The organism is Legionella nagasakiensis (genome assembly GCF_900639915.1).
Lineage (GTDB): Bacteria > Pseudomonadota > Gammaproteobacteria > Legionellales > Legionellaceae > Legionella_A > Legionella_A nagasakiensis.
On record NZ_CAAAID010000009.1, the window covers coordinates 56,192 to 112,134 of the forward strand.

The following is a 55,943-nucleotide window of genomic DNA, read 5'->3' on the forward strand; positions in this document are numbered from 1 at the left end:
GAGAGAGAATCTTATAATATTTCTAAATGAAGAATTGTTAAACTTTGCCTGGAAAAAACAGAGTGGTATACTTCCTGAGTTTTACTGGTGCTTGTCGATGATTCCGTATCGTTTCGCAGCAGTTCTATATTAAATTTCCAAGAAGGAAGAAAATCACCGTGAAGCAGAAAAGACCAGTCAATCTTGACCTGACTAGCTTGAAGTATCCACCGATGGCGATCGCATCCATTTTGCATCGTATCGCAGGGATTGTGCTATTTTTATTGTTCCCGATGTTGCTTTATCTATTCAGCTTGTCATTAAGCTCATCCGCAACGTTCCAACACGTGAGTGAATTGCTTGTTAATCCTTATTATAAGCTGATGCTTTGGATATTTAGTGCCGCATTAACTTACCATTTGTTGGCGGGTATTCGCCATGTATGTATGGACATGGGCTTTGGGGAAGGCTTGGAAGCAGGGCGGCGGAGTGCAATTATTGTCATTGTTTTTGCGATCATTTTGATAATTTTTCTGGGAATCTGGATATGGTAACAAATGTCACAAGCTTAACTGGTAATGGACTGAGAGACTGGCTGATTCAACGGGTTACAGCAATCTATTTTGCCGTATATTCCTTGTTTCTGCTGGTATTTTTACTTATGCATCCGCAATTACAATACGAGGAGTGGCGTTTCTTATTTCACGCAACCTGGATGAAAATTGCCAGTGTTATTGCGTTACTGACCTTTTTATTACACGCCTGGATAGGGATTTGGACGGTAACAACGGATTATCTGAAAGGTAAAGTAATTAGAATTTCTGTGCAATTTCTTGTGGTGTTGTTTTTGCTTGGTCAATTTATCTGGGGTTTAATGATTGTTTGGGGACAATAATAATGGCTTTTGTGCGTAACAATTTTGATGCAGTGATTATTGGTGCAGGAGGAGCAGGGATGCGTGCTGCATTGCAGCTGGCTAATTCCGGTATGAAAGTTGCACTCTTGTCTAAAGTTTTTCCTACACGTTCTCATACTGTATCTGCCCAAGGTGGAATAACCTCAGCACTTGGTAATGCCGATGAAGATGATTGGCGTTGGCATATGTACGATACCGTCAAAGGAGCTGATTACATTGGCGATCAGGAGTCCATTGAATATTTATGTAAAACAGGTCCTGAAGCGGTTTATGAGTTGGAACATATGGGGTTGCCTTTCTCTCGCATGGACAATGGAAAGATTTATCAACGTCCTTTTGGCGGCCAATCTAAAAATTTTGGTGGTGATCAGGCAACGCGTACCTGTGCTGCAGCAGATAGAACAGGACATGCTTTATTACATACTTTATATCAGCAGAATTTAAAGGCTAAAACTCATATATTTAGTGAGTGGTTGGCTTTGGATCTAGTAAAAGACAGTCATGGCCGTATTGCTGGCGTTACTGCCATGTGCATTGAAACGGGTGAGTTGGTTTTTTTCCAAAGTCGAGTATGTATTTTGGCGACAGGAGGAGCGGGGCGCATATTTCAATCAACAACGAATGCCTATATTAATACGGGGGATGGTTTTGGTATGGCATTGCGTGCAGGACTGCCTTTGCAAGATATGGAAATGTGGCAATTTCATCCTACCGGGATAGCTGGGGCAGGTACTTTGGTGACAGAAGGTTGCCGAGGAGAAGGTGGCTATCTCATCAATAAGGATGGTGAGCGTTTCATGGAACGCTATGCACCGCATGTGAAAGATTTGGCATCCCGTGACGTTGTTTCAAGAGCCATTGCTTTGGAATTGCGCGCCGGAAAAGGTTTTGATCCTAAAGGTGTTGATCATGTTAAATTAAAATTGGATCATCTGGGGGCTGATTTAATTAAATCTCGTCTGCCAGGAATTCGTGAGCTTTCACTGCAGTTTGCCGGTGTTGATCCGATTGTTGAACCTATTCCAGTTGTTCCTACTTGCCATTACAGTATGGGTGGTATACCGACTAATATTCATGGACAGGTTCTGACCAAACATCGTAGCAAAGAGCAAGTGGTCGAAGGGTTATATGCCGTGGGTGAATGCGCTTGTGTTTCGGTGCATGGTGCAAATCGTCTGGGTGGAAATTCTTTGCTGGACCTCGTGGTGTTTGGCCGAGCAGCCGGATTGCATGTGGAAGAGCTATGGCAATCTAATCAGCTCCCTGATGTGTCGTATGTATCTGAAGATGATATTGCAGCGTCTATGGTTCGTTATCACCGCTGGGAGAATTCTAAGGACGGCGAAAATCCTGCTGCTATTCGCGATGAAATGCAACGCGTTATGCAAGAGGATTTTGGTGTATTTCGTACGGGCGATGTGATGGAAAAAGGCTTGGAACGCTTACAAGCATTGCGGGAACGGTTGATTCACGCCAAATTACTGGATAAAAGCCATGTATTTAATACAGAGCGAGTGACGGTTTTAGAACTGGATAACTTGATGGTGACGGCTTATGCGACTGCCAAATCAGCACTGAGCCGTAAGGAAAGTCGTGGTGCGCATAGTCGTGAAGATTATCCAAAACGAGATGATGCCAATTGGATTAAACACACCTTGTATTTTGCCGAAGATGATCAAATCGATTATCGGCCGGTGAATACGACCCCCAAATACGTCGAGCCGTTTGAGCCGAAAGAACGTGTTTATTAATGAGGATATATTATGGCGGATACCCGAAAACTGACTTTGTCGATTTATCGCTATAACCCTGAGGTTGATGCTAAGCCTTATATGAAAGATTATGAGATAGCTATTCCGGAAAAAAGCGACCCTATGTTATTGACGTTGCTTGAACGCTTGAAAATGGAACAGGATGCTACCCTTGCCTTTCGGCGCTCTTGCCGCGAGGGGGTATGCGGTTCGGATGGTATGAATATTAATGGTACTAATGGGCTAGCTTGCGTGACGCACTTATCTAAGTTAAATACCGATAAAATAGTCATTCGTCCATTACCTGGTTTCCCAATCGTTCGTGATCTGGTCGTTGATCTGACTCAATTCTATCACCAATATGAGCGCATAGAACCTTATCTACAACATGATGGGGTTGTTCCAGCGCGCGAATACTTACAATCTCCAGAAGAGCGGGCCAAGTTAGATGGTTTATATGAATGTATATTATGTGCTTGTTGTACGAGTTCTTGTCCGTCTTATTGGTGGAATCCGGATAAGTTTGTGGGGCCTGCCGGATTGTTGCAAGCCCGGCGGTTTTTGGCGGATAGCCGCGATACTGCAACAACGCATCGATTAAATAAATTACAAGACCCATTCAGTGTATTTCGATGTCGTACCATCATGAATTGCACGAATGTTTGTCCGAAAGGACTCGATCCATCGAAAGCGATTGGAGAAATACGTCAACAAATGTTGACCCATGAAACTTAACTGATTGTCTAGGGCCTCAATTAGTTTTTCGAAGCAACGTTTGAGCAAATTAGCGCAATTTGCAGCTTAAAATACTCAATTGATGATGCCCTGTATGGTCTTAAATTTTTCAGGCCAAGAAGGCCGCTGTAAATTAACGGAAAACCCTAAGCGACTGGAAGACTCTTTCATGGAGGCATGCTCGGTACTAGGGTTTTTGGCATTTTTACAACAAGTAGCCTACACTTGCAGCGATTCCCATGCAACACTGGGGCATCAGAAAATTTGAGCGGATTCGATATTGTTTTTTGTCTATTGGACAGACCCCTTGGAGAAAGAAGTAATGAGCAGCAGTAATCTGCAAAAAGAATGGGCATCTTCCTACCTTTCTGGAGGAAGCATGGCGTATGTTGATTCTTTATATGAAGATTATCTTAAAGACCCAGCCTCAGTCCCCGCGGATTGGCAGCAGGCATTTCGTGATTTACCAAAGGTAGATGGCCAGCTCAACGAGGTTTCTCACCGAGATATACGTGATTATTTTCTCCAGCATGCAGATAAGAAAAAAGTGCAGGTTGTTTCCGCAGATATAAAGCAAGCTGAAGTGGCGCATCTGATTAATGCCTATAGAACTTATGGTCATCTTGTAGCCAAATTGGATCCTCTTGAAATGGTTGATCGACCATCGGTTGCTAGTCTCGAACTTTCCTATCACCATTTATCTGATATGGATAAGAGGCAGACCTTTTTTGCAGGTAACACATTTGTTAAAGAACGAATGTCTTTGTCTGAAATCTATGAGGCACTGCGTGAAACGTATTGCAGCAGCATTGGTATTGAATATATGCACATTGCTAATACCGAAGAAAGAAAATGGCTGCAGCAGCAATTAGAATCCGTCCGAGGTAAGCCTACGATTGATTCTGAGAAAAAACTTGCCATCCTGAAAGAATTAATTGCTACAGAAGGGTTGGAGCGTTATTTAGGAACTCGTTTCGTTGGACAAAAGCGGTTTTCGTTAGAAGGCGGTGATGCTCTAGTGCCGGTTGTAAAAGAAATTATCCGGCGAGGTGGTGAGCATGAGGTTAAAGAAATTGTGATTGGTATGGCTCATCGTGGTCGTTTGAATGTGCTGGTCAATGTTTTGGGCAAAGAACCTAATCAATTGTTTCAGGAGTTTGAAGGAAAAATCGATGGTGAGCGAACGGGTGATGTGAAATACCACCTTGGGTTTTCTTCTGATTTATGTACAGAAGCAGGCAATGTTGTTCATGTTGCCCTTGCTTTCAATCCTTCGCATCTGGAAATTATTGGTCCTGTTGTTCAGGGGTCAGCGCGCTCTCGTTTACGACGGCGCCATGATCTGGAAAAGAAAAGTGCCGTTGTGCCGGTTGTTATCCATGGTGATGCTGCTTTTGCCGGCCAGGGTGTGGTGATGGAAACGTTTAATTTTTCTCAGGCACGTGGCTATTGTACTGGTGGTACGGTGCATATTGTCGTCAATAATCAGATTGGTTTTACCACCAGCAATCCTTTGGATGCTCGTTCAACGCTCTATTGTACGGATGTTGCAAAAATGGTTCAGGCGCCAGTGATTCATGTGAATGGTAATGATCCTGAGGCGGTGGTGTTTGCGACTCAGATTGCGTTTGAATTTCGTATGAAATTTAAGCGTGACGTTGTTTTGGACTTGGTCTGTTACCGTCGTCATGGTCATAATGAAGCGGATGAACCATCGGTTACTCAACCACTGATGTATAAAAAAATAAAATCAATGCCAACGGTTCGTGAGCTCTATACAAAGCAGCTCATTGAAGCAGGCTTAATCACTGAAGCACAGATTGATAAGCTGATGGAAGAATACCGGGATAAATTGGATAAAGGGCATGCTGTGGTTGATACCATGAAAGGAGATTACAAGGGAAAAATATCCGTCGATTGGACGCCTTTTCTTCACGCAAAATGGACCGACAAGGTAGATACCGGGGTAGATGAGCAAACATTGCAAAAATTATCCAAGCAATTACACACATTGCCGGATGATTTTAAACCGCATTCTGTGGTTCAACGATTGTTGGCAGAACGGGAAAAAATGGCGGCCGATGAAATGCCGCTAAACTGGGGTTATGCCGAAACGATGGCTTATGCGACTTTATTACATGAAGGTTATGCTGTGCGTCTGTCGGGCCAAGATTCCGCACGTGGGACATTTGCACACCGACATGCTGTTCTTCATGATGCAGAGACAGGCAAGGTGATAACGCCGTTAGAAAAGGTTGCTTCTGATCCTATGAAACCGTTTGCTGTGATTGATTCAGTTCTGTCTGAAGAGGCTGTTTTAGCTTTTGAATATGGTTTTGCTGCTTCTGAACCTAACTCATTGGTGATATGGGAAGCCCAGTTTGGTGATTTTGCCAATGGTGCGCAAGTTGTTATTGATCAATTTATCAGCTCAGGAGAGCAAAAATGGGGGCGTTTATGTGGGCTTGTGATGCTTTTGCCGCATGGTTATGAAGGTCAGGGGCCTGAACATTCATCTGCCCGCCTGGAGCGATTTATGCAATTATGCGCTCAGCAGAATATTCAAGTCTGTACGCCGACTACGCCCGCTCAAATCTTTCACTTATTACGTCGTCAAGTGTTGCGAAAATTCCGCAAACCATTAATTATTATGTCGCCTAAAAGCCTGTTGCGCCATAAATTGGCAACGTCTTCTATGCAAGAACTAACACGAGGCAGCTTTCAAAATGTACTTGCAGAAGTTGATGATTTAGATGTGGAAAAAATCTCGAAAGTGGTGTTGTGTTGTGGAAAAGTTTACTATGATCTGTTGCAAAAAAGACGTGATGATAAGTTAAATCATGTGGCGATAATCCGGATAGAACAACTCTATCCATTTCCCAAAAAAGCACTGATTAAAGAGTTGGCGAAATATTCAAACGCAAAAACCGTCATTTGGTGTCAGGAAGAACCCCAGAATCAAGGGATATGGTTTTCTTCACAACATAATATTAAGGATTGTCTGCATAAAGATCATTCTCTTTATTATGCTGGAAGAGGTTTTGCTGCTGCACCTGCTGTTGGAAGTCCAAAACTTCATGCACAGCAGCAGAAGGAATTGGTGGAAAAGGCTTTACTGGATTAGTGTTAGAGCGATTAGCTCTTAGGGTATGTTTATTCCAGACTTTGGCAATCATTAAATTACGTAATCAAAGAAGGTAAAACTATGTCTATTGAAGTGAAGGTACCTGTCTTACCCGAATCGGTCGCAGATGCAACGATTGCAACTTGGCATAAGAAAGTTGGCGATAAAGTGACTCGCGATGAAAATATATTGGATTTGGAAACGGATAAAGTCGTCCTTGAAGTTCCAGCGCCGGCAGATGGGGTATTGAAAGAACTATTATTTGAGGAAGGAGATACCGTCAAAGCTGGTGAACTATTGGCTCGGATTGAGGAGGGTACTTCTGCTACAAAAGATACTGAAAAAGAAAAGAAAACAGATACAAAAAAAGAAGAAAAATCAGAAGAAGACGCTTCCGATCAATCATCCAGCCCTGCAGTCAGACGGCTTTTAGCTGAACATGATTTACAGCCAAGTCAAATTAAAGGCACAGGCAAAGAAGGTCGCATCACTAAAGAAGATGTTCTTTCATTTATTGAATCAAATCGTAGCAAAGCTGCTGAAGTTTCAGCGCCTAAGGAAAAAGGTGGTGAGGAGGCTCCAGCCGCCGGTCTTCGTGAAGAACGACGCGTTCCCATGTCAAGACTTCGCGCCAGAGTTGCAGAGCGTTTGCTGCAAGCCCAGCACAACGCTGCCATGTTAACGACATTTAATGAAGTTAATTTACAGGCTGTCATGGATCTTCGTTCTCAATATAAAGATCGTTTTGAGAAAAAGCATGGTGTGAAGTTAGGATTTATGTCCTTTTTTACTAAAGCGGTTGTTGAATCACTAAAACGTTTCCCGGCAGTAAATGCTTCTATTGATGAACAGGATATTGTTTATCATGGTTATTATGATATCGGTATTGCTGTTTCAACAGAAAGGGGTTTGGTCGTTCCTGTGGTTAGAGATGCCGATCAATTAAGTATGGCTGATCTTGAAAAGACCATTGGTGATTTTGCCGGACGTGCTCGTCAAGGCAAATTATCCATGGAAGAAATGCAAGGTGGAACGTTCACAATCACTAACGGTGGCGTATTTGGATCTTTATTGGCTACCCCAATTATTAATCCGCCACAAACAGGGATCTTAGGCATGCATAAAATTGAGGAGCGTCCTGTGGTTGAGAAAGGACAAATTGTTATTCGCCCTATGATGTATGTTGCATTATCTTATGACCATCGATTGATTGATGGCAAAGATTCAGTGCAGTTTTTAGTGAGTGTGAAGGAATTGCTGGAAGACCCATCACGTTTGTTACTTAATGTATAAATTATAAGGTATATAGAATGAATTTACATGAATACCAAGCCAAGCAGTTGTTTGCCAGCTATGGCTTGCCTGTTCCTTATGGAGATGTCGCACACAGTGTAGAGGAAGCTTTGCAGGTTGCTACACAGTTATCAACCCCGCGCTGGGTGGTTAAAGCCCAGGTACATGCCGGCGGCCGTGGTAAGGCAGGAGGTGTGAAACTTGTATCTAGTAAAGAGGAATTAGCAGAATATACTAAGTCATTGCTAGGCACAAACCTCATAACCTATCAGACGGATGAGCATGGTCAGCCGGTTCATTCTGTGTTAGTGGAGGAAACCAGCGATATAGCTCGTGAATTGTATCTGGGGGCAGTCGTTGATCGTGCTTCTCGTCGTGTGGTGATCATGGCATCCACGGAAGGTGGGGTTGAAATAGAAAAGGTTGCGGAAGAAACTCCCGAAAAAATTGTCAAAATAACCGTGGATCCATTAGTAGGTGTTATGCCGTTTCAATGTCGGGAAGTCGGATTCAAACTCGATTTAAATGATAACCAAATTAAACAGCTCACTCATCTTATGTTAGGTTTGGGGAAAATGTTTGTTGAATGTGATTTGAGTTTGCTGGAAATTAATCCTCTAGTCGTTACCAAATCTGGTGATTTGGTGTGCTTGGACGGTAAGATCAATATAGATTCCAATGCATTATATCGGCAGCATAAACTAAAGGCGATGCGAGATACTACTCAGGAAAATGAGCGAGAAAATCGCGCCCATGACTGGGAATTAAATTACATTCCTCTTGATGGCAAAATTGGCTGTATGGTTAATGGCGCAGGGTTGGCTATGGCTACGATGGATGTTATTAAATTACATGGAGGAGAGCCGGCTAATTTCCTGGACGTTGGTGGTGGTGCAACCAAAGAGCGAGTTAGTGAAGCATTCAAAATTATTCTGTCTGATGAAAAGGTAAAAGGCATATTAGTGAATATTTTTGGCGGAATTGTACGATGTGACTTAATCGCCGAAGGGATTTTAGCGGCCGTTAAAGAAGTTCATGTAAAAGTACCGGTTGTCGTTCGTCTCGAAGGGAATAATGCAGTTGAGGGGGCGAATATTCTTAATCAAAGCGATTTGAATGTTATAGCAGCCGACAGTTTGACCGATGCGGCTAAAAAAATTGTGGCAGCTATCGCTTAGGTTTGTTTCCTTGAAATACCCTATGAGGTTGCTAAATTTATTCCTGAGGCAAAGTAATGAGTATATTAATTAATAAAGAAACAAGAGTAGTCTGTCAGGGTTTTACTGGCAAGCAAGGCACTTTCCATTCTGAGCAAGCTATACAGTATGGCACTCGCATGGTAGGTGGGGTAACGCCTGGAAAAGGTGGTCAGAAGCATCTTGATTTACCGGTATTTAATACGGTACGGGAAGCGGTTGAGCAAACCAGAGCAGATGCAAGTGTTATCTATGTTCCTGCACCTTTTTGTAAAGATTCCATTCTGGAAGCTGCAGATGCCGGCATTAAACTTATTGTATGCATCACTGAAGGGGTACCAGTGCTGGATATGTTACAAGTTAAAGTTTATCTGGAAAATAATACGGATAGCCGGCTAATAGGTCCAAACTGTCCAGGCGTTATCACACCAGGCGAATGTAAAATAGGTATTATGCCGGGTTCTATCCATCTGCCAGGTAAAGTTGGTATTGTATCACGTTCAGGCACGCTAACTTACGAAGCGGTCAAGCAGACGACAGATAAAGGCTTTGGGCAAAGCACGTGTGTTGGCATTGGCGGCGATCCAATTCCTGGTACTTCATTTATTGATGTGCTGGAATTGTTTGAACAAGATCCCAAAACAGAGGCCATCATTTTGGTTGGTGAAATTGGCGGAACCGCTGAAGAAGAAGCGGCTGAATACATTAAATCAAATGTAAGCAAACCCGTTGTTTCTTATATCGCAGGGGTAACCGCTCCTCCTGGAAAACGCATGGGACATGCAGGGGCAATCATTTCAGGTGGCAAAGGAACAGCGGCAGATAAATTCGCGGCACTTGAAAGCGCCGGTGTTAAAACGGTTCGTTCCCCAGCGGAGTTAGGGGACGCCATTGCCGAAGTTACAGGGTGGTAACGCTGGCTCGTTAAATCAGTCATTAAATGACAGGCAGGAGAGTTTGATCTTGCCTGTCATCTCTTATATCAACTTGGATATCAATTTTCCACTTCTTGCCTAACCTTGTTTATTGCTGCCAATTCCACACATCCGAAAGTACAGCCATGCAAATCAGGGTAGAAAAATAAAAGAAAGAGTTCGGGCTGATTCAATGGCTTGTAAAAATAAAAAAATCGCTGCAAGAGGGTCAAAATAAGCGATATACTTTAGCCTCTGATTTTCAAGAGATGGGTTATGAATAAAAGCAAATGGAAAACAATCTCAGATATCCGCCGTGAGTATGGTCAATTGAATTTAAGTGAAGAAACAATACCGGATAATCCAATTGAATTATTTGAAGAATGGTTTACTGAGGTATTGCAATCGGAGAAAAGTGATCCGACAGCCATGGTGCTTTCCACGGCCGATGAAAGAGGTTTTCCAGATTCTCGTGTGGTACTTTTAAAAGGCATAGAAGACAGTACGTTTATTTTTTATACAAACTATCAAAGTGCCAAGGCCATGCAAATCGCCAAAAATCCATACGCAGCACTAAATTTCTATTGGCCGCAAACAGCAAGGCAAGTTCGAATCCGTGGGCGTGTCAAACGGACTACTACTGTTCAGTCTGATATGTATTTCGCATCAAGGCCAAAAGCCAGTCAATTCAGCGCTATTGTATCCCCGCAAAGTCAGGAAGTTACAGGAAGAGCCGAACTTGAGCAAAGATTAAATGACTTAATTGTTAATCATCAACAAGAAACGGTGGTGCGCCCTGAGCATTGGGGCGGGTATATTATAATTCCTGACGAGATTGAGTTTTGGCAAGGGCGTGACAGTCGCTTACATGATCGCATTCATTATTATCGTAAAGAAGGCGAATGGGTTCATCGAAGATTGGCTCCATAATTTATTGTCAAAAAAACGTAAATTTTTTCCTCTCATAAGCACAGTCTTATTTCCAGCGATAGAATGGTATCTAAATGGAATGGTTGTCTAGTACATGGATAATCATCAAGAAATTTATTAAGAAGGGGGATAGCAACATGGACAATTTCAAGGGGCTATTATCAGATGTTAAATTGCAATTTAATATTGAACACCCAAGTTTTGAAGAGTGTTATGCTTTCGGTTATGAGTGTGCTTTGGCGGAAATAGAGGAGACAGAGAATCCTTTCCGTACAGGTACAAAAGAAAGTGAACAATGGCTTGAAGGGTGGTGGGCTGGTTTTTATGGTGAAACGCCTATCTATGATCTTGCTGATTATATGAGTAGCTCCGTCGATTCAGTAAAAAAAGCGGCTAACGATGAAGCGTATCATGAGCAGCTAAAATATATGTTTTTTGCCAAAGTCTTGGAAATTACAGGTGTTATTGCCGTTTCAGCGCTTGTTGGATATCAGGTCATTGATTTAGTTGCCTAATGTTTTTTAAAAGCCCTGGGTTGTATGAGAGCCTGTTTTGAACAGGCTCTAAGATATTATGATTTAGGGTTTTTTTCTTTTTATGCATGAGTTTCTAATAAAAAATTGAGTATAGCCAGCTTGATCTCATTGTAAAAATTGCATGGGATTTATTTTGGTTAATTAAACAGCTTTAGCACCATGCTTCGCATTCTTGCCAGTTCGCTGGGATTGAATTCTTTGTATAGGTCGCTGCCAATGTTTAGGCTCACAAAAACGTTTTCGCCAAGCCCTTTTAAAAGATTCACACCAGTGAGGTGCAGTATTTGAATTTTATCTGAAATGTCATAAACCCATTGATTAAAAAAGCTCATGTTGGTAAAAACCGGTAAAAAAATTTGACCATTTTCTTCCAAATAAAGCACCTCAGGTTCTTTGGCGTCAGAATTTTTTTCGATAGGGATAATAAAATTAGCTTTAATAAATTCCAAGTAAGCTTTATTGGCTTCTTTATTACTGCCATCGGCGGTAAAAGCTTTGGCAATTGCTTTTTCTAATTCATTCATGTTCTTTGACCTGTTTAATTGAAGCTGATTTTTTGCTCAAGGATACTTAAAATTTATTGATTATTCCAAACAAGTGGGCTTAAATGATTTGAAACCTACCGCACATTGATCAATTAAGATAATAATTTATCAATAGAGAGAGAATATACATCAATAAACTCCAGTTTTTCAGCGTCTATTTTTTGATAAAAGTTCTGACCTATTGTGTTATCTTTCACACACCAGATATTAAATCTTCCAATATTTTTTTCTTTTGCAATCAATGCAAGCTGTTTTAATAAATGTCGGCCTACTTTGAGCCGTCTATAGGAAGGACTGACATATAAATCATCAATTTGTATCATAGGATTGCGGTTAAAGGCTCTATTAATATTGGCAAAAGTGTATAAACAAAATCCAATAAGTTGATCTTGCCTATTCACGGCAACTAAACAATTCCAGTCTGCATCTGTTCCAAATAATTCATTTTCTAAGCGTGATCTTGTTAATTTGAAGCGTTCGAATATGCCTTCGTGCTTTACCAAATCAATAAACATGGTAAATAATTGATCTGTATCTTTGGGTAGAATAGGTCTAATAGAATAATGCATATATCTTTCTTTCGTATTAGTCATAAATAATGAAGGCATTATAATCTTTAGAGTGTTACTGGAAAACTCCGTATTTTTGATAAAATGCTACTTTTAAGCAAAGTGTTGAAATTATTGACCGTACCAGTATAATAAATCATTTGGTCTGCATCTTTGTTGAACAAATTTGTGACTTGTACATTAGGAATAGAACAGTCTATTCGTCATGACTGTAAAAGAAATTAGTGGATTTATGAAGACATTTGTTCTATCTCAAGCAGAAAAGTTACGTAAAAATCAACTTGGCTATGCATGGCTTGTTTGGGGTCTTGCCGCCACCTTTTATTTTTCCGATTACATGGCTCGGGTTGCGCCAGGTGTCATGCATCGTGATTTACAAATTGATTTTGGTATGAATGAAGCTGGGTTTGGTATTCTCACTGCTTCATTTTATATTCCTTATATTTTAATGCAAATTCCAGTTGGGCTTACTGTTGACAGAATCAGTATTCGTTGGTTACTAACGGTTATGTCTCTTGTTACTGCCTTTGGTTGTTGTGTGTTTGGCTTGGCTGATGGTTTAATGACAGCTTCGGTTGGTCGTATGCTCATCGGATTCAGTGCCGCGTTTGCTTTTGTTTGTGCTTTACGTTTAGCCACTTCCTGGTTCCCTCCAATTATGCTTGGATTACTGGCGGGTTTAACGCAAGCGTTAGGCATGTTAGGTGCGGCTGCTGGTGAAGCACCGGTATCTTTTTTGGTTGGTGCTATTGGATGGCGGCACAGCATGCTGGTCATTGCATTTTTATTCATTGTACTTGCAGCGTTACTCTACCAATTTGTTCAGGATAAGCCGGGCACTAAAATTCATAAAGAAACTGAAGTAAAGAGACTGAGTATCTTACAAAGTCTTCGTGTTATTTTATCGCATCGCCAAGCTTGGCTAAATGCATTATACGCCGGGTTTCTTTTTGGCCCAACAGCTGTTATTGGCGAAGCAATTGGACCTGCTTATCTTCAATATGGCAGAGGGCTTAGTGCACATGCCGCAGCGTTTGCTACTGGGTTGATTTTTATTGGTTGGGGAATCGGTGGACCTTTATCGGGCTGGTTATCTGATAAAATGGGACGAAGGAAGCCCATTATGATAGTTTCTGCTTTATTTGGTCTTGTCCTTAGTACACTTTTTGTGTTTTATCCTAATTTGAATAAAAATACTGCTTACCTATTGTTTTTTATTTTTGGTTTGACCAATACAGGTGTTGCAATTGCTTATGCAGTGTCAACCGAATTGCATAAACGCAATGTGATCGGAACATCAATCGCATTTACCAATATGACCTCCATTTTTGTAGGTGCTTTACTGCAACCTTTAGTTGGGCGATTAGTAGACTTAGTGTCAGGTGTACGTGCTTATCATGTTGAAACGCTCACGCTTTCCGATTTTCAATTTGGCTTACGTATTTTGCCTTTATGTTCTTTGGTTGCTCTAATTTTAGCGTTTACAGTGAAAGAAACTTATTGTAAACCGCTGAAGGATTAATTATAAAGTTAACAAGCATCTTAAAAAATGCTGGTTAGTTGTTGGAATGATATTGCTGGCAATAACCTGCTTCGTATTTCTCATCTCTTTTGAATTTTCCTTAATTTTTTAACATTTACATGACTAGTTACTTTGCTAGACAGTAATTATCGTGTTTTAATATCAGCTGTTTTCTATCATGAGTTTTTGCGATAGGATGCTATTCCTCTTACAGCATTTTGATTAAAACGTCGCAGGAAAGAGGCCATTACCAACACGGAGATAAGAATGAAAAAATTGATAGGATTAGTGGTTATTATACTTGTTCTAGTCCTCGGCAGTTACTATGGAACGGGATTAATTACAGAGCGGACACTTAAAAAAAATGTCAATATGATTAATCAATCTAATGGGTTATACGTTGATGTAGAACAATACGATCGCGGCTGGTTTACTTCTCAGGCAAAATTTAAATGGCATTTACATGTCCCCGAAAGAATTACTAAAGATCAAAACGATCAGTCTAAAGTGATTCCAGCTCAAGACTATGCGATGGATATGCCGCTTACCATCTATCATGGACCTGTCATTTTTTCGAATGTGGGAATACGATTTGGGTTAGGTTATGCGCATACGGTTTTGACGTTGCCGCAACCTTATGCAGAACAATTTTCTACAGTTTTTTCTAATCAATCAACCAGGCCTACGCTGAATTTAAGTGTATTGGTCAATTACTTAAATAAAAGCCGTCTTCGCATTGAGCTGCCTGCTTTTACGCTAATCGCCAAAGAAGGGAAAGGACAATTTGAATGGCTTGGAATGACGAGTGATGTGACTGTCTCGTCAAGTTTGAGCACCATTGATGGTGATTTGACGATCGATGGCATAAAGATAATAAAAGACAGCATGAATGCAGTCATTGGCAAAATTACCAGTAATTATGATCTTCATCAAACGAAAGAGGGTTTATATCTTGGTGAGGCCAATTTTTCTTTCCCTTCGTTGATGATTAACAATAAGGACCAAAAAATATTTGAATTGGAACAATTTGATATTCACACCAGCAGTGATGTTGATGGTGGGTTGTTTAATTCTTATTTAAAAACATCGTTGGAACAGATTGTTACGAATGGTAAAAAGTATGGACCTGGCATTCTTAAAGTATCTCTGAAAAATTTGGATGCTGAGGTACTTGCACAAATTAATGAACAAGTAAACAGAATGCAGCAAGGTTCAGCGCAAGAACGTCAGAAAGCACTATTGGTTCTGCTTCCTGAGCTGCCAAAATTATTTAATAAAGGGGCGAAATTTGAAATTTCTGAAATGAGCTTTGCTATGCCGGAGGGTACGGTTGCAGGGCATGTATTGGTATCCTTACCTAAAAGTGATAGCAGTAACCCATTTCAATTAATTCAACAAGTTGAAGGAGAAGGGAAGTTTAAGATACCTGCCATTGTGCTTAAAGGTTTAATAGTGGCTTCTCTCAAGCAACAATTAATGCAGCAGCCAGCACTGCCCCAGGCTATTGCTGAGCAAATGAAAAAAGATGGACAGAGTGAGAATAATGTAACTGGCAGTGCGGATGAGGAAATGGCAAAGCATTCAGATGCTTCCGATGAACAAAACCAAGAAGCACAAAATGAATCTTCTCAAGATACCTCAGCAACGGCTTCCGCTATCCGGTCGCCTGCAGATGTTGAAAAACAGGCAACGATGCAGACCGAGGAAAGATTGTCATCATTAGTGCAGGCAGGGATACTAAAAACTGAAGGAAATGACTATACGATAGAGCTTAAGCTTGAGAATGGGCAGCTTAGTGTAAATGGACAGCCGTTTAATCCTGCCATGATGAAATTTTGATACAATGTGTGGGAAAACCCACACATTTAAGCAAAGTATTCATATCTATGCTTGTCGGGATTTGCTCAATTCGTTAAAATCATGCTTTTGAAAGAAGGAGTTAATAATAATGACAACAATCAGCAATGAAGCTGGGGATACAACCGCATCTTTAGCAGCCAGTGTCACTCAATCTGTGCAAAAATATTTTTCTGAGCTCAAGGGAACTGATCCTGTTGACCTTTACCAGTTTGTTTTAGAAGAAGTTGAAGCTCCTCTATTCCGAGCCGTAATGGAGCACTGTAAATATAATCAATCCCGTGCTGCCTTAATGCTTGGTATTAGTAGAGGAACATTAAGGACAAAATTACGCCGATATTTTGATGATAAGTATGTTGGCACCCGTGAATAATTGATATCAAAAAAGCTTGCCAATGAGAATTCCGCATGCTTCGGGATTGATTCAATCCCTTGACGTTAAAATCAAAAAGGATCACTTAAAAAATGATCATAGTTTTTGGGGGTTCCATAGTAAAAGAGGAAGATGTAAGGTCTTCCTCTTTTTTTATAAACAGTAGCTGTTTTAGAACGCTTGCGGTTTTTATTCAGCAAACATGGAGCTGACTGATTCTTCTTCATTAACACGTTTGATGGCTTGGGCCAACATTTCCCCCAGGCTTACAACTCTGATTTTTGGGCAATTTTTCGCTGCTTCTGAAAGAGGAATGGTATCTGTCACGACCACTTCATCCAGGGTTGAATGAATAATATTGTTAATTGCTGGTCCTGATAGTACTGGATGAGTAATATAGGCACGAACACTGATTGCTCCGCTGTTTTTTAACTCTTGCGCAGCAGAACATAAGGTTCCAGCTGTATCAACAATATCATCAACAATTAGGCAATGGCGATCTTTAGGTTCACCAATGATGTGCATGACTTCAGATTTGTTAGGGCCAGTTCGACGTTTGTCAATAATGGTTAACTCAGCATCGTTCAAACGTTTTGCCATCGCTCTAGCGCGAACGACCCCCCCTACATCGGGTGATATGACCATGATGTTATTTAGATTTTGTTGTTGAATATCCTCGAGCAAAATAGGAGTTGAGTAGACGTTGTCGACTGGCATGCAAAAGAACCCTTGTATTTGGTCTGCGTGTAGGTCTACAGTCAGCACGCGGGATATTCCCACAGAAGTCATCATATCTGCGACAACTTTGGCTGTGATAGGGACTCGTGCTGACCGAACTCTTCTATCTTGTCTTGCATAACCAAAATAAGGTACAACGGCAGTAATACGGCCGGCAGAGGACCTTCGCAGCGCATCAGCCATGACCAGCAATTCCATCAAGTTGTTGTTCGCTGGCGCACACGTTGATTGAATAATGAACACATCCCTGCCTCGGACATTTTCAAGTATTTCTACCATCGTTTCACCATCGCTAAATGTACCTACGTTGGCTTGACCTATTGATAGATTTAAATAAGAAGAAATTTTATGTGCAAGTGCTGGATTGGCATTGCCGGTGAAAATCATCATTGTGGACATGTGGATGAGACCTTCGATTTAGTTTAATCGGTAGCTTAAACACATGGCAGAAGACAGCCAGAAAGATATTATTATTATTTTAGCGGTCCGGTGAACGCATCCTTCCCGAGTATCTTCTGCCGTCTGTTTACTTGAATCAACAAGAGCATGGCTGGGGTGCTAGGATTCGAACCTAGGAATGCAGGGATCAAAACCCTGTGCCTTACCGCTTGGCTACACCCCAATAAGCTGAAGATTCTTTTTTATCCATAAAACGCACGAAGCTTTTACTTCGAACTGGTGCGTATTTTGCAGCGATTTAATTGCCTTGTCAATGAAGCCATGAAAAAAATACGCTAGATGCATGAACACAGTCTATTAAATTTCTTTCCGGTGCCGTAGTTGGGTGTCGTGCGTAAATTGCCTTTGCTCCTTTCTTTTGCAAGGGAGCTCGTTCCATTAATTCCTCTCTTTAAAAAGGGAATAATTTTTTAATTTACGCTACAGACCATCGTTTTATAATTAATTTGATCATTACTCCATGACCTTTTAAACGGATTTTACTCGGTAAATCAATGTTTTTAAGGGAAGTATATCGTGCGTAATCAATGGTATAGCCCGCCTGTTTAAGCTGAGTTAGATGATTGTATTGGTCGTATTTTGTTGATTGAACTGCGCCAGGAGCCGGTAAACCTCTAACCCAATAATACAGATTTGTGACCGGTAATCGGATGCCTGTTTGCTGGTATAGCAATTCATCGGCACTGTTTGATGAAGCGGTTTTTGGCCCATCTTTATAGGTGATCATGCCGCCTTCTTTTTCAATAATGACTGTCCCTCCTCCTAGAGGTCCAAACAAGCGTATTTGATAGCGATTCATCCCTTGTTGTCGCCAATTCAAAGAAGCGGACCATGCTTTTTTTTGATTGTTAGCAGCCATTGCTCCTGAAATTTCCCAAGAAGATATCGTGGCGGTTTTTTCTTCCCGCTCGACAACGGGCATGGTTTCGTTTATTGGAGCTTCTGGTGCTGGCTTTGGAGGGGCGCAAGCAGTAAGAAGTCCTAGGACAACAATAATGTGGCGTTTAAATGCATTCATTGCGTGATTAAACTCCCTATTAATAAAAACAACTTAATAAATAACGCTCAAGAATCTGAAAACCAGCATATGGTCAATAGTCTTCAGATTAAGTCGGTAATAGTTTTTCGAACAACAATACGCTAGACTGAAAAATTATGCAATTGATTAAGATAGTTGGATATGAAGCAGAAAGCAATTTATCCTGGAACCTTTGATCCAGTAACAAATGGGCATATTGATCTTATTACTCGTGCAGCAAAAATATTTCCCGAATTGATTGTAGCGGTTGCTAGCAACGATGTTAAGCGTCCTTTCTTTCCATTAAGCACAAGGATTGAATTAGTACAAAATGCATTAGGAACATTACCCGGCGTAAAGGTTATGGGTTTTGATACGCTCTTGATTCATTTTGCGCTCAAGCAAGAGGCGGGTGTCATTTTACGGGGATTGCGTGCAGTGTCTGATTTTGAATATGAATTTCAATTAGCAGGCATGAATCGTAAATTGGCAAAAAATATTGAAACCATGTTTTTAACACCCTCTGAAAATTACATGTTTATTTCATCCACACTTGTTAGAGAAATAGCCGTCTTGGGAGGCGATGTCTCGGAATTTGTTCCTGATGTCGTTGTTTGTGCGCTAGAAAGCATGCGGACTCAGAAAAAATGAGTTGGGTTATTACTCACCTAATTCAGGTTCTTATTGCTGGCTTATCTTTAAGCGTTTCTATGATGGCTGTAGCGGGTGAGACTATGTTGCCTCCTGGCCATGCTGTTGCTAGTGCTCACCCGTTAGCTACCCGTGCTGGGCTTGAAATTCTTGCGCAAGGAGGAAATGCTTTTGATGCTGCCATTGCCGTTAGTGCTGCTCTTGCAGTCGTTGAACCTTATCATTCTGGCTTAGGAGGTGGGGGATTTTGGCTATTACATGAAGCAAAGAACCAAAAAAATATATTTATTGATGGTCGAGAAGTTGCTCCACGTGCAGCGTCAAAGAATATGTTCTTGGCTTCTGATGGCAAACCTATTCCAAAATTATCATTAACAGGCGGTTTATCGGCAGCTATTCCCGGAGAACCAGCGGCATTGGTGTATATAGCGAGAGAATTTGGTCGATTGCCTCTTAAGAAATCACTAGCTCCAGCCATTCGCTTAGCAGAAAAAGGATTTATTGTAGATTATCAGTTGCAATACTTTTTAATGATGGGTGATCGTTTGCAGCAATTAAAGAAATTTCCTGGTTCTGCAGCGATTTTTTTACATGATGGAAAACCGTATCGGGTTGGCGAATGCCTATATCAACGTGATCTGGCAAACACATTGCGTTTATTAGCTGAAAAAGGTCATGATGGATTTTATCGAGGTAAGATTGCATCACTGTTGGTAAACGGTGTGAATCGTGCTGGAGGAATTTGGACCTTGGAAGATTTAGCGTCTTATCAGATTAAAGTTCGCGAGCCTTTGCAAGGTTATTATCATCAGATGCATATTGTTACAGCACCTCTTCCTTCTGCTGGAGGTATTGCTCTATTAACCATGCTTAATATTCTAGCAGATTATCCTTTGCAAGCTTTGTCAAAGGCACAATGGGTGCATTATTTGGCTGAAGCAATGCGCTTGGCTTTTTGGCAGCGCGTGGAACTTTTAGGTGATCCTGATTACATTAGGGTGGATGTATCCAAGCTATTATCTACTGAAAACACCCAATTCCTGCGTTCTTTGATTCAGGATACCCATGCGACAAAGAGTTCATCATTGCCTGCTAAGGCATCATTGCAGGATGATAAATACAACACAACGCATTTTTCTATTCTCGATGGTGAAGGTAATCGTGTTGCGGCAACGTTAACGATTAATTATATTTTTGGTTCCAGTGTCGTTGCGGAAGGGACTGGTGTTTTGTTAAATGATGAAATGGACGATTTCTCGATAAAACCAAAAGTGAAAAACGTATTTGGCATAATAGGCAGTGAAAAGAATCAAATCGAACCTGGCAAACGGCCACTTTCCAGCATGACTCCTACCTTTCTCGAGTTGCCGGAGCGGGTAGCCATTCTGGGTACGCCAGGCGGAAGTCGTATACCAACCATGGTATTGCTTGCCTCACTTTCTTTTTATGACTTTTATGGTGCAATTAAGATGGTATCGGAAATGCGTTTCCATCATCAATACTTACCTGATTGGTTAATGTTTGAGCCAGATACTTTTTCACCAACTGTGCAAAAGAAATTATTAAGTATGGGATATCAATTGGTGGCTTTACAGCAATATTATGGTGACATGCAGGCAATTACCTGGGATCAAAAGCGCCAGTTAATCACAGCAGCTTCTGATCCCAGGCACATGGGGAGGGCGGTCGTGGTTATACGGAAAAATAACGATGGTTATGGCTTGCTGCATTAAAGGATTACGAGCGGCTGTAACAAAAGCACACAATAGGTCAATAGACCTTTCTAAGTATGTGGCTCTCCTATCAAGTCTTGTATGGCCTCATGAACTTTTTCTATCAAGTCTTCTTTGTTTTCTAACGTGTATTTTGAAGCATCAATGGCTTTCCCAACATGAATTTCTGCTGTCCGATGGATATTAAATTGATAGGTGCGAGCGGGCAAAATTTCGTAGGCACCTTTTATCCCAATAGGAATTATGACCGCCTTTGCTTCAATGGCAGTAATAAAGCCTCCTTTTTTAAATGCATTCAATTTTCCATCTTTAGAACGAGTTCCTTCTGGCGCTATCCACATGACAATACCGCTTTCCAACAGTTGACGAACAGCTTGTAAATCCTGAATTGCTTGCCTTCGGTTTTTACGGTCAATGAAAGGAAATTCCGCCGCTGTCATGCCTTTTCCCATAATTGGAATCTTCGACAATTCCTTTTTTGCCAGCATGCGGATGGAGTGATTAGGAAATGCCTTGAGACTGAGTGGTATATCATACAGGCTGCTGTGATTACACATGATGATGGTGGGTTGTCCGGGTTGGGGTTCCACGTTGTGAGGATTAACTAATTTAAATTTCACATCAACCAAATTAAGAATCTTAGCCACCCAGCGATGAATGGTTTTATCAACCCATTCTCGATTAATTTTACCAGAAAACTGCTTAATTGCGGCGTGGCCACAGATGACTGCAGTATAGAATGCAGACAAGAGCATAATCCATAAGGTACGTAATTTACTTGCTTTCATGATGTACTCGATGTTGATTTAGTTGGAGCAGATGATACTGTAAGCGTCTTTTCTTGCCTATAAAAGATTTTTCTAGGTTAACAAACTCTGAGAGGCTGCATTGGTTGACATTTAGAGCAAAAAGCGGAGTTACGCCCCGAAATGGTCATCGCCAGGATGCGCTCATGACAAGCAGGGCATGGGAGTCCTTGACGGCCATAAACATTAAGGGCGGCTGAAAAATAACCGGGCTTTCCATCTGAGGCGTAAAAATCACGTAACGTTGTTCCGCCGGCATTGATGGCTTGTTGCAAGACTTGTTTAATTTTATTGCTCAACAGTATAAATTGTTCTTTTGTGATTAGGCCAATGGCGGCTTGAGGGTGAATGCCGGCAAGAAATAGGCTTTCAGTTGCATAAATATTTCCAATTCCGACAACCACATGATTATTCATTATGAATGATTTAATGCTCTGCGTTTTACCTTGGGCACGGTCGTATAAATAATCACCATTAAAGTCACTGGAGAGAGGTTCTGGTCCTAAGCGTGTTAATAGAGGATGCTGGCAGGGAGGTTCGGTGAGATAGAGCCAGAGGCCAAAACGACGAGGGTCATGATAACGTAAAATGAAGCGATTAGATAAATATAAGTCGACATGATCATGTTTTCTAATTGGGGAGTGCAAATGATCTAGACGTAAATGCCCTGACATTCCTAAATGAATGAGCAATGTGCCGCTTGATAGCTGTAGAAGGAGGTATTTTCCTCGGCGGGCAATATCCAATATTTTTTGATCTGCACAGGATGTGGACAAGTCCGAAGGTATAGGAAGTCGCAATTTGGTTTGGCGTACGTGAATGCATTCTATGGTTTGGTTTAGTAAAAAAGGATGTATTCCTCGTTTGGTTGTTTCAACTTCAGGTAATTCGGGCATTGTTGAATTCTTAGTCTTGATTTCGATCTTTGTGTTCTATGATACGGCCTTCTGAATTTTTTGGCGATTGGCGATGGAAGAAATAATTCTTTATGAATACGACTAACCAAATGAAGCCACCGATGATGATGCCCCATACCACGACGTAAAAGAACATAATTAACAATCCAACAGCAAAGGCAATAGCAATGCCTAGCATGATGAAAGGGATAAGATGTTCTAGTATTTGCTGCAATTTATTGTTCATAATAAAGCCTTGCTGTTTTTTTGAATCAAATCAACGCATTTTCTTGGTTCTTAGGATGATTGGCATTTGCTTTCCTGAAGCAAAAATGATAATGATTCTAGAATATGCTCTAGCCTAATTCAAATGGGTCTATGAAAATTATCGTCCACAATACGCTTTGATGCAATCCGGATTGTCCAAAATATGATATCATTAGTATAATGTTTCCTGTTTTTTAGCATTATGCTTTATCAACGTGCTCGATTGAACGTTTTGTTCTTAAGAGTTTGTTAACAAGCTCTTAGCTTTATCATTCACCTGGGGAGTAAACCTATGCTTTTTGGTGTTTTAAATCTGTCATTTTGGGGGTATGTACTAGCAACCATCATACTAACACAAATCACGATTGCCTCTGTCACGATTTATCTGCATCGGCATCAAACACATCGTGCATTGAGTTTGCATCCTATCATCAGTCATTTTTTTCGCTTTTGGCTCTGGTTAACGACGGGGATGGTTACAGCGGAATGGGTTGCTATCCATCGTAAGCATCATGCAACCACGGATATCGAGGGAGATCCACACAGCCCGAAAGTGCTCGGCTTGAAGAAAGTGTTCTGGCAGGGTGCTGAATTGTATCGTGAGGCTGCGAAAGACAAGGAAATGATTGAAAAATACTCCCATGGAACACCAAATGACTGGATCGAGCAGAAGCTTTATTCACGCCATTCTGCTAAGGGAATTTTATTGATGTTTCTTGTGGACCTTTTTTTATTTGGTATTCCAGGTATTACCATCTGGGCACTACAAATGATATGGATTCCACTTTGGGCGGCTGGTGTTGTCAATGGCGTAGGTCATTTTTGGGGCTATCGAAATTTTGAATGTCCCGATGCCGCAACGAATGTTTTCCCCTGGGGATTTTGGATTGGTGGTGAAGAATTGCATAACAATCATCACACGTTTGCTTCATCGGCTAAATTCTCAGTCAAGTGGTGGGAATTTGACTTGGGGTGGTGTTACATTCGCATTTTGTCTTTCCTGGGACTTGCCAAAGTTAAAAAATTGCCGCCTAAATTAGCCAGAGAAGAGGGCAAACGGCATGTTGATTTGGATACCGTGAAGGCTGTCATATCAAATCGTTTTCAAATTATGTCTCACTATTATAAGGAGGTTGTACGTCCAATCCTGCGCCAGGAAAAGCGCAATAATGTAGAAAATAAAAGAGATAAACGATTATTTTTACGAGCAGGAAGTTTATTACGGCGCCAGGAAAAACTCTTATCCCCACGTGCAAGTACTCGGTTACAAGCATTGTTGAGTCGATACGAGCGACTACGTCTTGTCTATAGCTATCGTCAATCGTTGCAAAGTATCTGGTTAAAAACAGCTACGTCACAAAAAGAATTAATTGAATCATTGCAGCAATGGTGCAAACAGGCGGAGGAATCGGGTCTTGAAGTATTGCGTCAATTTGCACAGCAGTTAAAAGGCTATGTGCCCAAGCCAGTCATTATTGCTTAAATTAAGAATCATCTACAGATGGCTTAAGCTATTTGCAGATGAGTCATTCAATTCAAATGATTGTAGACCAATAAATTTGACATCTTGAGACTTTTGAACTGTAGTATAATCTCTGTATTGTCAAGAGGGAGGGTTAGAAGAATGGAGCAAAAGATTGCAGTAGTAACCGGAGGTACCGGAGGGATTGGTACAGCAATATGCCAACGGCTGGCTGCCGATTATCACGTTATTGCTTGTTATTTTAAGAACGGCAATCACGAGGCCGCAAAGCAGTGGCAAGCCTCGCAAAAAGAAGCTGGTTATGAGGTTGAGATCTTATACGCCGACATTGCTGATTTTGCTGATTGTGAAAAACTGGTTGCTTTAGTGATGGAGCGATATGGTCATATCGATGTGCTGGTTAATAATGCGGGCATTACTTGCGATACAACGTTTAAAAAAATGAAGCCAGAACAATGGCAGCAGGTTATCGACGCAAATTTGACCAGTGTTTTCAATATGACAAGAAATGTTTTGCCGGCCATGCTTGAGAGTAATTATGGTCGCATTATTAATATTTCTTCTATCAATGGCAGGAAAGGTCAATTTGGTCAATGCAACTATGCGGCAACCAAATCTGCTTTATATGGTTTTACCAAAAGTTTAGCACAGGAGGTCGCTGCCAAAGGAATTACAGTAAATACAATTTCTCCGGGTTATATTGAAACGCCAATGCTTGCTTCCATGAGAGAAGATATATTGAAATCAATTATTTCTAATATTCCTGTTGGTCGTTTAGGTAAACCGAGGGAAATCGCAGATGCGGTTGCATTTTTGGCATCCCCGGCTTCAGGATTTATTACTGGCGCCAACCTTGATGTGAATGGTGGCCAGTATATGTGAGCTCTCCGTGTGGATAGATAGCTTGTCATGAAGTTAAAAAAATGATGATTCATTTGACAGGCGCTTCTATCTGGCTTTTGATTAAGAAGAAAGATGCGCAACACAGGTTGGGTAGAAAATGAATAAAAAAGTGGCATTAATTACAGGAGGTAGTGGAGACATCGGAACTGCGATTGCTAAACAGTTAAATGGACTATACGGTAAAGTGATCGCGTTAGATATTGCTTCTTCCGATGAAAGCGCTGAATGGCTGACCCATTTAAGAAACCAGGGGTATCAGAATGTGTTATATCGACAAATGGATGTAACGGATTTTGAGGCTTGTCAGAAGATTATTGCTGCTTTGATATTGGAGTTTGGTCGGATTGATGTGTTGATTAACAATGCTGGCATTACGCGTGATGCGGTGTTTCATAAAATGACTAAGCAGCAATGGGATGATGTCTTACGAGTGAATCTTGATGGTATGTTTAATGTAACCCGTCATGTTGTTGACCATATGCGAGTCCAGGGCAGTGGGCGAATTGTGAATATATCATCGGTCAATGCTCAAAAAGGACAATTTTCACAAGCAAATTATGCAGCGTCTAAAGCGGGAATTTATGGATTTACCAAAAGTTTGGCTCAGGAGTTAATGTCGAAAAACATTACCGTAAATAGTATTTCCCCAGGGTATGTAGATACGCATTTAATGAAGGGGATTCGCCAGGATATTTTAGAAAAAATTATTGAACAAATCCCCGCAAAGCGTTTGGCTAAACCCGAAGAGATTGCATGGGCTATTGAATTTCTTATCGATGATAAAAGCAGTTACATTACTGGCGCGAATTTGAGTATCAATGGTGGATTGCATATGTACTAGCTGAGGTCTAGGTCTGGCTTCCTGCAGTTTTTATGAGAATTTTATGACTAGACTGATTAAAAAATACAAGAATCGGCGATTGTATGATACAGAAAAAAGTCGATATATTACTATTGACGATCTACAGCGCTATGTGGTGGATGGCTTGTCTTTTCGTGTTGAAGAGGCTGGGACGGGTAAAGACATTACAAATGGAACATTGATGCAGATTCTTGTGGAAATGGAAGCTGGATCAAGTCAATTTTTATCCTCAGAAATCCTTCGGCAATTAATCTGTTTGACGCATCATCCAATGAATAAAACATTAAAAGCCATGCTGGAACAAATGATGGAGTTTATGGATAAGCAAATGCAAGCGAGTCCTTATTTAAGCGACTATCAACAGGCCACCGATGCTTGGAATAAACAGATGCAGAGTTTTTTTAGTCAATGGCAGAATTTTTTCCGAAAATAGCGGTTAATTAGATTTACATTGTGTTGCAATGCAAAAAATATAGCATGTACTATTGACAAGGATGCCTAGTAGTAACTACAATTAAATTGTGCAATGCAACATAAATTGGAGGGTATGATGAATCAAGAATATTTTGAAAAATTATCGGATATGGCCAAAAAGGCACAGGAACCATTTCAAGCAATGGCCGAGCTGAATGTTAAAACGTTGCAAGGTTTCACTTATTTAAAGCCAGATGAATTTGCAAATGTTAAAAAACCGGAAGAATTACTGGAAAAACAAATTGAGCTGGCGGTTGCCAATGGCCATAAGGCTTTAGACTACATGCAAAAATCATTTCAAATCATGGAAAAAGCCATGCTTTCTCTTTTACAAGAAAGCAAAAGCAAATCTGAAGCAAAAAAGTGAAGACGGACTTTTTTTCATATCCCCGTTTTTCGGGGATTTTTTATTTTTGGTAAGAGGTAGTTAACATTTAAAATTCCCAGTGATATAGTCAGGAGGCATTATTCACTACATAAGGACATTAACATGGGGAATTGCTGTGGAAAATTCTTTGACCGAAATCAGGATGGAAAAGTAACGGCGTCAGAAGTATTCAAGACTATTGGGGAAGCAATCAATCTTTTAGACAATGTCGCCAAAACAGCCCAAGTGTATGTGCAAGCATTGGAAGCTGCAGGTGTCGATACGAAAGGAACACTGGAGGTATTAAGACGAATTAATACCATCACTGAAGCAAGCAGTGGGGTGGCTGATACTCTGGCAAGAATTAAAGTTCCCACGAAACTGGAAGAAATTGGCGATGTGGATGGTGATGGTGATTTTGATAAGGACGATGTGGTGGCATACTTAGAACATTCACAACGAGTATGTGATGCGTTAATTGCAGCGGGTGTCAATACTGCTGAAATTCAGAAATATCGTGATGATGTTCAAAAAGTCATTGATGTTGTGCGTATAACTCCTGCCCCTGCTGAAGTTCGCAGTAGAGTAGCTACTGTTTAATTCATATATGAAGTCCTGGTCGCTCTGGCCAGGCCTTTTAATCCATATTTTTCACCAGATCTATTTTTGTTTATTCTTCGGGTGTGATTTAAAGAGCGGTTTTTTTAGTATCTCGTTATCCAGAGCGCAGCGAAGGATGACGGGTGATATGCCAATACCTTCGTTGCTACAAAAAACCGCATTTTAAATCGCACCTTTATTCTTCGTTAAACATGATTCTCCGCTGTTCGAATCACTTTTGCCTCAGCCAAATAAAAAATATCCTCTGGTGCGGAATATGGAACGCTCTCTTTTGTTATCGACCTCCGGCAGGAATAGACGAAGGTTTGGTATTTCCCGTTGCTTTTGAATTCATGTAAACATAACTGCCGGGGGCATCCATTAAGGGTTTATAAGGGAGCTGCTTTATATTGGGGGCATTAATCAGGCGTCCGGATTCCTTTTTTAACCATTCCAGCCATTCAGGCCACCATGAACCGGGATGATGGCTGGCATTTGCCAGCCAATCTTCTGCTGTTTCTGCGGGGCTATTATTACGGTAAAAACCATACTTCTCACTATCAGGCGGAATAATGATTCCAGCAATGTGTCCTGAGCCACCCAGCAGAAAATTTTTTTTCCCTTGAATGGCTTTAAATCCAAGATAAGTGGTTTGCCAGGGAGCGATATGATCTTTATTCGTAGAAATGAAAAAAGTTGGTATATCAATTTGGCTTACATCCAATGGCGTACCATTCAGATGAATTTTACCTGGTTTTATCAAATCATTATGCAGATACATCCAGCGTAAGTATTGTGAATGCATTTTTGCTGGCATGTTTGTGGAGTCGGCGTTCCAATATAAAATATCAAATGGCACGGGCGCCTTACCACGTAGATAGTGCTTAATGAAAAATGACCAAATTAAATCACTGGCTCGCAGTGAATTAAAAGCACTAGCCATAAAATGGCCTTCAAGATAGCCTTTGGCCTTCATTTTTTCTTCCAATTTGGCGATCTGATTCTCATCGATAAAGACGGAAATATCGCCTGGGTCGCTAAAGTCTATCATGGCTGCAAGAAACGTGGCTGACCGTATAGGATTTTGTTTGTGTGCTTTATAATAAGCGAGCAAAAGAGCCAATAAGGTGCCTCCAATGCAAAACCCAAGTGCATTAACCTGCTGAACTTGTAGTTGCTGTTGAATAACTTTAATGGCTGCCATAGGGCCTTCGTTTAAGTAATCATAAAGCCCTTTATTGGCATAATCGCCATTAGGATTAACCCAGGAGATGATAAACACCGTAATACCTTGATTAACTAACCAACGAACCAATGAATTTCGTGGACTCAGATCCAGAATATAATATTTATTTATCCATGGTGGGATAATTAGCAGAGGAACAGATTTCACTTTTTGGGTTTGAGGTGTGTATTGAATCAATTCCATTAGTTCATTTTTGAAGATGACTTTCCCGGGTGTTACGGCCAGGTTGACGCCAACTTTAAAGGCTTCCATGTCAGTCATTTTCATAATTAATCTTGTGGAGCCTGCTTCAATATCGGTGAGAAAATTATCTAGACCACGTAGTAAATTTTTGCCATGGCTTTGGATGGTTTCAGCCATAATTTGCGGGTTGGTGTGCAAAAAGTTGTCTGGTGACAAGGCATCCAGACATTGACGAGCAAAAAATTGCACGCGCTTGGCTAATCGTTTATCACCATAATCAAGGTGTTCCAGCAAGGAGTTTAGATGTTCACTTGCTAGTAAATACTGTTGGCTTAATAAATTAAAAAAAGGATTGTTTACCCATTCCTCGCCCAGAAAACGCTTATCCTCAATCGGCATAGACTTGCCTTCCAGCCAGTGCTTCAATTGTTCCTGTAATAAGCCTAGGGCGTCCTGCCAATAGGCAACTTGCATTTGCCAGAGTTTTTCAGGGTTTTTTAATATCGTTGCGAGCATTGCTTGAAAGTCACTTGATAATTCTATAGATTTTTCAAGAAGCATGGGTAATTGCGCGGGCTGCTCTTTGATGCTGGCGAGCAAACGCAGACCTTTTTCTGCAATTGAGCGCATGGTTTCGCTGATTTCTATATCTTGATACACCTTAGTTCCCCTACCTTCTACCGTGATAGCATTTTATTTTCCTGCGTTTTGAACTAAATTAGCAAGTAGGACTACTTTTTTCTAAGAGTCATTGATGGATAATATGCGTTCTAGTATTCCCGCGATTTTATTGATTACCATAGGCGTGATAGGTTCTGTGGTGGGTTTTTATTTCTGGGAGACTTATCTGCTGACACATTACCTTGGTGGTTATAATGAATACGGATTGCCTGTTCAGCATTCTTATCCAGGGTTTTATTTTTTCTTGTATGCATGGCCACTTTGGTTGTTTCCTGTTTTTGTATTGTTAGTCATTATGAGTTTTTTTCAATGGTACAGAGTAGTCAAATCACATAAAAAAAGGCAAGTTTTAACTGAAGCATTAGTGAATAAAGAGGTTCAGATTGAAGAATTGCGTGAAGAACTGCGCACGTTAAAAAATAAATTCGATAAAATAAAAGGTTATTCGCTTTTGCAGGAAGAGTATCGTCAGCTCGAGGATGAGTTTTTCGCTTTACAAAAGGATTATGAGCGCAGTCTTAACTTCATTGAAAAATTGCTTGAAAAAATACCACCCTCTGAAAATCTCTTAAAATAATCTTCCTTGGGCAGTCACTCAATGTAGGTTACAATCAGAATTATTTATTCCCTAGGCATGCAGTCATGCATCTTAAGCAATTAAAAATGGCCGGATTTAAGTCGTTTGTTGAGCCTACGATTATCCCATTTCCTAGTCAGTTGGTTGCCGTTGTTGGACCTAATGGTTGTGGTAAGTCAAATATAATTGATGCAGTGCGCTGGGTTATGGGGGAGAGTTCGGCGAAAAATCTTCGTGGTGAATCAATGACAGATGTGATTTTTAATGGCTCTTCTCATCGCAAGCCAGTAGGACAGGCATCGGTTGAATTGATTTTTGATAATAGTTTGGGTCGTCTGACAGGACAATATGCCAGTTATCAGGAAATTGCAGTTAAACGTCTGGTGACGCGTGATGGCGACTCTTTTTATTATCTGAATAGCAGTCGTTGTCGCCGTAAGGATATTCAAGATGTTTTTTTGGGCACAGGCGCGGGAGCTCGCGGCTATGCCATTATTGGTCAAGATATGATTACGCGATTAATCGAAGCCCGTCCCGAAGAATTAAGAGTTTACTTGGAAGAAGCCGCTGGTATATCCAAATACAAAGAACGCCGGCGAGAAACTCTTCAACGCATCCGTTTTACTCGTGAAAATCTGGGGCGTGTCGAAGACATTCGTGCAGAGTTAGGTAAACAGCTTGCTCGCTTGGAGCGCCAGGCAAAAGCAGCGGAACGTTTTAAGGCATTGAAAGAAAAAGAGCGCTTGTTTAAGGCTGAAGTTCTTGCAATGAAGTGGCGTTCCTTAAGTCATGAGCAAGCGCAGATGCAGAAAGACATTAATCAACTTACCCTGCAATTTGAGGAATATCAGAGCAAATACAGTGGATTAAAGAAAGAAGAGCTGCTCACCCAGGAAAAACTGCATGAGGCAAATCATGATTTACAGCAAATACAGATGCAAGTATATCAGTTGAACCATGAAATTGCCCGCCTTGAAGAATTCATACAGCAAAAACAGCGTGATAAACAACGATTATTTGAAGAAAAGCAACAAATACACTCTGACTTGCAGCTGGCTATAAATCAACAAAAGCAAGGTAAAGAAACCCTTCAAACCGATTCCGAGTCATTGCATCTCTTGGAAACGCAATTACAGACTTTGCAAGCAGCGTTTGCTGTAAGTCAAAATGCATTAAAGGAATGGCAGAAACAAGAGGAGCACTGGCGTTCTCAATGGCAACAGGCGAGAGTAGAACAGGTTACTGTTCAACAGAAAATGGAAATTGAGAAGGTTCGCTTGCAGCACATAGAGCAACGTCGGCAACAAGCGTTATTGCGTCTGGAAAAAATAAAAAATGAACTTTCTTTTTTTGATATTGATGCGTTGAAAAACAAGCTTTTGACAAAAGAGGCAAAACAAGCGCACTTGCTTAAAGAACAACAAGAAATTATTGAAGCGCATCAAAAAGCAATCAATGAAAGTACCGTCTTGCGACAGCAAATTATTACAACGGAGCAACAACTTCGTCAGACAGCAAGTCAAGTGCAGTCTTTGAGCACGGAGCATGCAGCATTGCTGGCGGCACAAAATTCCGCGTTAAAAACGATGAACGAATCGCTTGAACGCCCACAATGGAAAAATGCGCCACGTCTTGTTGAGGTAATGAAAGTTAGTGACACCTGGTTGCCCGCTTGCGAATTGGTGTTAGGGGATGGGTTGCATGCGGTTTTGCTTGATTCAGTTGCTTCCATACAAAATGTCTTGCCCGATTTGCGAGGTACTGCATCCATATTTGTTACTTTAGCTGAGAAGAATAAAAAAAGAACCGTCTATCCGCGATTGGCTGATATGATTGAAGGTTCGATTCCTTGTTGGCATAGCATGCTCGAGCACGTGTTTGCGGCAGACACCTTAGATGAAGCTCTGCAGTGGTTACCTTCGTTAAATGCCAATCAATCAATAGTAACCGCCGATGGTTATTGGCTTGGACTTGGATGGGTAAGAACCACGAATTGTTCGAGAGAAAATAAGGATGGCTTGCTAAGGAGAAAACAATTACTTGGTGAATTAAGTCACGCATTAATCAATACGCAGTCGGATTTAAAGCAACTGCAAGATAAACAAGATGCAATGCATGTCCAATTAAACGAGACTCAAAAAACAGAAGAAGATTTAAGTCGGCTTTTATCTGAAAAAAGAAATGAATTACGGTTTGGCGATACTGAAATTCATAAACATCAACAATCTATGGAGCAAGCATTAATTCGAACCACGATGCTCACTGAAGAAATTGAAGAATTGGAGCATCTCATTGCAACATTGGCTGAGGAATGGCTTCAATCTGACGGTGAGTGGCAAACTGCAAGTCAGAGTTGTAAGCATTGTGAACAGCAGCAAAAACAACTAGACCTAGAAAAAAAAGAATGGGAAAACGGCCTTTTCAAATGTTGGCAAGAAGTAGAAAAAATAAAAGCTTCCTTGCGTGAGGTGGAAATGCAATGTGAGAAGAAAAAACTAAAAATACAGCAAACTCATGAAAATTTGCAGCGGGAAACTCAGCGCATTAGCACGTTGCAAGAGCGGTTAGACATAGTATCTGTTCGCGGCCTGGAAATGGATTCTTCCAACGATGATCATAAATCATCTCTCGAGCAAGCAATCATTCAGCATAATGAATGCAATACACAATTAATGGTGTGTCGGCAGCAAGTAGAAGAATTACAAGCCAAAAGCAATCATCTGGTTCAAGATAGTAAGAGTCTGGAGCAGCAGATCAAGAGCATTCAAGAAATCATGCAGCAGCAGCATATAAAAGCGCAAGGATTCAGTATCCGCACGAGTAGCATCTTGGAGTCATTAGCTGAATTGAATATGGATGCTGAGTGCCTATTAAATAATGTGCCATCTGGATTAACCTCTGAGGAGCGCGAAAAGGAATTATTGTATGTCAGTGAGCAACTTAATCGTTTAGGCGCCGTCAATCTTATTGCAATTGATGAATATAAAACAGAATTGCAGCGCAAACAGTACCTGGATGAACAACATCAAGATTTGGTGGATGCGTTGACAACACTTGAATTGGCAATTGCTAAAATGGATAAAGACACGCAACAACGTCTTCAGGAAACCTTTGAGCAGATTAATGCATCATTTCAATCGCTTTTCCCGCGACTTTTTGGTGGTGGGCGTGCCATATTGCAATGGACATGCGATAATCTCCTGGAGGCGGGCATTTTAATCATGGCGCAGCCTCCGGGTAAACGTAATAGTACAATTCATATGCTGTCTGGGGGTGAAAAGGCAATGACGGCGGTGGCACTAATATTCGCTATTTTTCAATTGAATCCAGCGCCATTTTGCATGCTTGACGAAGTGGATGCGCCGTTGGATGATGTGAATGTAAGACGCTTTTGTGAGTTGGTAAAAGAAATGTCTCAATGGGTTCAGTTTTTATTTATTACACATAATAAAAACACGATGGAACTGGCTGATCATTTGATTGGAGTGACGATGCGTGAGCCAGGTGTATCACGAATCGTTTCGGTGGATGTAGAACAAGCCTTGTTTATGAATAGGAGTTAATGATGCAGGCAAACTGGAGCTTAATTCTCAATGTCCTGTTACTGATTGGAGTATTTTTTGCAATTGCTCGCATGATGAAAGCAAGGCGTATTAATTCAAAGGCTATCTATCGACAACCCTCAATGGGGCAATTGGACAATGACAAACCAGATGACATTATTGCAGTACGCAGAGTAATCCGTGAAGAAACTGCTAAAGCATCAGATGCTAAATCAGTCGATGTCCTTCAGAAAACAGCATCATCTGATGTCACTGATGTTCCTTCATCTATGATGATGTTTTTATTGGCCAAGGAAAATCGACAGCTGGCCGGTTATGAACTCTTACAAACGATTCTTTCTGCAGGGTTGCGTTTTGGTGAAGGTCATCTGTTTCACCGCCATCAATATCCGAATGGTCAGGGGCCAGTCTTGTGCAGTCTCGCTGCTGCCACTAAAAGTGGGGTTTTTGATTTACAGAATATAGGAGCATTTAGTGTGCGAGGGCTTTGTATCTTTATGCAGGTTTCAGGTAATCCAACGATTGATGGCGAACGATTTGCCGTCATGTTTGACACAGCAAAGCAATTGAGTGAAGGATTAGATACCCATTTACTTGACGATAAAAGGCGGCCTCTTTCAGATGCCAGTCTTCAATGTTATTACCGCGATTTAAATCTTGGTGAGGAATGTGAAAAAACCGCTTTGGCTTAAAGTGTACCCGTACTACGTAACCTTACAGGTTAAAGTTAAGCCTGGCAGTAAAGAAAACCAGCTAGCCATTGAATCATCAGGACATCAACTGTTGTTATCCTTGCAAGCTCCTGCTTGCGAGGGAAAAGCGAATAAAATGCTTATAAAATATTTGGCCAAATATTTGCGTGTGCAGCAGAAAGATATTTTGATCCAGTTGGGTAAGGAAAGCCGTAATAAAGTGATACGCATTTATACTGCGGGTAATCAAGAGCGAATCGTTGAATGGTTAATGGCAAATATAGCGGCAAAATAAGACAGATATTCTCCTTTAATAAGTTATAAGGTGATCATGATTATGAATTTAGCTGAAATTTCATCTTTGTTGAACATTCCTTGTCATTATGATATCCATTTAAGCGGCATAGGTATTGACAGCCGAACAGTGGAGCCTGGGCATTTATTCGTTGCAGTACGCGGCGAACGGTTCGATGGCCATGATTTTATTCGCGAAGCGGTTTTGCAGGGAGCAGCGGCTGTGCTGTGCACGAATGCCTCATCGATGGTAGATGTTCCACAACTCACGGTTGCCGATACAATACAATCGTTGGCAACGATTGCTGCCTATTATCGCCAGCAGTTTTCATGTGGTGTGGTTGCTTTGACGGGCAGTAATGGCAAGACAACGGTTAAAGAAATGATCGCGGCAATCTTACCTAAGCCTTCGCATGCTACCCCGGGAAATTTGAATAATCATATTGGCGTGCCTTTAAGCGTGTTAAAACTTCGCAACGAACACCATTATGCAGTGTTTGAATTAGGAGCGAATCATCCTGGGGAAATCGCTAAGACGGTCGTAATTGTACAACCTCATGTTACGCTGATTAATAATATAGCTCCGGCACATATTCAAGGTTTTGGTTCCATTGAAGGAGTGGCTAAGGCAAAAGGTGAAATTCATCAAGGACTCAATGATCAAGGGGTGGCCGTTATTAACGACGATGATTCTTTTGCTCATTATTGGGACGCGCTTTTGGTCAATAAACGTGTTTTACGTTTTTCTATGGATAAACCCGCAGCAGCAATTCATGCTCGCCAGATTGATTATGATGAGATGGAATGCGCTCGTTTTATTTTAGTCGTGCCCGATGGTGAAGTTGAGATTCAGCTAAAGGTTCCTGGTGCTCATAATGTTAAGAATGCTCTGGCGGCAGCAGCCTGTACTTATGCTCTAGGTATTGGTTTATCGGATATCGCGTCAGGTTTATGTCAATTTTCCGGCGTGTCGGGTCGCATGACTTATCGTTCTGGCAAAAATAATTCTGTCATTGTCGATGATACTTATAATGCTAATCTACGCTCTGTGATAGCAGCACTTGAGGTACTTGCAAAATATAGAGGTCGGCGTATTCTGATTCTTGGAGATATGGGAGAATTAGGTGAGTCAACTAAGTCGCACCATGAGGAAATAGGAAGGGTAGCCCGTCGTCTTGGGATCGATGCCATTATGACTTATGGACATCATAGTCAATACACATCGCAAATATTTGGCTCACAGGGAAGACATTATGATAGTCAAGAAACGTTGGTGGATGAGTTGTTGAATCAACTGAATTCAAATACGATGGTTTTAGTGAAGGGTTCCCGAGCGGCTGCAATGGAAAAGGTCGTGCATCAGTTGCTTTAAGCCTTACTGATAGCTCGTTCGTAGTAAATTAGAGAAGAGGTATGTTAAATGCTTTATTGGATAACGCAACTATTACAAGGACAGTATCATGCGTTTCGGGTGTTTCAATATCTAACATTTCGTTCCATATTAGCAGCTTTGACGGCATTATTGGTTGGTCTTTTTTGTGGACCAATGACGATACGATGGTTGCGAGGATTGCAAATTGGTCAAATGGTTCGAGATGATGGGCCAAAAACTCACTTGGCGAAAGCAGGAACCCCGACGATGGGAGGGGTGCTTATCTTATTGGCGATCACGGTAAGTACATTGCTTTGGGGTGATTTGCGGCAGGTCAGCCTATGGTTAGTATTATTGGTAACGCTTAGTTTCGGTCTTGTAGGATGGGTAGATGATTATCGCAAATTGGTATTGAAAAATAGTAAAGGGCTGCCAGGTCGCTGGAAATATTTCTGGCAATCGGTTATAGCGCTCATCGCAGTATTTTATCTGTATTATAGTGCTAGTATGCCTATCCATACGCAGTTAACGGTACCCTTTTTCAAAAACTGGTTAATTAGTCTTGGTCCGCTGTTTCCTATCTTTGCTTATTTTGTGGTTGTTGGCAGTAGTAATGCAGTTAATTTGACGGATGGTTTAGATGGATTGGCCATTATGCCGATTGTTATGGTGGCTGGAGCATTGGGAGTATTTGCTTATGCGGCAAGTAATTCAGTATATGCTCACTATCTTGCTATTCCTTTTGTTCCTAACACGGGGGAGCTCACTATTTTTTGTTCGGCCATCGTCGGTGCGGGTTTAGGTTTTCTTTGGTATAACACTTATCCGGCTCAAGTGTTTATGGGGGATGTTGGTTCTTTGGCATTAGGGGCTGCTCTTGGTATGGTCGCTGTTGTTATTCGGCAGGAGTTAGTGTTGTTGATCATGGGGGGGCTATTTGTCATTGAAACATTATCCGTTATTTTGCAAGTAGGATATTTTAAGTATTCCGGTGGCAAGCGATTATTTCGTATGGCTCCCTTACATCATCATTTTGAATTGAAAGGATGGTCAGAGCCAAAAGTTATTGTACGTTTTTGGATTATGACCGTTATTTTTGTATTGTGTGGCTTAGCGACCTTAAAGCTTCGCTAAAGTCCACGGTGCGGGAAAATGTTGAGTGTCCCGTAATCTGCAATCGTGCATTTAGAGGTGAATATGCAATCATCGCTTCATTTAGTCGCAGGTTTAGGTAAGACAGGTTATTCCATTGCCCGGTATTTAAGGCGCAGGAATCAGCCTTTTATTGCTTTTGATACTCGTACGAACCCCGCGGGCATAGATGAGTTTCGTAATGAATTTCCGGGTGTTGATGTCTTTTTAGGTCAATTCCCCAAGTCATTGTATAGCCAATTGTCCGGTATTATCAGTAGTCCCGGTGTTTCACTCGATGAACCTATTTTCCGAGATGCTTTAGAAATGGACATACCAATTTTTGGTGACATTGATTGTCTTGCTCGTGAAGTGGATGCTCCGATAATTGCCATTACTGGAACCAATGGTAAATCAACAGTGACGACACTGGTCGGTGAAATGGCGAAAGCCTCCGGTCTATCGGTTGCGGTTGCGGGAAATATTGGCCTGCCGGTGCTGGACATACTCGATGTTGGTGTTCGTTATGATTTGTGGGTTTTGGAGTTATCCAGCTTTCAATTAGACTTAACGCATTCTCTTGCGCCACTGGCTGCGACCATCTTGAATGTGACTCCCGATCATTTAGATAGACATCATACTCTTGAAGCGTATGCCAAGGCAAAGCAGCGGATATACAGTAAGGCGGAAATTTTATTGTACAATCGCAAAGATCAGCAGACTGTTCCCAATGCAAGCTTGGCTGGGATTCGGAGGCTGGTCAGCTATGGGTTGGATACGCCTGAGAGGGATCATTGGGGTATCGTCAATAAAAGAGGCATCAACTACATAGCACATGGTCAAGACTGTTTATTGCCAGTGGACGCATTGCTTATCAGAGGAAAACATAATTGGTTGAATGCAATAGCCGCTTGTGCTTTGGCTGATGCAGCAGGGATTGCGCCTGTTTTTATGATAGAAGTTTTACGACGTTTTGCAGGATTGCCTCATCGCAGCCAATGGGTAAGAACAATTGATGGGGTTGACTGGGTGAATGATTCCAAGGGAACGAATGTAGGTGCTACGATATCATCCATTTCAGGAATAGGGGATTCTATCGATGGGCGAATCGTATTGATAGCGGGTGGACAGGGAAAAGGAGCAGATTTTTCCGAATTGCGTCAACCTGTGGCAGATTATGTTCGTTCGGTGATTTTGATGGGTGAAGACGCCCTTAAAATAGAAGAAGCATTGGCAGAGGTTGTGCCGATACACCATGCTTCCTCTTTGGATGGCGCAATTCAGATTGCTAAATCCAAGGCAGAGAATGGTGATGTTGTGTTGCTGTCACCAGCTTGTGCCAGTTTTGATATGTTCCGTGATTTTAATCATCGTGGAGATGATTTTATTGCTATGGTAAATGCTTTGTGAGCACCATGCGACCCCGTCATTTAAATCAACGCGGCAAACCAACGCATAAGCCTCTTGCCCTTTATGATAAATGGCTGATCCTGGCAGTTATTGGCCTGATTATCACTGGACTTATGATGGTATCTTCAAGTTCAGTGGTGATATCGACAAAATATTATCATCAACCATTTCATTTCCTAATTCGTCAAGTGTCTTATCTTTTTGCAGGTGTTTTGGTAGCAATTGCGATCATTCGTACTGATAGCAGTGTTTGGGAAAAATTCAGTATACCGATATTATTAGGGTGTCTATTTCTTTTGATTTTAGTCTTAATACCTAGCATAGGCCGCATGGTGAATGGCAGCCGACGTTGGCTTGCTTTTGGCCCGATTGGAATACAAGTGTCTGAGCTTGCTAAAGTGACTATTATCTTTTATTTATCAGGTTATTTAGTACGTCAACATCAGATTGTTAATCAGAATGTTATAGGATTTATAAAGCCAATGATTATTCTTGGTTTATTTTCTTTTTTATTACTTTTGGAGCCGGATTTTGGTGCGACTGTTGTTATTTGCGGTACTGTTATGGCCATGCTTTTTTTAACCGGGGTTAAATTTCGATATTATATTGGCTTGATGCTAATCGTAGGCTGTTGTCTGGTAACTCTTGCTGTATCATCTCCGTACCGCTTATTACGGTTGACTGCCTTTCTTAATCCTTGGGCCGATCAGTTTAATACTGGCTATCAATTAACTCAATCATTAATTGCCTTTGGACGTGGCGGTTGGTTTGGAGTAGGATTGGGGGATAGTGTACAAAAATTATTTTATTTACCAGAAGCGCATACAGATTTTTTGTTTGCTGTATTGGCAGAAGAGTTAGGATTGGTTGGCATCCTGCTTGTTTTAACTTTATATAGTATACTCGTTTTTAGAGGGTTTATGATAGGATTCAACGCTTATTCTCTTGAGCGGTTTTTTGCTGCTTATACAGCCTATGGTATCACATTTTGGCTGGGGTTTCAGGCTGCAATTAACATGGGCGTAAATGCTGGGTTGCTTCCTACGAAAGGGCTGACATTACCATTGATGAGCTATGGGGGAGCCAGCATGATGGTATGTATCTGTGTTATTGCCTTATTGCTGCGGATTGATCATGAGAACCGCTGGCAGTTTTTGGGATTGCGGTCATAAAACGGGTGTAATAAAGCTTGTCAAGGAACGACATTACTTGGAACTCATAGCCTTATGATTAGGGGGAATACGGTGAACAATAATGAACATTTTCAATCTCCAAGGATGGGAAGAGTAGAACATATCCATTTTGTAGGTATTGGCGGGGCTGGTATGTGCGGCATTGCTGAAGTGTTGCATAATGAAGGGTATCGCATCACTGGCTCAGATGTTGGTGAAACGCGAGTTGTCCAACATTTAAAATCATTGGGTATCTCAGTCTATATAGGCCATCGTATAGAGAATATCAGTGGTGCTGATGTTGTTGTGCGCTCAACTGCTATTGATGACAACAATCCTGAAATTATCGCAGCATGTGCGCAGATGATACCAGTCATTCCGCGCGCTATGATGCTAGCGGAATTAATGCGTTTTCGCCAAGGCATTGCGATTGCCGGCACCCATGGTAAAACGACAACAACCAGTTTGATAAGCAGTCTTTTGGCTGAAGGCGGCTTCGATCCCAGTTTTGTTATTGGGGGAAAATTAAACAGTCGTGGGACCAACGCTCAATTAGGAAAATCCGCTTATTTTGTAGCTGAAGCAGATGAAAGCGATGCTTCATTTTTATTTTTAAAGCCAACCATGGCCGTCGTTACCAATATTGATGCTGATCATATGGGCACTTATGGGAATGATTTTGATAATTTGCGTAAAACGTTTATTAAATTTTTACATCACTTACCTTTTTATGGTTTGGCGGTGGTATGTGTTGAAGATGAGGAAGTACGACGTATTTTGCCAGCAATTCAACGTCCAACCAGAACGTATGGTTTTTGTGAAGGCGTGCATTATCGCGCCGTTGACTGGAATCAAAATGGCTTGTTAAGCGAGTTTGTTGTTCAACGGCCGTCTCCTCATAAGCCGTTATCGATCCGATTTAAGTGGCCTGGTCGTCATAATGTATTGAATGCGTTGGCATCGATAGCGATTGCTACCGAGCTGGGTGTTGATGATGAATCCATTCAGCGAGGTTTATTTCAATTTCAAGGGGTTGGCAGGCGTTTCCAAATGTTAGGCGAACGGCGTTTTGCGCGCGGAACGGCCTTGGTTGTGGATGATTATGGGCATCATCCACAGGAAATACTTTCTACCATTGAAGCGTTTCGTTCAGTTTGGCCGAATAAACGCCTGATTCATGTTTTTCAGCCGCATCGTTATAGCCGAACCCAAGCGCTTTTTGACCGATTTGTAGCGTCACTAAGTCTTGCTGACGAATTACTCCTGTTTGATATTTATTCTGCCGGCGAAGCGATGATCCCTGGAGTAAGCAGCGAGCTGTTAGCAAAGGAAATACACAATAATTTTCCCAAAGTAACGTTGGTAAATGAACAAAATCTTGAACAAGTTTTAGATGGTTTGATCATCGATGATGATGTTATCTTAATGCAGGGGGCTGGAAGCATTGGCCAAGTTGCTTTAAATCTGATGCAAAAATTGCGAGAAACAGCATGAGTGGGTCTGAATTAGCAACAAAAGAAAAAGAGCTTTCCCAAGGCCAGTTGCTATTGAATGAATCTCTTGCAGATTATACCACCTGGCGAGTGGGCGGAAAGGCTGCAAAACTATATAAACCCGCTGGGGTTGCTGATCTATCATCATTTCTTGCAACCCTTTCTGCTAACGAACCCTTGCTTTGGCTCGGATTGGGCAGTAATACCCTTATCAAAGATAAGGGTTTTCGCGGTACGGTAATTTTGACCCAAAACCGCTTGAATGAAATTCGCCTAATTAATGCAAATACGGTTTATGTAGAAGCTGGTGTTTCATGCGCAAAAATGGCTAGATTTTGCGCGCGAAATAATCTGAGTGGCGGTGAGTTCTGGGCAGGAATTCCTGGAACGATGGGTGGTGCTTTGCGTATGAATGCCGGCTGTTTTAATGGAGAAACATGGCCATTGGTCATCGAAGTTGAAACAATAACTCGAGATGGTAAGATACAGCGTCGTCATGCCAATGAGTTTGATGTTTCTTATCGCCATGTTTCCGGATTGATGGAAGAAGAATGGTTTATTTCAGCAACTTGCCGCTTACCCGCAGGTGATAAGGCAAAATCTATGGAGCTCATAAAAGAATTATTGGCAAGACGTGCTGCAACTCAACCAACCAGTGAGTATAATTGTGGTTCAGTATTTAGAAATCCTCCCAATCATTATGCCGCAAAATTAATCGAATCTTGTGGTTTGAAAGGAAAACGTCTTGGCAGTGCTGCCGTTTCAGAAAAGCATGCGAATTTCATCATTAATGATCAGGGTAATGCATTGGCAAAAGATATTGAAGATTTAATTCAATTGGTACAAAACACGGTGTATGAGCAAACAACCATTAAACTGATCCGCGAAGTACATATTATTGGAGACGAATAATGTCCAATCTCATTAATCTGTTATTACTCTATGGAGGTAAATCCGGCGAACATCAAATTTCCCTGGTTTCAGCAGCGTCCGTATTGGCGAATCTTGATGCAGCACGTTATAACATCATTCCAGTCGGAATGGATAAAGAAGGTCGCTTTTTTTTGAATCAGTATGAGGATCTTTTATCTTATAAAGGTTCTTTACCTGTTACGACTCCAAACTCCCAGCCTTTACCTAGTTTAGTGAGCGATGGGCGTCTTGCAATTCCTGCGGATGTTGTTTTTCCGGTGGTTCATGGGCCACTTTATGAGGATGGTTGTTTGCAAGGACTGCTGGAATTGGCTGACGTTGCTTTTGTTGGTTGTGGTGTTTTATCGTCTGCAATTGGAATGGATAAAGACATGGCAAGACGTCTTGCCTGTAAAAATGGTTTAAAATCGGCGCGTTATCATTTGATCCCTTGGTATTCACATTCTTCTGAAGATGAGATGAAGTCATTATGCCAGCAAATTGTTGCTGAATTAGGTTGGCCACTATTCGTCAAGCCTTGCTCGATGGGTTCTAGTGTGGGTATTCACAAGGCAAGAAATATGAATGAGCTGCTATCCGCAATCGATGATGCTCGACGTTATGATGAAGAAGTGCTTATTGAAGAATTTATTTCAGGACGAGAAATCGAATTAGCCGTGCTGGAGAATGGTATTCCTTCGCGGGTTCCGCAAGTAAGCGTGGCTGGTGAAATTTGTGTCCATCATGCTGATGGATTTTATTCTTATATAGCCAAATATTTGGAAAGTGAGCAGACTGAATTACACGTTCCTGCACAGCTGGAGGATGCATTATTACAGCGATTGCAGCAAGCGGCTGTTGATGTATTTACTGCACTTAAATGCAAAGGTATGGCGCGAGTGGATTTTTTTGTCAGTGATGATGGGCAGATTTATTTTAACGAAATCAACACACTGCCTGGGTTTACTCCAATCAGCATGTATCCTAAGTTATGGCAAGCAAGTGGCTTATCTTATACTGCTTTGATAGATCAATTAATTCAAATTGCTATGACTCACCATCGTTGCCATCAGCAATTAGTAACGGATTATCAGTAACCTATTAAATAATATAGCAGTTATAATATGGGGTAAATGGATGGGATGGATAGGACGAGATTACATTACATAAGTCTTATGGGTATACTCATTATTTGTGCATTATTATTATCGGCACGCTTGATTTATTTGTTTCTGGCTGATGCACAACGTTTTCCAATTAACACCGTTAAAATTGTTGCTACTTATCAACATATCACTCGTAAGCAGCTTGAAGATGTGTTGACTAACTACCTTAATACCAGTTTTTTTTCATTACCGGTCAGACAGTTGCATGCTGATTTGAATTCTTTGGCATGGGTAAAACAAGTTAGCATTGGGCGAATTTGGCCGGATACACTCAAAATCACCTTGACCGAAAAAATGCCTATCGCAGTATGGAATGATTCGTTTTTGACAAATGATGGGCAATTATTCAAAGTTGAGATTAATCGAAGCGATTTGGATCTTCCGCAATTATCGGGCCCTGAGAATCAGCAACGAGATGTCTTACAAATTTATCAAAAATTGAGTAAGATATTATCAAAATATGGCTTGCGTGCCATTTCATTGCAGTTAAGTAATAATCAGGCTTGGGAGCTTGCTTTAGCAAATGGTGTGCAATTGCGTTTGGGGAAGCGGGATATAGAGCGGCGCCTACAGCGTTTTTGTAGTGCCTATCCCACATTATTTGCAGATAAACCTGAACAACTGTCTAGTGTTGATTTACGCTATGCGCGCGGCATGGCGGTGCAATGGAAACAACAAACGGGAAGATAATGGCTAAAAAATCGGAAAAAAATATCATCACTGGCTTGGATATTGGAACGTCTAAAGTGGTTGCTCTGGTAGGAGAAGCAGCTGCAGATGGAACAATCGAGGTTATTGGAATCGGTCGTCATCCTTCACGTGGGCTGAAACGAGGAGTGGTCGTAGATATTGAAGCGACAGTTAATTCGATTCAGCGTGCGGTACAGGAAGCCGAGTTAATGGCAGGTTGCGAAGTTCGAAGTGTTTATACGGGCATCGCCGGCAGCCATATTCGTAGCCTTAATTCCCATGGTATTGTTGCTATTCGTGACAAGGAAGTCTCACAAGCAGATATTGATCGCGTGCTCGATGCGGCCAAAGCGGTTGTTATTCCTGCGGATCAAAAGATTCTACATATCCTTCCGCAGGAATTTATCATTGATAATCAGGGTAGTATACGTGAGCCAGTGGGTATGGCGGGTGTTCGTTTAGAGGCAAGAGTGCATATTGTTACCGGAGCAGTCAGTGCTGCTCAGAATATCGCCAAATGTGTGCGTCGTTGTGGTCTGGAGGTCAATGATATTATTCTTGAGCAGCTTGCATCCAGTCATGCAGTCTTAACGGATGATGAAAAAGAATTGGGCGTTTGTCTAATCGATATTGGTGGTGGAACGACTGATATTGCTATTTTTTCAGAAGGTGCCATTCAACATACGGCGGTTATTCCCATTGCAGGTGACCAGGTAACCAATGATATTGCTGTGGCGCTTCGTACACCCAGCAAAGCGGCCGAAACCATTAAATTAAATTACGGTTGTGCGATGTCCGAACTTGCTAATGCAAGCCAAATGATAGAAGTTCTCAGTGTTAATGAACGCCCGGGCCGTAAAATTTCAGCTAAAGTACTCTCAGATGTTGTTTCTGCTCGTTACGAAGAATTGTTTGCGCTAGTACGTAATGAACTCAGGCGTAGTGGCTTTGAAGATATGGTGGCGGCTGGTATCGTGTTAACTGGTGGAGCATCGAATGTCAAAGGTGCAATTGAATTGGCTGAGCTTTGTTTTGAGATGCCTGTTCGCCATGGATGTGCTCAGCATGTATCTGGATTAAATGAGGCCGCTACAAATTCTTCTCTGGCAACAGGAGTAGGTTTATTGCTTCATGGCTTCCAACAACAATATGAAGGTGGTTATAATGTTCCTGTGCTGAGTGATGGTGCCAGTGGCATATGGACACGAATGAAAAATTGGTTTCAGGGTAACTTTTAAAAAATATACTCACAGCAATTGGGTTTTCGGCAAGGCGCATAAGGCAGCGGATCAACTTGAACCACGAGAGGTATAGTAATGTTTGAATTAATGGAAGGCCAGCAAGACAATGCCGTAATCAAAGTCGTTGGTGTCGGCGGTGGTGGCGGTAATGCCGTTGAACACATGGTTATGGAAAACATCGATGGTGTTGAATTTATTTGTGCTAATACGGATGCTCAGGCACTTAAAAATTCCAATGCTAAACTACATATCCAGTTAGGTGATCAGTTGACAAAAGGATTGGGCGCTGGTGCCAATCCTCAAATTGGACGTGAGGCTGCTGAAGAGGATCGCGAACGGATTAAAGAAGTTTTACAAGGTGCGGACATGGTGTTTATAACCGCAGGGATGGGCGGTGGAACTGGCACGGGTGCTGCACCAGTTTTTGCTGAAGTAGCGAAAGAACTGAACATTTTGACGGTGGCGGTGGTCACAAAACCATTTTCTTTTGAAGGTAAGCAGCGTGCTCTGGCTGCAGAGGATGGTATTCGCCGTTTGGCCGAACATGTGGATTCTTTGATAACGATTCCCAATAATAAATTACTTAGCGTATTAGGCAAAAACATTAGTCTGCTGAATGCGTTTAAAGCGGCAAATAATGTGCTGCTAGGTGCAGTTAAAGGCATTTCTGATTTAATTACGCGTCCTGGTCTTATTAATGTGGACTTTGCAGATGTACGTACGGTTATGTCTGAAATGGGCATGGCTATGATGGGAACGGGTAGTGCCAAAGGAGAACAGAGAGCTCGCCAAGCTGCAGAGGCTGCGATTGCTTCACCCTTACTTGAGGATGTTAATTTTTCTGGGGCACGCGGTATTTTGGTTAATATTACTGCTGGCTTGGATATGTCGATTGGGGAATTTGAAGAAGTAGGAGATGTGGTCAAAGGATTCATTTCTGATGATGCAACGGTTGTTGTTGGTACGGTGATTGATCCTGAGATGACTGAAGAAATGCGGGTTACCGTCATTGTAACTGGATTAGGTGAGACAAGACAGCGCCAGTCACAACAGAATGCAGCAGGAAGAGCACGTTTAATAGAAACAAGGCGTGGCGATGGCTCGCTTGATTATGGACAACTTGACCGCCCGGCAGTCATTCGAAAACAGGCCGCTGCCGCTGCTGATTCCTCAGATGGAAAGCAAGACGGTATGGCAGTTCCAGATATGGATTACTTGGATATTCCAGCTTTTTTACGCCGGCAGGAGGAAGGTTAATTGAATAAACAATGGTTGTGTGGCCATTTTATTTATAGATATCAATAAACTTTTTATGAGAAAGTGAAAAAAATTAGACTAATCAATAAATTGTTGATAAGATTCCGGAGGTTTTACGCGCGAGAAGACGGTTAGCTTAAAGGTGAGCACTTAATGATAAAACAACGTACTCCTAAGAAGGTGATTCAAGCAACAGGTGTTGGCTTGCATTCAGGTGATAAAGTGCTTTTAACCTTGCGTCCTGCACCTATCAATACAGGAATTGTCTTTAGACGCACGGATCTTTCGCCGGCTGCTGAAATCCCAGCTTCTTATGAACATGTCTGTGATACGATGTTATGTACGTCGTTGCAACATAAAGGCGTTAAGGTTGCCACGGTGGAACATTTACTGTCGGCCCTTGCAGGTTTAGGCATTGATAACGCTTATGTTGATATCAATGCACCTGAAATACCTATCATGGATGGCAGTGCTGCCCCTTTTGTGTTTCTAATTCAATCCGCTGGCATTCGTGAACAAAGTGCTGCTAAGCGTTTTATTCGCATTTTGAAACCCATACGAATTGAAGAAAATGGTAAATACGTACAATTCCTCCCATACAACGGCTATAAAGTTTCTTTTACTATAGATTTTGAGCATCCAGTTTTTAACGATAAACCACAAGCAGCTGTGTTTGATTTTTCTACCACTTCTTATGTAAAAGAAGTGTGCCGTGCTAGAACATTTGGTTTTCTTTCCGATTACGAGAAGTTACGGGAAAACGATCTTGCTAAAGGTGGAAGTCTTGATAATGCGATCGTGGTTGATGACTATCGTATTCTTAATGAAGACGGATTACGTTTTGATGATGAGTTTGTAAAACACAAAGTCCTGGATGCTATTGGTGATTTATATCTCTTAGGTTCAGGTTTGATTGGCGCATTTGAGGGTCATAAATCTGGTCACGAGTTGAATAATAAACTGCTTAGAGAATTAATGGTGCACCAAGATGCTTGGGAATATACTTATTTTGATATAGAGAATTATCAACCTTCCATTCAGACAGGCCTAATGCCGTTAGAGGCTTAAGTTCTGTTCAATTCATACCACATTTTGCAATACAGAATCCTGATTTAATGAAGAATAAATAAAAAATATTCTCTACTGCGGAATGTGGGATCCATGTTTGGCAAGATGATAAAGTGCTTTTTTTAACGGAATATAACGGCATTGATTGGCGGTTGTAATAATTGAATGACAGGCGACGTCTGAAAGGAGTGGATTCGTTTTTTTTAGTGACGGTTCAAGTTTTTCTGCCTCAATGGTTATTTTAATTGAAATAAGTTGATAAAGGCTGGCTTCTGTTCTTAGTCTATTTCGGAGTTCTGGCAAACTGTATCTAAGCTGCGATGCCCAAGCTGAATTTTTAACGAGCAATATTAGGCATCCTTTATTAAAGCTTCCAACCTGACAATACTCGTGTAATGGTTCAGGAAGATACTTAGACACAATTTTATTCATTTCATCCAATTGGATGACGCGCTGGCATATGGTTTCTAATTGAGCATTTAGGCAACGATTAATACGACGCATACTGTTCCTCACTATAACGTAGAAAAATCAATTGGTCTGCAATATTATATACCCATTCCACCTAAATCTCTTGGATTTTCAGGTAGAATAAAATATAACAGCCAACCATTAAAACCACATAAGGATTATTGATGACAAATAATAACATCGTATATCAGGCACGTCTCCATTGGATTCTTTTTTTCTGGCCAGTGATATTGTTCTGTTTGGCGGTGTATGTTGGTGTAAATTATGAAATCCTTTATCCTGTCCCTTATTTTTTAGCGTTATTTGCACTGGCTTGGTTTATTATGATTTGGGTTGCTTACCAGTTTTCCTCTTTGACCATCAAGAAAAAGCAGGTCATTTTGCGTACAGGTCTTTTAGTTCGCCAGACGATTGATATTCCTTTAGCAAAAATTGAAAGCATTGATATTCGGCAATCCATATTAGGCAGCCTATTGCGTTATGGTTCCCTGGTGATTACAGGCACCGGTGGGAGCCGGCAAATTGTCACTTATCTTAATAAGCCGCTTACCTGCCGACGATATATTGAACAGTTAATGCATGAATAATGTTTTAACTTCTATCAGTGTTCATGCATTAAACGAATGTTGCAGGAAGTTATTTCAGCAAGCAAGCGTCTCAATCAAACCATTCAATCACACTGGCGTTCATAGGGTCTGGCGTATTAAATTGCAGGATGGGAGTGACTGGATAGCTAAGGAAATAAAATCTGAGACGTGGCTGGGAGCGCTTCATAATAACGATATAGAATTTAACGAAACCATTGCATCCATAGTGGCTGATGAGCTTGGCGTTGCCTTGCCTGCGCGTCAATGGCGGAAAAAACAGTACCTTGTTCCCCATTGTAATGAAAGAATTTTGTTTATTCCCTATTGTAAAGGGAACATATTAAGTCATTGGACTGAAAAACAGAGTTTTTTATTAGGTTCTGTATTAGCGGCCATTCATCAATTGTCATTGCCTACACAACAGGCTAAACCATTTCCACAACTTCAGGAGGTGGAGGGAAACTTTCCTGATTTTGTTTTTGATAAAATACAGCAGTGTAATAAAAATCGTTTGCATGCTCTGGCGGATTGGGTAACCAGTCATCGTGACATTCATGCTGCCAATGTAATCTGGCAAACCAAAGAAATGCCATTCTTGATTGACTGGGAAAGCACTGGCCTGATTCATCCTTTTGTTGAATTAATTGGTGTGGCTGTTAATGGCGCAGAAATTACTGCAGGAAAATTTAATAAAAACCGATTCATAGCGGTGTTGGCAGGCTATCGGCAACGGGCAGGTACATTGCCTTATGCAGACGATCATTTATGGGAACTTTGTTATCATAGCTGGCTGTTATGGCTTTATTTTAACTGGCATAAGGGCCATCGGTTAGAAGTACAGAGAACATTGACTTCATTGCAGCGGCTTTCCGAATACATGCCCGCGATGAAGAAGTTATATATGTGAATTCTACGCTCGCTATCAATATGTTGAACAATGCGAAAAAATTATTTAAAAACATTTCTGATTTTTACTCTTAACCCCTTACGAGATTAGCCATCTAGCTCACACTGAATGGACTTATTTGCAGAGTCATAAATTAGTCTATACTTATCAATGAAATTATATTAGGGAGCATAGTATGAAAGAAGGTATGAAATACGAAGACATTTTTGCAATGCCAAAAGATGAGCTTGAAAGCATCATAAACGTCATCAAGCACAAATGTAAAAATGACGAAGAATTTAAAACCCGATTGAAAGAAAATCCGACGGACGTATTAAATGCAGAAGGGATAAGATTGCAGCCTAATATCCGTTTTAAGTTAGTAGAAAGCGAAGAAGAGGCAAAAAAATTGCCGGAGAATGTCATTCCATTTACTTTTCAAGAGCAGAAAAAAGAGTCCGTTTCACCAGAAGACTTGAAAGAAGTCGCCGGGGGAGTTTCATTTAGCCTAGTGGGTGGAAAAGGTTGGCATGGCATGGGTTGGGGATTCTCTTTCAACTCATAATGGTAAGGTAAGTGTGGATTGGATTCTTTCAGTCACACTATTGATTGCTCGAAGGATGAACCTTCATCAATGGCGTCATCTTATGACGCCATTGATGGGAATGGTCGAGTCCATTTCATTGATTGACCATTCGTTTTACGACTGCAAGTCATCAACCTGTTTGTTTCATGAAACGAATGGTCAACAGACTCTGGTCATGCAAATCTACAGATTCCTCTTCAGCGCAGAGCTTATTACCATATGCTATAGTTAAATACATATCGCAAGGAAGTGAGTCCATGAACGTTACGCAAAAAATCATTCAATCGCATCTTTTGTCTAGTGAAATGAGGGCAGAGGAAGAGATTGCTCTAAAGATTGATCAGACACTTTGCCAGGATGCAACGGGCACATTGGTCATGCTTGAATTGGAAGCTATGGGACTGGAGCGTACCAAGGCTGAAGTTTCTGTCCAATACGTCGATCATAATTTAATTCAGGAAGATAATAAAAATCCAGATGACCACCTATTTCTCGAGAGTGCTGCCAAACGTTTTGGCTTGTATTTTAGCCGCCCGGGGAATGGGATTAGTCATGTGGTTCACATGCAAAATTTTGGGAAACCGGGCAAGACTTTAACGGGCTCAGATAGTCATACGTGTGCGGCTGGTTCCCTGGGAATGATTGCTATTGGTTCTGGAGGATTGGAAGTGGCGATGGCAATCGCGGGTTATCCTTTATACATAAAAATGCCAAAAATACTTGGCATTAAATTAACAGGGACATTGCCTCCCTGGGTCAGTGCTAAAGATGTTATTTTAGAAATGTTACGGCGATACGATGTGAAAGGTTGTGTGGGTTACATTGTTGAATATTATGGCGAAGGCTTAACGTGTTTAAGCACCATGGATAGGCACGTCATTGCAAATATGGGACAAGAATTGGGTGCGACGACCAGCGTATTTCCTTCTGATGAGGCAACACGGGAATTTTTAAAAAGCCAAGGACGTGTTCAGGATTGGCGCGAATTAAAGGCTGATAAAGAGGCTCGATACGACGAAACGGATGAAATTGATCTCTCATCGCTTGAGCCATTAATTGCTAAACCCAGCAGCCCGGGAAATGTTGTTTCAGTTGCAGAAATTGCTGGGGAGGACATTTATCAGGCATACATTGGTTCGTCGGCTAATCCAGGATATCGAGATTATGCAATAGCGGCAGGAATGATGAAAGGACGCATGGTAAGTCCTGGTGTTTCTCTGGATATTAATCCTAGTTCAAGAACAATTTTAGAAGAATTAGTACGTGATGGTCATTTAGGTCATCTGATTCACGCTGGCGCGAGAATTCATCAGGCTGGATGTAATGGGTGTATTGGCATGGGGCAGGCACCTGCAACCGATAAAAATAGTTTACGTACCGTGCCACGTAATTTTCCAGGACGTTCTGGAACAAAAGAGGATAAGGTATTTCTCTGTAGTCCAGAGACGGCAACGGCCTCTGCTTTAAAGGGGGTTATCACTGATCCAAGAACGCTGGAGTTTGATTATCCTCAGGTCCGTTTGCCAAAAGAAAGAATTTTAAATCGCTCATGCATTGCTGACCCTTTACCGCATGACAAAGCGAAGCACATTACTTTAATAAAAGGCTCTAATATTGTTTCTTTACCTGAATTGAAGGCGTTGCCTGAAGCGTTTAGGTTGCCGGTTGTACTTAAAGTAGGTGATAATGTTAGCACGGACGAGATATCGCCGGCTGGGGCAAAAGTACTTCCTTTTCGCAGCAATATTCCTAAAATTAGTGAATTTACTTATACTCGAATCGATGAAGATTATCCAAAACGGGCAAAGCAGCAAAAGGATGGGCATGTCATTATTGGTGGAGAGAATTATGGGCAAGGGTCTAGTCGGGAACATGCTGCATTAGCACCCAGACACTTAGGTTTACGTGTAGTGATTGCCAAGAGTTTTGCCAGGATACATTGGCAGAATTTAATTAATTTTGGTATTTTGCCTTTGGTGTTCGAGCATCCAGAAGATTATGATGATATTGAAATGAACGATATTGTTAAATTGGATAATTTGCCTGATGTGCTTCACAGTAACCGATTCACAGTAACGATTAATGATCATGAAATTCAGGTAAAACATAGCTTGTCTGAACGTCAAAAAGAAATTGTAGCGTTAGGGGGATTAATTAACTGGATTAAAAAAAATCCAGCGTGAAATAGTTCGTATAACTTCAGTTAAAGAGCGCGCTAAACCAGTACTTTGAATTTTTCAGTGTAAATGCATCTAAATAGATTAAAAAAATACTTTATGTGCGAAATCCAGTAAAAAGAATCATCAAGATCATCTCAATTTTAATGCTACTATCAACAGACGTTCTAATATATCGTCTGCCTTAATTATTGCTCTATAATGAACAATGTAGGTCTTGAAACAGCTAAATGCAGGATGCGAGGAATTGCAAAAATATAAGGAAATAGGCTATGACGGAATCAGGAATTCGGCAACCGCAAGAACAAAACAAATCTCTGCCTGATGTAGGTTGTTTGGCATCAAAGACGTCGAAGCACAGTTGCCAAAGTCTTGGTGCAGATAAGGCTCAGGAATTTTTTACTTTTCTTGATAAACTCTATCAGGCCAATCTTGCCAAAATGACTGCCGGTATTAGCCCTGCGGCTATGGCCACTGCCGGCTTTTCCTGGCTTGCACAATTATCGCAATCGCCTGGGCGGTTATTAGAATTATTACTTTATCCAGCCTTGCATGGCAGTGATGCCCTGATTCGTATTTTAACCGAACAACAACCGGCAGATGGTGAGGATGTTCGTTTCCATACGGAAAATTGGCAAACATTTCCATGGCGCGTATGGGCGGAAGGTTTTTTACAATTTGAAGACTGGTGGCGGCGTGCTACGGTTGATGTGCCAGGTGTACCTAGTCATGTTGAACGCACGGTATCCTTTTTTGTGCGTCAGATGCTTGATGCGTTGTCTCCTTCTAATTTTGTTTTGACCAATCCTGATTTATTTCAGGAAACCATTCGTTCGGGCGGGAAAAATCTCATTCGCGGCTTGGAAATTGGCATTGAAGATATGCTGGAGAAAATTAGTGGTTCGCCTCCCAAAGGCTCAGAACATTTTATACCTGGTAAGGATGTGGCCATTACACCAGGGAGAGTAGTGTATCGCAATCATCTGATCGAGTTAATTCAATATGAACCGCAAACAGAGACTGTATTTAAAGAGCCATTGTTGATCTTACCCGCATGGATTATGAAATATTATATTCTTGATTTGTCCCCCCATAATTCCATGGTGAAATGGCTGGTGAATCAGGGGCACACGGTATTTATTGTGTCCTGGCGTAATCCGGATGGCGCAGATCGTAATTTAGGGATGTATGATTATTATAAACTTGGTGCAATGGCGGCGATTGACGCCATATCCGAACGAATTCCTAATGTTAAAATTCATTTGATGGGTTATTGTTTAGGCGGGACATTGGCTTTAATCGCAGCAGCAACCATGGCAAGAAAAAGCGACAGGCGACTCAAAAGTCTAACCCTGCTGGCTGCTCAAGGAGATTTCACCGAAGCAGGTGAACTCATGCTGTTTATTACGGAAAGTGAAGTGTCATTTCTTGAGAATATGATGTGGGATCAAGGCTATCTGGATACCAAACAAATGGCAGGGTCATTCCAGATGCTGCGGTCCTATGACTTAATTTGGTCTAAGATGGTTCAGGATTACATGCATGGCACCGAACGCGGGATGATTGATTTGTTGGCCTGGAACGCGGATGCAACTCGTATGCCCTATAAAATGCATAGCGAATATCTGGAAAAATTGTTTTTAAACAATGATTTTTCGGCTGGACGTTATACGATTGAAGGCTATCATGTGGTCGCAGAAAATATTCGTTTACCTGCTTTTGTTGTGAGTACGGAAAAAGATCACGTTGCTCCTTGGCCATCGGTTTATAAAATGCATTTGATGATCAACAGCGATATTACCTTCGTTTTGACTAATGGAGGACATAATGCGGGAATTGTCAGCGAACCAAACCATCCCGGCCGTTTTTATCGTATTCGCGAGCATAAAAAACATACGCCTTATCTTGGTCCACATAAATGGCTGGATAAAGCAGAGGTGAGGGATGGGTCTTGGTGGTTTGCGTGGCATAACTGGCTGGTGGAACGCTCTTCCCTGCATCGTGTCGAGGCGCGTGTATTGGACTCTTCTTTGCCGTCGGCGCCTGGAAGCTATGTTTTACAGAAATAAGATGGAATAAATATGGACCATAAAGATTATTATAAAATCATGGGGTTGAATCGCGATGCTACGGAGAAAGACATTAAAACCGCCTACCGTCGTTTGGCACGTAAATATCACCCTGATATCAGTAAGGAACCTAATGCCGAAGAAAAATTCAAGGAGATGGCAGAGGCTTATGAGGTTTTAAAAGATCCTGAAAAACGCAGAGTCTATGATCAATATGTACAAGATTGGGATATCCGGCAAAAAGCAAACTATTCATCACAGCAAAAGGAATGGGATATTGGCAAGGATAGTTATCACTTCGATCCGAACTTTTTTGAATCATTGTTCGGGACTGCTCCTTTTCGTGAACAATCGTTTGCAGGTGCCGATTATCAAAGCAGCATCCGGATCAGTCTTGAAGAAGCTTATCAAGGGGTGGTTAAGGATTTGCAATTGCCGGCCTATGGGCATCACCACAGTCCCCAGATTCTTAGAGTCAAGATTCCTGCCGGCGTGAAATCTGGACAACAAATCCGTTTGGTAGGCCAGGGTGCTGAAAGTAGAAGCGGTGGGCCTAGAGGGGCTCTCTATTTGACGGTTTATATTGAGAAGCACCCAATATTCGATGTAAAAGGCAATGATGTGTACCTGACTTTACCAGTCGCACCGTGGGAGGCGGCTCTAGGTTCAACCATTGTTGTGCCGACCCTTGCAGGAAACGTTGATTTGAAAATTCCCCCTGGCTCTCAAGGAGGACAAACATTGCGCTTAAAAAAACGTGGGTTGCCGGGAGACAAACCAGGTGATCAATACGTGATTCTGAAAATTATCATTCCTCAGCCGGAAAACGACAGAGCACGGGAATTGTATAAGAAAATGGCGGAAGAGATGCCATTTAATCCGCGTGAAAAAATGAGGATATAAGAATGAGCGAAAAAAAAGTAATCACAGGTCTGGTAATGGATAAAAACGTTTCCATTTCTTATGTGGAAGTTTGCCAAAAATATAATCTTTCGGAAGAATTGCTGACGGAAATGATGGAACATGGATTATTTGAGACAAAAAATTTGAAGAAAACACAATTTGATTATCTCACACTGAATAAAATCCAGTCAGCGCAAAGATTGCAGCATGATTTAGGAATTAATATGCCTGGTGTGGTATTAGTTCTGGAACTATTGGAAGAGTTAGAGCGCGTACGCCAAGAGCTAGGTATTTTGCAGCGTCAAATAGATGAGATTTAAAAGATAGAATGACCTGTTGCAACCACCTGGTTATCGTGCGTGTTAACCAGGTTGCATGTTATTTATAAACATAATTTATATTCTATGAGCATCAGACAATATGATGTGGTCAAGCAAATTTGTACACCCCAGTTAAGCGACGTTTTTCATTAACCCCCAGAACCTGTTTTCAAATTGATTCGGACTTTGATAATCCAAAAACGAATGCAACCTTTGATTATTATAAAACATGGTCATGTAATCCAGAATATCCTGTTTTGCCTCGCGTCTGGTTTGATAATTACGCCAATGAATTAATT

The 55,943-nt window shown here is 41.3% G+C and carries 53 protein-coding genes and 1 tRNA gene; 43 read left to right on the top strand and 11 right to left on the bottom strand.

What is annotated here, in order from left to right; genetic code table 11:
• Positions 1–158 precede the first annotated feature (158 nt).
• The 10 genes from sdhC (at position 159) to E1O52_RS08725 (ending at position 11,353) form a co-directional block, all read left to right on the top strand.
• Positions 159–533 (top strand): succinate dehydrogenase, cytochrome b556 subunit, encoded by a 375-nt coding sequence (gene sdhC, locus E1O52_RS08680; RefSeq protein WP_133128322.1) that lies wholly within the window; start codon positions 159–161, stop codon positions 531–533.
• The gene (sdhD, locus tag E1O52_RS08685; protein WP_133128323.1) at positions 527–874 is read left to right on the top strand and encodes a succinate dehydrogenase, hydrophobic membrane anchor protein; all 348 of its coding nucleotides are present in this window, start codon (positions 527–529) and stop codon (positions 872–874) included. Before sdhC ends, sdhD begins: the two co-directional genes overlap by 7 nt.
• A gap of 2 nt (positions 875–876) precedes the next feature.
• Positions 877–2,646, top strand: coding sequence for a succinate dehydrogenase flavoprotein subunit (gene sdhA, locus E1O52_RS08690; RefSeq protein WP_133128324.1), 1,770 nt, complete (start codon positions 877–879; stop codon positions 2,644–2,646).
• A gap of 12 nt (positions 2,647–2,658) precedes the next feature.
• Positions 2,659–3,381, top strand: coding sequence for a succinate dehydrogenase iron-sulfur subunit (locus E1O52_RS08695; RefSeq protein WP_133128325.1), 723 nt, complete (start codon positions 2,659–2,661; stop codon positions 3,379–3,381).
• Between the two features lie 322 nt (positions 3,382–3,703).
• Complete coding sequence (locus E1O52_RS08700; RefSeq protein ID WP_133128326.1) at positions 3,704–6,505, top strand: 2-oxoglutarate dehydrogenase E1 component; 2,802 nt, start codon at positions 3,704–3,706, stop codon at positions 6,503–6,505.
• Between the two features lie 81 nt (positions 6,506–6,586).
• The gene (gene odhB, locus E1O52_RS08705) at positions 6,587–7,798 is read left to right on the top strand and encodes a 2-oxoglutarate dehydrogenase complex dihydrolipoyllysine-residue succinyltransferase (protein ID WP_133128327.1); all 1,212 of its coding nucleotides are present in this window, start codon (positions 6,587–6,589) and stop codon (positions 7,796–7,798) included.
• 17 nt (positions 7,799–7,815) lie between these two features.
• On the top strand, positions 7,816–8,976 hold the full coding sequence (sucC, locus tag E1O52_RS08710) for an ADP-forming succinate--CoA ligase subunit beta (protein ID WP_133128328.1): 1,161 nt from the start codon (positions 7,816–7,818) through the stop codon (positions 8,974–8,976).
• A gap of 56 nt (positions 8,977–9,032) precedes the next feature.
• The gene (sucD, locus tag E1O52_RS08715; protein WP_133128329.1) at positions 9,033–9,908 is read left to right on the top strand and encodes a succinate--CoA ligase subunit alpha; all 876 of its coding nucleotides are present in this window, start codon (positions 9,033–9,035) and stop codon (positions 9,906–9,908) included.
• Positions 9,909–10,184: 276 nt separating this feature from the next.
• Positions 10,185–10,838, top strand: coding sequence for a pyridoxamine 5'-phosphate oxidase (gene pdxH, locus E1O52_RS08720; RefSeq protein WP_133128330.1), 654 nt, complete (start codon positions 10,185–10,187; stop codon positions 10,836–10,838).
• A 137-nt stretch (positions 10,839–10,975) separates the two neighbouring features.
• A complete protein-coding gene (locus E1O52_RS08725; protein WP_133128331.1) occupies positions 10,976–11,353 on the top strand; it encodes a transmission trait enhancer LetE in 378 nt (125 codons plus the stop codon).
• A 158-nt stretch (positions 11,354–11,511) separates the two neighbouring features.
• On the opposite strand, the gene E1O52_RS08730 is transcribed toward E1O52_RS08725, so the two are convergent.
• Positions 11,512–11,898 carry an SseB family protein gene (locus E1O52_RS08730; protein WP_133128332.1) on the bottom strand — a complete coding sequence of 129 codons (387 nt, stop codon included), beginning with the start codon at positions 11,896–11,898 and terminating at the stop codon, positions 11,512–11,514.
• Positions 11,899–12,011: 113 nt separating this feature from the next.
• A complete protein-coding gene (locus E1O52_RS08735) occupies positions 12,012–12,527 on the bottom strand; it encodes a GNAT family N-acetyltransferase (protein WP_133128333.1) in 516 nt (171 codons plus the stop codon).
• A gap of 193 nt (positions 12,528–12,720) precedes the next feature.
• Here E1O52_RS08735 and E1O52_RS08740 point away from each other — a divergent pair, with 193 nt between their 5' ends.
• The 3 genes from E1O52_RS08740 to E1O52_RS08750 all read left to right on the top strand — a co-directional run bounded on the left by E1O52_RS08740 (position 12,721) and on the right by E1O52_RS08750 (position 16,240).
• Positions 12,721–14,010, top strand: coding sequence for an MFS transporter (locus E1O52_RS08740; RefSeq protein WP_133128372.1), 1,290 nt, complete (start codon positions 12,721–12,723; stop codon positions 14,008–14,010).
• A 267-nt stretch (positions 14,011–14,277) separates the two neighbouring features.
• The gene (locus E1O52_RS08745) at positions 14,278–15,849 is read left to right on the top strand and encodes a YdgA family protein (protein WP_133128334.1); all 1,572 of its coding nucleotides are present in this window, start codon (positions 14,278–14,280) and stop codon (positions 15,847–15,849) included.
• Between the two features lie 109 nt (positions 15,850–15,958).
• Positions 15,959–16,240 carry a helix-turn-helix domain-containing protein gene (locus tag E1O52_RS08750; protein ID WP_025384994.1) on the top strand — a complete coding sequence of 94 codons (282 nt, stop codon included), beginning with the start codon at positions 15,959–15,961 and terminating at the stop codon, positions 16,238–16,240.
• 189 nt (positions 16,241–16,429) lie between these two features.
• Here the strand turns inward: E1O52_RS08750 and E1O52_RS08755 are convergent, their stop codons facing one another.
• The 3 genes from E1O52_RS08755 to lolB all read right to left on the bottom strand — a co-directional run bounded on the left by E1O52_RS08755 (position 16,430) and on the right by lolB (position 18,455).
• On the bottom strand, positions 16,430–17,377 hold the full coding sequence (locus E1O52_RS08755; RefSeq protein ID WP_133128335.1) for a ribose-phosphate pyrophosphokinase: 948 nt from the start codon (positions 17,375–17,377) through the stop codon (positions 16,430–16,432).
• 148 nt (positions 17,378–17,525) lie between these two features.
• Positions 17,526–17,600 (bottom strand) — tRNA-Gln (locus tag E1O52_RS08765).
• A gap of 252 nt (positions 17,601–17,852) precedes the next feature.
• The gene (lolB, locus tag E1O52_RS08770; RefSeq protein ID WP_133128336.1) at positions 17,853–18,455 is read right to left on the bottom strand and encodes a lipoprotein insertase outer membrane protein LolB; all 603 of its coding nucleotides are present in this window, start codon (positions 18,453–18,455) and stop codon (positions 17,853–17,855) included.
• Positions 18,456–18,617: 162 nt separating this feature from the next.
• On the opposite strand from lolB, the gene coaD reads away from it, so the two are divergent.
• On the top strand, positions 18,618–19,106 hold the full coding sequence (gene coaD / locus E1O52_RS08775) for a pantetheine-phosphate adenylyltransferase (protein ID WP_133128337.1): 489 nt from the start codon (positions 18,618–18,620) through the stop codon (positions 19,104–19,106).
• 59 nt (positions 19,107–19,165) lie between these two features.
• On the top strand, positions 19,166–20,839 hold the full coding sequence (gene ggt / locus E1O52_RS08780; RefSeq protein ID WP_242602214.1) for a gamma-glutamyltransferase: 1,674 nt from the start codon (positions 19,166–19,168) through the stop codon (positions 20,837–20,839).
• Positions 20,840–20,889: 50 nt separating this feature from the next.
• On the opposite strand, the gene E1O52_RS08785 is transcribed toward ggt, so the two are convergent.
• The 3 genes from E1O52_RS08785 to E1O52_RS08795 all read right to left on the bottom strand — a co-directional run bounded on the left by E1O52_RS08785 (position 20,890) and on the right by E1O52_RS08795 (position 22,788).
• Positions 20,890–21,627, bottom strand: coding sequence for a lysophospholipid acyltransferase family protein (locus E1O52_RS08785; protein WP_133128339.1), 738 nt, complete (start codon positions 21,625–21,627; stop codon positions 20,890–20,892).
• A 77-nt stretch (positions 21,628–21,704) separates the two neighbouring features.
• The gene (gene mutM / locus E1O52_RS08790) at positions 21,705–22,541 is read right to left on the bottom strand and encodes a bifunctional DNA-formamidopyrimidine glycosylase/DNA-(apurinic or apyrimidinic site) lyase (protein WP_133128340.1); all 837 of its coding nucleotides are present in this window, start codon (positions 22,539–22,541) and stop codon (positions 21,705–21,707) included.
• A 10-nt stretch (positions 22,542–22,551) separates the two neighbouring features.
• Positions 22,552–22,788 (bottom strand): hypothetical protein, encoded by a 237-nt coding sequence (locus E1O52_RS08795; protein WP_133128341.1) that lies wholly within the window; start codon positions 22,786–22,788, stop codon positions 22,552–22,554.
• A 312-nt stretch (positions 22,789–23,100) separates the two neighbouring features.
• Here E1O52_RS08795 and E1O52_RS08800 point away from each other — a divergent pair, with 312 nt between their 5' ends.
• The 6 genes from E1O52_RS08800 (at position 23,101) to E1O52_RS08825 (ending at position 27,497) form a co-directional block, all read left to right on the top strand.
• Positions 23,101–24,291: a DesA family fatty acid desaturase gene (locus E1O52_RS08800; protein WP_133128342.1), complete on the top strand. Its 1,191-nt coding sequence runs from the start codon at positions 23,101–23,103 to the stop codon at positions 24,289–24,291.
• A gap of 141 nt (positions 24,292–24,432) precedes the next feature.
• Complete coding sequence (phbB, locus tag E1O52_RS08805) at positions 24,433–25,173, top strand: acetoacetyl-CoA reductase (protein ID WP_133128343.1); 741 nt, start codon at positions 24,433–24,435, stop codon at positions 25,171–25,173.
• A 118-nt stretch (positions 25,174–25,291) separates the two neighbouring features.
• Positions 25,292–26,035 carry an acetoacetyl-CoA reductase gene (phbB, locus tag E1O52_RS08810; protein WP_133128344.1) on the top strand — a complete coding sequence of 248 codons (744 nt, stop codon included), beginning with the start codon at positions 25,292–25,294 and terminating at the stop codon, positions 26,033–26,035.
• Positions 26,036–26,078: 43 nt separating this feature from the next.
• The gene (locus tag E1O52_RS08815; protein ID WP_133128345.1) at positions 26,079–26,489 is read left to right on the top strand and encodes a polyhydroxyalkanoate synthesis regulator DNA-binding domain-containing protein; all 411 of its coding nucleotides are present in this window, start codon (positions 26,079–26,081) and stop codon (positions 26,487–26,489) included.
• Between the two features lie 117 nt (positions 26,490–26,606).
• Positions 26,607–26,897 (top strand): phasin family protein, encoded by a 291-nt coding sequence (locus tag E1O52_RS08820; protein ID WP_133128373.1) that lies wholly within the window; start codon positions 26,607–26,609, stop codon positions 26,895–26,897.
• Between the two features lie 123 nt (positions 26,898–27,020).
• The gene (locus E1O52_RS08825) at positions 27,021–27,497 is read left to right on the top strand and encodes a hypothetical protein (RefSeq protein ID WP_133128346.1); all 477 of its coding nucleotides are present in this window, start codon (positions 27,021–27,023) and stop codon (positions 27,495–27,497) included.
• 295 nt (positions 27,498–27,792) lie between these two features.
• On the opposite strand, the gene E1O52_RS08830 is transcribed toward E1O52_RS08825, so the two are convergent.
• A complete protein-coding gene (locus E1O52_RS08830; RefSeq protein ID WP_133128347.1) occupies positions 27,793–29,586 on the bottom strand; it encodes a PHA/PHB synthase family protein in 1,794 nt (597 codons plus the stop codon).
• Between the two features lie 94 nt (positions 29,587–29,680).
• Here E1O52_RS08830 and E1O52_RS08835 point away from each other — a divergent pair, with 94 nt between their 5' ends.
• From E1O52_RS08835 to lpxC, 15 genes are all read left to right on the top strand, one after another.
• Positions 29,681–30,184, top strand: coding sequence for a hypothetical protein (locus tag E1O52_RS08835; RefSeq protein ID WP_133128348.1), 504 nt, complete (start codon positions 29,681–29,683; stop codon positions 30,182–30,184).
• A 65-nt stretch (positions 30,185–30,249) separates the two neighbouring features.
• Positions 30,250–33,747 carry a chromosome segregation protein SMC gene (gene smc / locus E1O52_RS08840; RefSeq protein WP_133128349.1) on the top strand — a complete coding sequence of 1,166 codons (3,498 nt, stop codon included), beginning with the start codon at positions 30,250–30,252 and terminating at the stop codon, positions 33,745–33,747.
• 2 nt (positions 33,748–33,749) lie between these two features.
• Positions 33,750–34,439, top strand: coding sequence for a cell division protein ZipA C-terminal FtsZ-binding domain-containing protein (locus E1O52_RS08845; protein ID WP_133128374.1), 690 nt, complete (start codon positions 33,750–33,752; stop codon positions 34,437–34,439).
• Positions 34,417–34,734, top strand: a complete 318-nt coding sequence (locus E1O52_RS08850) for a DUF167 domain-containing protein (RefSeq protein WP_165474753.1) — start codon at positions 34,417–34,419, stop codon at positions 34,732–34,734. Before E1O52_RS08845 ends, E1O52_RS08850 begins: the two co-directional genes overlap by 23 nt.
• 42 nt (positions 34,735–34,776) lie before the next feature.
• A complete protein-coding gene (locus E1O52_RS08855) occupies positions 34,777–36,105 on the top strand; it encodes a UDP-N-acetylmuramoyl-tripeptide--D-alanyl-D-alanine ligase (RefSeq protein WP_133128351.1) in 1,329 nt (442 codons plus the stop codon).
• Positions 36,106–36,153: 48 nt separating this feature from the next.
• The gene (gene mraY, locus E1O52_RS08860) at positions 36,154–37,239 is read left to right on the top strand and encodes a phospho-N-acetylmuramoyl-pentapeptide-transferase (RefSeq protein WP_133128352.1); all 1,086 of its coding nucleotides are present in this window, start codon (positions 36,154–36,156) and stop codon (positions 37,237–37,239) included.
• Positions 37,240–37,302: 63 nt separating this feature from the next.
• Positions 37,303–38,646 carry a UDP-N-acetylmuramoyl-L-alanine--D-glutamate ligase gene (gene murD / locus E1O52_RS08865; RefSeq protein ID WP_133128353.1) on the top strand — a complete coding sequence of 448 codons (1,344 nt, stop codon included), beginning with the start codon at positions 37,303–37,305 and terminating at the stop codon, positions 38,644–38,646.
• A gap of 5 nt (positions 38,647–38,651) precedes the next feature.
• The gene (gene ftsW / locus E1O52_RS08870; protein ID WP_165474757.1) at positions 38,652–39,818 is read left to right on the top strand and encodes a putative lipid II flippase FtsW; all 1,167 of its coding nucleotides are present in this window, start codon (positions 38,652–38,654) and stop codon (positions 39,816–39,818) included.
• Between the two features lie 72 nt (positions 39,819–39,890).
• Positions 39,891–41,312, top strand: a complete 1,422-nt coding sequence (gene murC / locus E1O52_RS08875; protein WP_133128355.1) for a UDP-N-acetylmuramate--L-alanine ligase — start codon at positions 39,891–39,893, stop codon at positions 41,310–41,312.
• Positions 41,309–42,223 (top strand): UDP-N-acetylmuramate dehydrogenase, encoded by a 915-nt coding sequence (gene murB, locus E1O52_RS08880; RefSeq protein ID WP_133128356.1) that lies wholly within the window; start codon positions 41,309–41,311, stop codon positions 42,221–42,223. The genes murC and murB overlap by 4 nt, the downstream gene beginning before the upstream one ends.
• Positions 42,223–43,320, top strand: coding sequence for a D-alanine--D-alanine ligase family protein (locus E1O52_RS08885; protein WP_133128357.1), 1,098 nt, complete (start codon positions 42,223–42,225; stop codon positions 43,318–43,320). The genes murB and E1O52_RS08885 overlap by 1 nt, the downstream gene beginning before the upstream one ends.
• A 78-nt stretch (positions 43,321–43,398) precedes the next feature.
• Positions 43,399–44,079, top strand: a complete 681-nt coding sequence (locus E1O52_RS08890; RefSeq protein ID WP_423202726.1) for a cell division protein FtsQ/DivIB — start codon at positions 43,399–43,401, stop codon at positions 44,077–44,079.
• On the top strand, positions 44,079–45,317 hold the full coding sequence (gene ftsA / locus E1O52_RS08895; protein ID WP_165474754.1) for a cell division protein FtsA: 1,239 nt from the start codon (positions 44,079–44,081) through the stop codon (positions 45,315–45,317). Before E1O52_RS08890 ends, ftsA begins: the two co-directional genes overlap by 1 nt.
• 78 nt (positions 45,318–45,395) lie before the next feature.
• Positions 45,396–46,577, top strand: a complete 1,182-nt coding sequence (gene ftsZ / locus E1O52_RS08900) for a cell division protein FtsZ (RefSeq protein ID WP_133128360.1) — start codon at positions 45,396–45,398, stop codon at positions 46,575–46,577.
• 153 nt (positions 46,578–46,730) lie between these two features.
• On the top strand, positions 46,731–47,645 hold the full coding sequence (lpxC, locus tag E1O52_RS08905; RefSeq protein ID WP_133128361.1) for a UDP-3-O-acyl-N-acetylglucosamine deacetylase: 915 nt from the start codon (positions 46,731–46,733) through the stop codon (positions 47,643–47,645).
• A gap of 72 nt (positions 47,646–47,717) precedes the next feature.
• Here lpxC and E1O52_RS08910 read toward each other — a convergent pair whose 3' ends face one another.
• Positions 47,718–48,149 carry a DciA family protein gene (locus E1O52_RS08910; RefSeq protein ID WP_133128362.1) on the bottom strand — a complete coding sequence of 144 codons (432 nt, stop codon included), beginning with the start codon at positions 48,147–48,149 and terminating at the stop codon, positions 47,718–47,720.
• 131 nt (positions 48,150–48,280) lie between these two features.
• Between E1O52_RS08910 and E1O52_RS08915 the strand changes: the two genes are divergently transcribed.
• From E1O52_RS08915 to E1O52_RS08945, 7 genes are all read left to right on the top strand, one after another.
• Complete coding sequence (locus E1O52_RS08915; protein WP_133128363.1) at positions 48,281–48,703, top strand: PH domain-containing protein; 423 nt, start codon at positions 48,281–48,283, stop codon at positions 48,701–48,703.
• Positions 48,696–49,610, top strand: coding sequence for a phosphotransferase (locus E1O52_RS08920; protein ID WP_133128364.1), 915 nt, complete (start codon positions 48,696–48,698; stop codon positions 49,608–49,610). Before E1O52_RS08915 ends, E1O52_RS08920 begins: the two co-directional genes overlap by 8 nt.
• 175 nt (positions 49,611–49,785) lie before the next feature.
• Complete coding sequence (locus E1O52_RS08925) at positions 49,786–50,154, top strand: hypothetical protein (RefSeq protein WP_133128365.1); 369 nt, start codon at positions 49,786–49,788, stop codon at positions 50,152–50,154.
• A gap of 278 nt (positions 50,155–50,432) precedes the next feature.
• The gene (locus E1O52_RS08930) at positions 50,433–52,358 is read left to right on the top strand and encodes an aconitate hydratase (RefSeq protein ID WP_133128366.1); all 1,926 of its coding nucleotides are present in this window, start codon (positions 50,433–50,435) and stop codon (positions 52,356–52,358) included.
• A gap of 266 nt (positions 52,359–52,624) precedes the next feature.
• Positions 52,625–54,421 carry a PHA/PHB synthase family protein gene (locus E1O52_RS08935; protein ID WP_133128367.1) on the top strand — a complete coding sequence of 599 codons (1,797 nt, stop codon included), beginning with the start codon at positions 52,625–52,627 and terminating at the stop codon, positions 54,419–54,421.
• 12 nt (positions 54,422–54,433) lie between these two features.
• Positions 54,434–55,324, top strand: coding sequence for a DnaJ C-terminal domain-containing protein (locus E1O52_RS08940; RefSeq protein ID WP_133128368.1), 891 nt, complete (start codon positions 54,434–54,436; stop codon positions 55,322–55,324).
• 2 nt (positions 55,325–55,326) lie between these two features.
• Positions 55,327–55,644 (top strand): chaperone modulator CbpM, encoded by a 318-nt coding sequence (locus E1O52_RS08945; RefSeq protein ID WP_133128369.1) that lies wholly within the window; start codon positions 55,327–55,329, stop codon positions 55,642–55,644.
• Positions 55,645–55,776: 132 nt separating this feature from the next.
• Here the strand turns inward: E1O52_RS08945 and E1O52_RS08950 are convergent.
• Positions 55,777–55,943 (bottom strand): IS3 family transposase (locus E1O52_RS08950; RefSeq protein WP_165474755.1); only part of this gene is annotated, 167 nt, incomplete at its 5' end.

Bases quoted from the DNA above. Each gene is read 5' to 3' on its own strand.
- sdhD (WP_133128323.1), top strand. From the start codon at position 527: ATGGTAACAAATGTCACAAGCTTAACTGGTAATGGACTGAGAGACTGG.
- sdhA (WP_133128324.1), top strand. From the start codon at position 877: ATGGCTTTTGTGCGTAACAATTTTGATGCAGTGATTATTGGTGCAGGA.
- E1O52_RS08695 (WP_133128325.1), top strand. From the start codon at position 2,659: ATGGCGGATACCCGAAAACTGACTTTGTCGATTTATCGCTATAACCCT.
- E1O52_RS08700 (WP_133128326.1), top strand. From the start codon at position 3,704: ATGAGCAGCAGTAATCTGCAAAAAGAATGGGCATCTTCCTACCTTTCT.
- odhB (WP_133128327.1), top strand. From the start codon at position 6,587: ATGTCTATTGAAGTGAAGGTACCTGTCTTACCCGAATCGGTCGCAGAT.
- sucC (WP_133128328.1), top strand. From the start codon at position 7,816: ATGAATTTACATGAATACCAAGCCAAGCAGTTGTTTGCCAGCTATGGC.
- sucD (WP_133128329.1), top strand. From the start codon at position 9,033: ATGAGTATATTAATTAATAAAGAAACAAGAGTAGTCTGTCAGGGTTTT.
- pdxH (WP_133128330.1), top strand. From the start codon at position 10,185: ATGAATAAAAGCAAATGGAAAACAATCTCAGATATCCGCCGTGAGTAT.
- E1O52_RS08725 (WP_133128331.1), top strand. From the start codon at position 10,976: ATGGACAATTTCAAGGGGCTATTATCAGATGTTAAATTGCAATTTAAT.
- E1O52_RS08730 (WP_133128332.1), bottom strand. From the start codon at position 11,898: ATGAATGAATTAGAAAAAGCAATTGCCAAAGCTTTTACCGCCGATGGC.
- E1O52_RS08735 (WP_133128333.1), bottom strand. From the start codon at position 12,527: ATGCCTTCATTATTTATGACTAATACGAAAGAAAGATATATGCATTAT.
- E1O52_RS08740 (WP_133128372.1), top strand. From the start codon at position 12,721: ATGAAGACATTTGTTCTATCTCAAGCAGAAAAGTTACGTAAAAATCAA.
- E1O52_RS08745 (WP_133128334.1), top strand. From the start codon at position 14,278: ATGAAAAAATTGATAGGATTAGTGGTTATTATACTTGTTCTAGTCCTC.
- E1O52_RS08750 (WP_025384994.1), top strand. From the start codon at position 15,959: ATGACAACAATCAGCAATGAAGCTGGGGATACAACCGCATCTTTAGCA.
- E1O52_RS08755 (WP_133128335.1), bottom strand. From the start codon at position 17,377: ATGTCCACAATGATGATTTTCACCGGCAATGCCAATCCAGCACTTGCA.
- lolB (WP_133128336.1), bottom strand. From the start codon at position 18,455: ATGAATGCATTTAAACGCCACATTATTGTTGTCCTAGGACTTCTTACT.
- coaD (WP_133128337.1), top strand. From the start codon at position 18,618: ATGAAGCAGAAAGCAATTTATCCTGGAACCTTTGATCCAGTAACAAAT.
- ggt (WP_242602214.1), top strand. From the start codon at position 19,166: ATGATGGCTGTAGCGGGTGAGACTATGTTGCCTCCTGGCCATGCTGTT.
- E1O52_RS08785 (WP_133128339.1), bottom strand. From the start codon at position 21,627: ATGAAAGCAAGTAAATTACGTACCTTATGGATTATGCTCTTGTCTGCA.
- mutM (WP_133128340.1), bottom strand. From the start codon at position 22,541: ATGCCCGAATTACCTGAAGTTGAAACAACCAAACGAGGAATACATCCT.
- E1O52_RS08795 (WP_133128341.1), bottom strand. From the start codon at position 22,788: ATGAACAATAAATTGCAGCAAATACTAGAACATCTTATCCCTTTCATC.
- E1O52_RS08800 (WP_133128342.1), top strand. From the start codon at position 23,101: ATGCTTTTTGGTGTTTTAAATCTGTCATTTTGGGGGTATGTACTAGCA.
- phbB (WP_133128343.1), top strand. From the start codon at position 24,433: ATGGAGCAAAAGATTGCAGTAGTAACCGGAGGTACCGGAGGGATTGGT.
- phbB (WP_133128344.1), top strand. From the start codon at position 25,292: ATGAATAAAAAAGTGGCATTAATTACAGGAGGTAGTGGAGACATCGGA.
- E1O52_RS08815 (WP_133128345.1), top strand. From the start codon at position 26,079: ATGACTAGACTGATTAAAAAATACAAGAATCGGCGATTGTATGATACA.
- E1O52_RS08820 (WP_133128373.1), top strand. From the start codon at position 26,607: ATGAATCAAGAATATTTTGAAAAATTATCGGATATGGCCAAAAAGGCA.
- E1O52_RS08825 (WP_133128346.1), top strand. From the start codon at position 27,021: ATGGGGAATTGCTGTGGAAAATTCTTTGACCGAAATCAGGATGGAAAA.
- E1O52_RS08835 (WP_133128348.1), top strand. From the start codon at position 29,681: ATGGATAATATGCGTTCTAGTATTCCCGCGATTTTATTGATTACCATA.
- smc (WP_133128349.1), top strand. From the start codon at position 30,250: ATGCATCTTAAGCAATTAAAAATGGCCGGATTTAAGTCGTTTGTTGAG.
- E1O52_RS08845 (WP_133128374.1), top strand. From the start codon at position 33,750: ATGCAGGCAAACTGGAGCTTAATTCTCAATGTCCTGTTACTGATTGGA.
- E1O52_RS08855 (WP_133128351.1), top strand. From the start codon at position 34,777: ATGAATTTAGCTGAAATTTCATCTTTGTTGAACATTCCTTGTCATTAT.
- mraY (WP_133128352.1), top strand. From the start codon at position 36,154: ATGCTTTATTGGATAACGCAACTATTACAAGGACAGTATCATGCGTTT.
- murD (WP_133128353.1), top strand. From the start codon at position 37,303: ATGCAATCATCGCTTCATTTAGTCGCAGGTTTAGGTAAGACAGGTTAT.
- ftsW (WP_165474757.1), top strand. From the start codon at position 38,652: ATGCGACCCCGTCATTTAAATCAACGCGGCAAACCAACGCATAAGCCT.
- murB (WP_133128356.1), top strand. From the start codon at position 41,309: ATGAGTGGGTCTGAATTAGCAACAAAAGAAAAAGAGCTTTCCCAAGGC.
- E1O52_RS08885 (WP_133128357.1), top strand. From the start codon at position 42,223: ATGTCCAATCTCATTAATCTGTTATTACTCTATGGAGGTAAATCCGGC.
- E1O52_RS08890 (WP_423202726.1), top strand. From the start codon at position 43,399: ATGGGTATACTCATTATTTGTGCATTATTATTATCGGCACGCTTGATT.
- ftsA (WP_165474754.1), top strand. From the start codon at position 44,079: ATGGCTAAAAAATCGGAAAAAAATATCATCACTGGCTTGGATATTGGA.
- ftsZ (WP_133128360.1), top strand. From the start codon at position 45,396: ATGTTTGAATTAATGGAAGGCCAGCAAGACAATGCCGTAATCAAAGTC.
- lpxC (WP_133128361.1), top strand. From the start codon at position 46,731: ATGATAAAACAACGTACTCCTAAGAAGGTGATTCAAGCAACAGGTGTT.
- E1O52_RS08910 (WP_133128362.1), bottom strand. From the start codon at position 48,149: ATGCGTCGTATTAATCGTTGCCTAAATGCTCAATTAGAAACCATATGC.
- E1O52_RS08915 (WP_133128363.1), top strand. From the start codon at position 48,281: ATGACAAATAATAACATCGTATATCAGGCACGTCTCCATTGGATTCTT.
- E1O52_RS08920 (WP_133128364.1), top strand. From the start codon at position 48,696: ATGAATAATGTTTTAACTTCTATCAGTGTTCATGCATTAAACGAATGT.
- E1O52_RS08925 (WP_133128365.1), top strand. From the start codon at position 49,786: ATGAAAGAAGGTATGAAATACGAAGACATTTTTGCAATGCCAAAAGAT.
- E1O52_RS08930 (WP_133128366.1), top strand. From the start codon at position 50,433: ATGAACGTTACGCAAAAAATCATTCAATCGCATCTTTTGTCTAGTGAA.
- E1O52_RS08935 (WP_133128367.1), top strand. From the start codon at position 52,625: ATGACGGAATCAGGAATTCGGCAACCGCAAGAACAAAACAAATCTCTG.
- E1O52_RS08940 (WP_133128368.1), top strand. From the start codon at position 54,434: ATGGACCATAAAGATTATTATAAAATCATGGGGTTGAATCGCGATGCT.
- E1O52_RS08945 (WP_133128369.1), top strand. From the start codon at position 55,327: ATGAGCGAAAAAAAAGTAATCACAGGTCTGGTAATGGATAAAAACGTT.